Source organism: Vibrio lamellibrachiae (assembly GCF_050337265.1).
GTDB lineage: Bacteria > Pseudomonadota > Gammaproteobacteria > Enterobacterales > Vibrionaceae > Vibrio > Vibrio kyushuensis.
The window spans coordinates 519,044-576,714 of the sequence record NZ_JAKJSU010000005.1 but is presented as its reverse complement, the minus strand read 5'-3'; the positions used below and the strand labels follow the sequence as shown (position 1 = coordinate 576,714).

Annotated in this window: 51 protein-coding genes (2 of these 51 running past the window's edge); 18 read left to right on the top strand and 33 right to left on the bottom strand. The window is 42.1% G+C overall.

Annotation, left to right across the window (positions count from 1 at the left end; translation table 11 throughout):
• Together L4C54_RS08165 and L4C54_RS08160 are read left to right on the top strand one after the other, a co-directional pair.
• Nucleotides 1-1,299 carry the 3' portion of an FAD-dependent oxidoreductase gene (locus L4C54_RS08165; protein WP_428807775.1) on the top strand. The gene continues 102 nt to the left of window position 1, outside the view, so the window shows 1,299 of its 1,401 coding nt (coding positions 103-1,401); the start codon falls outside the window, past its left edge; its stop codon occupies nucleotides 1,297-1,299.
• A 328-nt stretch (nucleotides 1,300-1,627) separates the two neighbouring features.
• Nucleotides 1,628-2,974, top strand: coding sequence for a hypothetical protein (locus L4C54_RS08160; protein ID WP_428807774.1), 1,347 nt, complete (start codon nucleotides 1,628-1,630; stop codon nucleotides 2,972-2,974).
• A gap of 101 nt (nucleotides 2,975-3,075) precedes the next feature.
• Here the strand turns inward: L4C54_RS08160 and L4C54_RS08155 are convergent, their stop codons facing one another.
• On the bottom strand, nucleotides 3,076-3,435 hold the full coding sequence (locus L4C54_RS08155; protein WP_428807773.1) for a glutaredoxin family protein: 360 nt from the start codon (nucleotides 3,433-3,435) through the stop codon (nucleotides 3,076-3,078).
• 77 nt (nucleotides 3,436-3,512) lie between these two features.
• On the bottom strand, nucleotides 3,513-6,641 hold the full coding sequence (locus L4C54_RS08150; protein ID WP_428807772.1) for an EAL domain-containing protein: 3,129 nt from the start codon (nucleotides 6,639-6,641) through the stop codon (nucleotides 3,513-3,515).
• Between the two features lie 541 nt (nucleotides 6,642-7,182).
• Between L4C54_RS08150 and L4C54_RS08145 the strand changes: the two genes are divergently transcribed.
• The 6 genes from L4C54_RS08145 to L4C54_RS08120 all read left to right on the top strand — a co-directional run bounded on the left by L4C54_RS08145 (nucleotide 7,183) and on the right by L4C54_RS08120 (nucleotide 12,161).
• On the top strand, nucleotides 7,183-8,289 hold the full coding sequence (locus L4C54_RS08145; RefSeq protein ID WP_428807771.1) for a putative 2-aminoethylphosphonate ABC transporter ATP-binding protein: 1,107 nt from the start codon (nucleotides 7,183-7,185) through the stop codon (nucleotides 8,287-8,289).
• Nucleotides 8,290-8,304: 15 nt separating this feature from the next.
• A complete protein-coding gene (locus L4C54_RS08140; RefSeq protein WP_428807770.1) occupies nucleotides 8,305-10,026 on the top strand; it encodes a putative 2-aminoethylphosphonate ABC transporter permease subunit in 1,722 nt (573 codons plus the stop codon).
• A 33-nt stretch (nucleotides 10,027-10,059) separates the two neighbouring features.
• Complete coding sequence (gene phnR, locus L4C54_RS08135) at nucleotides 10,060-10,770, top strand: phosphonate utilization transcriptional regulator PhnR (RefSeq protein WP_428799707.1); 711 nt, start codon at nucleotides 10,060-10,062, stop codon at nucleotides 10,768-10,770.
• A 146-nt stretch (nucleotides 10,771-10,916) separates the two neighbouring features.
• Complete coding sequence (locus tag L4C54_RS08130; RefSeq protein ID WP_428807769.1) at nucleotides 10,917-11,162, top strand: hypothetical protein; 246 nt, start codon at nucleotides 10,917-10,919, stop codon at nucleotides 11,160-11,162.
• An 86-nt stretch (nucleotides 11,163-11,248) separates the two neighbouring features.
• Nucleotides 11,249-11,635, top strand: coding sequence for an MAPEG family protein (locus L4C54_RS08125; protein ID WP_428807768.1), 387 nt, complete (start codon nucleotides 11,249-11,251; stop codon nucleotides 11,633-11,635).
• Nucleotides 11,636-11,639: 4 nt separating this feature from the next.
• On the top strand, nucleotides 11,640-12,161 hold the full coding sequence (locus L4C54_RS08120; protein ID WP_428807767.1) for a DNA mismatch repair protein: 522 nt from the start codon (nucleotides 11,640-11,642) through the stop codon (nucleotides 12,159-12,161).
• 110 nt (nucleotides 12,162-12,271) lie between these two features.
• Here L4C54_RS08120 and L4C54_RS08115 read toward each other — a convergent pair whose 3' ends face one another.
• The 17 genes from L4C54_RS08115 to L4C54_RS08035 form a co-directional block, all read right to left on the bottom strand.
• The gene (locus L4C54_RS08115; RefSeq protein WP_428799711.1) at nucleotides 12,272-13,498 is read right to left on the bottom strand and encodes a beta-ketoacyl-ACP synthase; all 1,227 of its coding nucleotides are present in this window, start codon (nucleotides 13,496-13,498) and stop codon (nucleotides 12,272-12,274) included.
• On the bottom strand, nucleotides 13,495-14,220 hold the full coding sequence (locus L4C54_RS08110; RefSeq protein ID WP_428799712.1) for a 3-ketoacyl-ACP reductase FabG2: 726 nt from the start codon (nucleotides 14,218-14,220) through the stop codon (nucleotides 13,495-13,497). Before L4C54_RS08110 ends, L4C54_RS08115 begins: the two co-directional genes overlap by 4 nt.
• Complete coding sequence (locus L4C54_RS08105; protein ID WP_428807766.1) at nucleotides 14,217-14,681, bottom strand: hotdog family protein; 465 nt, start codon at nucleotides 14,679-14,681, stop codon at nucleotides 14,217-14,219. The genes L4C54_RS08110 and L4C54_RS08105 overlap by 4 nt, the downstream gene beginning before the upstream one ends.
• Nucleotides 14,674-15,897, bottom strand: coding sequence for a beta-ketoacyl-[acyl-carrier-protein] synthase family protein (locus L4C54_RS08100; protein ID WP_428807765.1), 1,224 nt, complete (start codon nucleotides 15,895-15,897; stop codon nucleotides 14,674-14,676). Before L4C54_RS08100 ends, L4C54_RS08105 begins: the two co-directional genes overlap by 8 nt.
• A 22-nt stretch (nucleotides 15,898-15,919) precedes the next feature.
• The gene (locus L4C54_RS08095; protein WP_428807764.1) at nucleotides 15,920-16,573 is read right to left on the bottom strand and encodes a DUF3261 domain-containing protein; all 654 of its coding nucleotides are present in this window, start codon (nucleotides 16,571-16,573) and stop codon (nucleotides 15,920-15,922) included.
• Entirely contained in the window at nucleotides 16,570-18,951 is a 2,382-nt protein-coding gene (locus L4C54_RS08090; protein ID WP_428807958.1) for an MMPL family transporter, read from the bottom strand. The genes L4C54_RS08095 and L4C54_RS08090 overlap by 4 nt, the downstream gene beginning before the upstream one ends.
• A 25-nt stretch (nucleotides 18,952-18,976) precedes the next feature.
• Nucleotides 18,977-19,549 (bottom strand): outer membrane lipoprotein carrier protein LolA, encoded by a 573-nt coding sequence (locus tag L4C54_RS08085; RefSeq protein ID WP_428807957.1) that lies wholly within the window; start codon nucleotides 19,547-19,549, stop codon nucleotides 18,977-18,979.
• Nucleotides 19,550-19,646: 97 nt separating this feature from the next.
• On the bottom strand, nucleotides 19,647-20,087 hold the full coding sequence (locus tag L4C54_RS08080; RefSeq protein WP_428807763.1) for an acyl-CoA thioesterase: 441 nt from the start codon (nucleotides 20,085-20,087) through the stop codon (nucleotides 19,647-19,649).
• Between the two features lie 8 nt (nucleotides 20,088-20,095).
• A complete protein-coding gene (locus L4C54_RS08075; RefSeq protein ID WP_428807762.1) occupies nucleotides 20,096-21,628 on the bottom strand; it encodes an HAL/PAL/TAL family ammonia-lyase in 1,533 nt (510 codons plus the stop codon).
• Entirely contained in the window at nucleotides 21,618-23,372 is a 1,755-nt protein-coding gene (locus tag L4C54_RS08070) for a glycosyltransferase family 2 protein (RefSeq protein ID WP_428807761.1), read from the bottom strand. The genes L4C54_RS08075 and L4C54_RS08070 overlap by 11 nt, the downstream gene beginning before the upstream one ends.
• On the bottom strand, nucleotides 23,365-23,733 hold the full coding sequence (locus tag L4C54_RS08065; protein WP_428807760.1) for an ApeI family dehydratase: 369 nt from the start codon (nucleotides 23,731-23,733) through the stop codon (nucleotides 23,365-23,367). Before L4C54_RS08065 ends, L4C54_RS08070 begins: the two co-directional genes overlap by 8 nt.
• Before the next feature lie 57 nt (nucleotides 23,734-23,790).
• The gene (locus L4C54_RS08060) at nucleotides 23,791-25,215 is read right to left on the bottom strand and encodes an AMP-binding protein (RefSeq protein ID WP_428807759.1); all 1,425 of its coding nucleotides are present in this window, start codon (nucleotides 25,213-25,215) and stop codon (nucleotides 23,791-23,793) included.
• A 43-nt stretch (nucleotides 25,216-25,258) separates the two neighbouring features.
• Nucleotides 25,259-25,840, bottom strand: coding sequence for a COG4648 family protein (locus L4C54_RS08055; RefSeq protein WP_428807758.1), 582 nt, complete (start codon nucleotides 25,838-25,840; stop codon nucleotides 25,259-25,261).
• On the bottom strand, nucleotides 25,840-26,097 hold the full coding sequence (locus tag L4C54_RS08050; RefSeq protein WP_428799723.1) for an acyl carrier protein: 258 nt from the start codon (nucleotides 26,095-26,097) through the stop codon (nucleotides 25,840-25,842). Before L4C54_RS08050 ends, L4C54_RS08055 begins: the two co-directional genes overlap by 1 nt.
• An 18-nt stretch (nucleotides 26,098-26,115) precedes the next feature.
• Nucleotides 26,116-26,373 carry a phosphopantetheine-binding protein gene (locus L4C54_RS08045; RefSeq protein ID WP_428799724.1) on the bottom strand — a complete coding sequence of 86 codons (258 nt, stop codon included), beginning with the start codon at nucleotides 26,371-26,373 and terminating at the stop codon, nucleotides 26,116-26,118.
• 16 nt (nucleotides 26,374-26,389) lie between these two features.
• On the bottom strand, nucleotides 26,390-27,166 hold the full coding sequence (locus tag L4C54_RS08040) for a lysophospholipid acyltransferase family protein (RefSeq protein WP_428807757.1): 777 nt from the start codon (nucleotides 27,164-27,166) through the stop codon (nucleotides 26,390-26,392).
• Nucleotides 27,148-27,882: a beta-ketoacyl synthase chain length factor gene (locus L4C54_RS08035; RefSeq protein ID WP_428807756.1), complete on the bottom strand. Its 735-nt coding sequence runs from the start codon at nucleotides 27,880-27,882 to the stop codon at nucleotides 27,148-27,150. Before L4C54_RS08035 ends, L4C54_RS08040 begins: the two co-directional genes overlap by 19 nt.
• 89 nt (nucleotides 27,883-27,971) lie before the next feature.
• Between L4C54_RS08035 and L4C54_RS08030 the strand changes: the two genes are divergently transcribed.
• Genes L4C54_RS08030 through L4C54_RS08020 form a run of 3 tightly spaced genes read left to right on the top strand, consistent with a single transcriptional unit; the run spans nucleotide 27,972 to nucleotide 30,719 of the window.
• A complete protein-coding gene (locus tag L4C54_RS08030) occupies nucleotides 27,972-28,364 on the top strand; it encodes a hypothetical protein (protein WP_428799727.1) in 393 nt (130 codons plus the stop codon).
• A gap of 24 nt (nucleotides 28,365-28,388) precedes the next feature.
• Nucleotides 28,389-29,459: a class I SAM-dependent methyltransferase gene (locus tag L4C54_RS08025; protein ID WP_428807755.1), complete on the top strand. Its 1,071-nt coding sequence runs from the start codon at nucleotides 28,389-28,391 to the stop codon at nucleotides 29,457-29,459.
• A 15-nt stretch (nucleotides 29,460-29,474) separates the two neighbouring features.
• Complete coding sequence (locus L4C54_RS08020; RefSeq protein WP_428807956.1) at nucleotides 29,475-30,719, top strand: NAD(P)/FAD-dependent oxidoreductase; 1,245 nt, start codon at nucleotides 29,475-29,477, stop codon at nucleotides 30,717-30,719.
• Nucleotides 30,720-30,846: 127 nt separating this feature from the next.
• On the opposite strand, the gene L4C54_RS08015 is transcribed toward L4C54_RS08020, so the two are convergent.
• The 3 genes from L4C54_RS08015 to L4C54_RS08005 all read right to left on the bottom strand — a co-directional run bounded on the left by L4C54_RS08015 (nucleotide 30,847) and on the right by L4C54_RS08005 (nucleotide 33,693).
• Nucleotides 30,847-31,515 carry an START domain-containing protein gene (locus L4C54_RS08015; protein WP_428807754.1) on the bottom strand — a complete coding sequence of 223 codons (669 nt, stop codon included), beginning with the start codon at nucleotides 31,513-31,515 and terminating at the stop codon, nucleotides 30,847-30,849.
• A gap of 17 nt (nucleotides 31,516-31,532) precedes the next feature.
• Nucleotides 31,533-32,558, bottom strand: a complete 1,026-nt coding sequence (locus L4C54_RS08010; RefSeq protein WP_428807753.1) for an acyltransferase — start codon at nucleotides 32,556-32,558, stop codon at nucleotides 31,533-31,535.
• A gap of 178 nt (nucleotides 32,559-32,736) precedes the next feature.
• Nucleotides 32,737-33,693, bottom strand: a complete 957-nt coding sequence (locus L4C54_RS08005; protein WP_428807752.1) for an AEC family transporter — start codon at nucleotides 33,691-33,693, stop codon at nucleotides 32,737-32,739.
• A gap of 121 nt (nucleotides 33,694-33,814) precedes the next feature.
• Here L4C54_RS08005 and L4C54_RS08000 point away from each other — a divergent pair, with 121 nt between their 5' ends.
• The 3 genes from L4C54_RS08000 (at nucleotide 33,815) to L4C54_RS07990 (ending at nucleotide 36,930) form a co-directional block, all read left to right on the top strand.
• On the top strand, nucleotides 33,815-34,414 hold the full coding sequence (locus L4C54_RS08000) for a TetR/AcrR family transcriptional regulator (protein ID WP_428807751.1): 600 nt from the start codon (nucleotides 33,815-33,817) through the stop codon (nucleotides 34,412-34,414).
• Nucleotides 34,415-34,493: 79 nt separating this feature from the next.
• Nucleotides 34,494-35,348, top strand: coding sequence for an alpha/beta hydrolase (locus L4C54_RS07995; protein ID WP_428807750.1), 855 nt, complete (start codon nucleotides 34,494-34,496; stop codon nucleotides 35,346-35,348).
• A 193-nt stretch (nucleotides 35,349-35,541) separates the two neighbouring features.
• Nucleotides 35,542-36,930, top strand: coding sequence for an SLC13 family permease (locus L4C54_RS07990; protein WP_428807749.1), 1,389 nt, complete (start codon nucleotides 35,542-35,544; stop codon nucleotides 36,928-36,930).
• 84 nt (nucleotides 36,931-37,014) lie between these two features.
• On the opposite strand, the gene L4C54_RS07985 is transcribed toward L4C54_RS07990, so the two are convergent.
• From L4C54_RS07985 to tnaA, 3 genes are all read right to left on the bottom strand, one after another.
• Nucleotides 37,015-37,230, bottom strand: a complete 216-nt coding sequence (locus L4C54_RS07985; RefSeq protein ID WP_428799734.1) for a hypothetical protein — start codon at nucleotides 37,228-37,230, stop codon at nucleotides 37,015-37,017.
• Between the two features lie 228 nt (nucleotides 37,231-37,458).
• On the bottom strand, nucleotides 37,459-38,712 hold the full coding sequence (locus tag L4C54_RS07980; RefSeq protein ID WP_428807748.1) for an aromatic amino acid transporter: 1,254 nt from the start codon (nucleotides 38,710-38,712) through the stop codon (nucleotides 37,459-37,461).
• A 117-nt stretch (nucleotides 38,713-38,829) separates the two neighbouring features.
• Nucleotides 38,830-40,293 (bottom strand): tryptophanase, encoded by a 1,464-nt coding sequence (gene tnaA, locus L4C54_RS07975; RefSeq protein WP_428807747.1) that lies wholly within the window; start codon nucleotides 40,291-40,293, stop codon nucleotides 38,830-38,832.
• An 808-nt stretch (nucleotides 40,294-41,101) separates the two neighbouring features.
• Between tnaA and L4C54_RS07970 the strand changes: the two genes are divergently transcribed.
• A complete protein-coding gene (locus tag L4C54_RS07970; protein ID WP_428807746.1) occupies nucleotides 41,102-41,794 on the top strand; it encodes a DNA-3-methyladenine glycosylase I in 693 nt (230 codons plus the stop codon).
• Between the two features lie 102 nt (nucleotides 41,795-41,896).
• On the opposite strand, the gene L4C54_RS07965 is transcribed toward L4C54_RS07970, so the two are convergent.
• Both L4C54_RS07965 and L4C54_RS07960 read right to left on the bottom strand, forming a co-directional pair.
• Nucleotides 41,897-42,427, bottom strand: coding sequence for a GNAT family N-acetyltransferase (locus L4C54_RS07965; protein WP_428807745.1), 531 nt, complete (start codon nucleotides 42,425-42,427; stop codon nucleotides 41,897-41,899).
• 193 nt (nucleotides 42,428-42,620) lie between these two features.
• The gene (locus L4C54_RS07960; RefSeq protein ID WP_428799739.1) at nucleotides 42,621-43,271 is read right to left on the bottom strand and encodes a DUF2057 family protein; all 651 of its coding nucleotides are present in this window, start codon (nucleotides 43,269-43,271) and stop codon (nucleotides 42,621-42,623) included.
• Between the two features lie 420 nt (nucleotides 43,272-43,691).
• Between L4C54_RS07960 and L4C54_RS07955 the strand changes: the two genes are divergently transcribed.
• Together L4C54_RS07955 and L4C54_RS07950 are read left to right on the top strand one after the other, a co-directional pair.
• Nucleotides 43,692-45,089, top strand: coding sequence for a tryptophanase (locus L4C54_RS07955; RefSeq protein WP_428807744.1), 1,398 nt, complete (start codon nucleotides 43,692-43,694; stop codon nucleotides 45,087-45,089).
• 334 nt (nucleotides 45,090-45,423) lie between these two features.
• The gene (locus tag L4C54_RS07950) at nucleotides 45,424-47,967 is read left to right on the top strand and encodes a glycosyl hydrolase family 18 protein (protein ID WP_428807743.1); all 2,544 of its coding nucleotides are present in this window, start codon (nucleotides 45,424-45,426) and stop codon (nucleotides 47,965-47,967) included.
• A gap of 173 nt (nucleotides 47,968-48,140) precedes the next feature.
• Here L4C54_RS07950 and L4C54_RS07945 read toward each other — a convergent pair whose 3' ends face one another.
• The 4 genes from L4C54_RS07945 to L4C54_RS07930 all read right to left on the bottom strand — a co-directional run bounded on the left by L4C54_RS07945 (nucleotide 48,141) and on the right by L4C54_RS07930 (nucleotide 54,331).
• The gene (locus L4C54_RS07945; RefSeq protein WP_428807742.1) at nucleotides 48,141-50,258 is read right to left on the bottom strand and encodes a type I secretion system permease/ATPase; all 2,118 of its coding nucleotides are present in this window, start codon (nucleotides 50,256-50,258) and stop codon (nucleotides 48,141-48,143) included.
• A gap of 18 nt (nucleotides 50,259-50,276) precedes the next feature.
• Nucleotides 50,277-52,187: a bifunctional diguanylate cyclase/phosphodiesterase gene (locus tag L4C54_RS07940; protein WP_428807741.1), complete on the bottom strand. Its 1,911-nt coding sequence runs from the start codon at nucleotides 52,185-52,187 to the stop codon at nucleotides 50,277-50,279.
• 5 nt (nucleotides 52,188-52,192) lie between these two features.
• Nucleotides 52,193-52,858: a transglutaminase-like cysteine peptidase gene (locus L4C54_RS07935; protein ID WP_428799744.1), complete on the bottom strand. Its 666-nt coding sequence runs from the start codon at nucleotides 52,856-52,858 to the stop codon at nucleotides 52,193-52,195.
• A gap of 81 nt (nucleotides 52,859-52,939) precedes the next feature.
• Nucleotides 52,940-54,331 carry an HlyD family type I secretion periplasmic adaptor subunit gene (locus L4C54_RS07930; RefSeq protein ID WP_428807740.1) on the bottom strand — a complete coding sequence of 464 codons (1,392 nt, stop codon included), beginning with the start codon at nucleotides 54,329-54,331 and terminating at the stop codon, nucleotides 52,940-52,942.
• A 242-nt stretch (nucleotides 54,332-54,573) separates the two neighbouring features.
• Here L4C54_RS07930 and pdxH point away from each other — a divergent pair, with 242 nt between their 5' ends.
• On the top strand, nucleotides 54,574-55,209 hold the full coding sequence (pdxH, locus tag L4C54_RS07925) for a pyridoxamine 5'-phosphate oxidase (RefSeq protein WP_428799746.1): 636 nt from the start codon (nucleotides 54,574-54,576) through the stop codon (nucleotides 55,207-55,209).
• Between the two features lie 75 nt (nucleotides 55,210-55,284).
• Here the strand turns inward: pdxH and L4C54_RS07920 are convergent, their stop codons facing one another.
• Together L4C54_RS07920 and L4C54_RS07915 are read right to left on the bottom strand one after the other, a co-directional pair.
• Nucleotides 55,285-57,108, bottom strand: coding sequence for an SUMF1/EgtB/PvdO family nonheme iron enzyme (locus L4C54_RS07920; RefSeq protein WP_428807739.1), 1,824 nt, complete (start codon nucleotides 57,106-57,108; stop codon nucleotides 55,285-55,287).
• A 176-nt stretch (nucleotides 57,109-57,284) separates the two neighbouring features.
• Nucleotides 57,285-57,671, bottom strand: partial view of a PEGA domain-containing protein gene (locus L4C54_RS07915; protein ID WP_428807738.1) — the 3' portion only. The gene runs 717 nt beyond the window's last position; only the last 387 of its 1,104 coding nucleotides appear in the window; its start codon lies off the right edge, out of view; it ends in the stop codon at nucleotides 57,285-57,287.

Genomic DNA, 57,671 nt, shown 5'->3' with positions numbered 1-57,671 from the left:
GTTGGTGGCGGTTATACTGGCTTGTGGACTGCGATTATGCTGAAAGAACAGCAGCCTGAACTTGATATTGTTATTCTTGAAAAAGATCTGTGTGGAAGTGGTGCATCTGGTGCGAATGGCGGGTGTATGCTGACATGGGCAACCAAGTATCCAACCATGAAACGACTGTTTGGCGAAGAGCAAGCTCAATGGCTTGTGAAAGAATCTGAGAATGTGATTTATGAGATAGAAGATTTTTGTCAGAAAAATAAGATTGATGCGGAGTTGTATCGACATGGCACTTATTACACCGCGACAAACACAGCACAAAAAGGTGGCATAGCGCCAGTTGTTAATGAGCTTGAAAAAGAAGGCATTAATAGTTGGTCTAAATGTGATGATAGTAATATTGCGGAATTAGCCGGTTCACACCGCCATATTGAAGGGTATTACTCACCAGCCGCTGCGAGTGTACAACCCGCATTATTGGTTAGAGGTTTACGTAAAAAAGCGCTCGATATGGGGGTGAAAATCTACGAAAACTCTGCGATGAATAAGCTTGATTATGGTGATATTCCGGTTGTTCATACATCGAAAGGGAAAGTAAAAGCAGGCAAGGTCGTACTGGCTTTAAATGCTTGGATGGTCGCGCATTTTCAGCAGTTCAAAAATAGCATCGTTGTTGTTTCATCCGATATGGTGATTACAGAGCCTCTGGGGAACAAACTTGCGAAATACGGCCCAGAGAAAGGAGCGACGGTTGTCGATTCACGTATTTTTGTACATTACTACCGAGACACAAAAGACGGCCGGCTAATGCTAGGTAAAGGGGGAAATCAATTCTCGTTTGGTAACCATGTAGACTCCATGTTCAATAAGCCAAGTCGATATGTTGACCTGTTAAATCGCTCATTCTCGCGACTGTTTCCAAATCTTGAACAACCAAAAATTGCCGATAATTGGACAGGAGGGTCTGATCGTTCAGTTACCGGACTGCCATTTTTTGACTATTTGGCTGACCAAAGCAATATTGTCTATGGTTTTGGCTATTCAGGTAATGGCGTTGCACAAACTCGAATTGGCGGAAAGATTCTGTCTTCCATGGTATTGGAGCAAGATAATGAATGGACCAACAGCGGGCTAACTCGTGGGCCATTAGGTTACTTCCCACCTGAGCCGATTCGTTGGATTGGCGCAATGATGGTCCGTGATGCTGTAAGGCGCAAAGAAGAAGCTGAAGACAATGAACAAACCCCGATGGTGTGGGACAAATGGTTAGCTAAATTAGCTGGCCCAGCAGGGAAAACAGATAAGGTTTAAACGCGATAGAAATCGTAAGTAGCGTATCCATTTCGTGCTCTAAATTGTTAATAAAAACCGCTGATCATGGTTTAGATGATTAGCGGTTTTTTAGTTTTTCCACGTCAGTTATATATATCTTAAATGAATGTATCTCATTGATAATTATTGGGAATGCGTTAATTGATATATCTATCTGAATGAAATGTTAATTTGGTGGCCTATCTCGTACTTTCAACAATGTTTATATTCTTAATATTGAACTGGTATCTCAAATATCAATAATAACCCTCAATTGTTTCAGTCCTTTATTGGAACAAGGACGCAAAAATTATAACTAGGGATAAACATGCAATTCAGAAAAACAGCAATATCAATGTCTATTATCGCCTCATTAGCACTTGTTGGTTGTGGTGGAAGCAGCTCGGATAACCCTCCGAAAGTAGAGACCAAAAAAATCACCGTTATTGATGGATATTTGGGTAACGTCGAAGTATGCATCGATAGAGATGAAAATAAATCGTGCGACGCAGGTGAATCTATAGGTTTTACTAATAGTGACGGCACTATAGAGATCGCCAAAGCTGATGAGAAATACTCGATTATTACTAAGGTAAACGCTGGAACTTCTGCGGATAGCGATCGTATTGGCTATGTTCGTAGTAGTTATGAAATGATTGCGACGGCAGATTCAAACGTTGTGACACCTTTTACAACACTGGCTGAGGCTAGAGGCATTACGATTGCCGAACTAGCAGCAGATTTGAATATCTCTGCTGATGTTGTTTCTGGTGACTATGTTTTAGCAAAAGGTACATCAAGTAGTGCACGCGATGCAAAAGTCGCCCACGCGCTAGCTCGCAGCCTAGTTAACGAACTTCCAACGAGTGTAATAGACCTTGATGGAGAGTCTCTGGGGGCGTCGAGTGCTTTAATTAAAACTGCTATTGAGGACCATGAAAACAGTTATGGCACAGACATCTTGAATGATGTTGACTTTATCTTAAATGGTGATGAGGTTATCAATGAGGCAGTGATCAGCGACCTTAAATCCTACCTAGTTGGTGATGAACCAACAAGATGGTACTTCGTTAGTATGAATACGTCTTATGCAACCGATGAAGGTGTATTTATGATCGAGTTTGGAGAAGATACTTATGATGTCGCTCAAGGTGGCGAGTGGGAATATGATAACCCATATAGCATAGATGGGAATAACTTGTTTGTTGGTGGTGATGAGCAGGATGAATTTATCTACACCTCAACGGAAATTGCACTCGCTATTCCAATGGGTGATGATGACCTCAATATTTGGTCAACAAACGATCTTGAGGCTACTGGTGCCGATTTTACTAGCGAACAATTCGATGGTAAGACTTGGTATTTCATCATTGATGATTCACAGACTCAAACACCAGATCCTATGCTGCTAGAGATTACATTTAATGTTAATGGCAGTACGTCTATTACCCAAGGTGGTTCTGAAGAAACGGGGACTTGGAGTTTATCACAAGGAAACCTAGTGATTGATGATGGTGCTGGTGACCTCGCAGAGTTCTCTTCTATTTTGAATAGCAGCCATTTAATGGTGATGATTGAACTAGATCGAGATTTTAATGGTTCGGTAGATGCATACTCTCTTGCAACACAAGATAAAAACTTAGCACAGAGCATCGTGGATAAGTGGGCAAAATAGTAAATACACTGAAAGTGAACTTCTTTAGGTTGATTTAGCTAAAAAAGCCGTTGACCATATTTAAACGTTCGACGGCTTTGTTGTTTCTTGCACTTGAATGATTAAGCGAACTCTTGTTCTAGGTAGTTCACGATATCAGAGGATTCGTACATCCAAGTTGTTTCGCCATCTTTTTCGATACGTAAACAAGGGACTTTAATCGCGCCGCCATTTGTGAGCAGATCTTCTCTGTGTTTTGGGTCATTCTTAGCGTCGAGCAGGTCAAACTTAACCGATTGACGTTTCATTGAGCGACGAACCTTTACACAGAATGGGCATGCTTCAAACTGGTATAAAGCTAGTGAACTGGCTTTTTTATCCACTTCTTGTTGCAGTGCTGTATCACGTTTAACGCCTTTAGGGGTAAAAACGAAATTCAATGTCAAAATGACTTTCCCTAAAAACCAACGAATAAACTTCATAATTTCTCTTCTTGATAGGGTTAAAATTTACAATAGTGTAACAGTGTTATCGATCTGGAAGTAGAGTGGTAATCAAACTACTCGTTAATCCAAGCTGCATCGGGCGTCCAGTGCGTTAACCAGTATTTGATCTGTTCTGCAGGCATAGGCGGTGAGATGCCATGGCCTTGGGCTAAAACACAACCCATAGATAGTAACTGGGTACCATGTTCAATCGTCTCTACACCTTCCGCTGTTACTTGGCGGTTAAACGCTGTAGCAAGGCTAATCACCCCCATCACAATCGCCCTGTCGTCAGCATCGTCTAGCATGTCTCTTACAAAGCTTTGGTCTATTTTTAATACCTCAGCAGGCAGTCGTTTCAGATAGGTTAATGATGAAAATCCAGTTCCGAAGTCATCCAGTGCAAAGCTAATTCCAATATCCATGCATGATTTCATGATTGAGAGTACTTCTGTAATATCGCTTAACGCACTGGTCTCCAGAATCTCTAACTGCAGAGAGCTTGGGCTGACGTTAGGGTGTTTCTGAAGGGATAGGGTTAGTTTCTCGACAAAGTCAGGTTGTTGTAATTGGAAAGCATCAATGTTGATACTAACAGGAAGGTTAATATCAGATATCAACCACTGCTCCATCTGAGTGAGTGCCATGTCGATGACTAAATCGGCCATTTTGAGACTGACTGGGTGGCTGTCTATGATTGGCAGGAAGCTATCAGGGAATAGCAAGCCATCTTCCGGGTGTTGCCATCGAATTAACGCTTCTGCACCGATTACCGCGCCAGTTTCCATGTTTACTTTGGGTTGATAATGCAAAATGAACTCACTCTGTTTAAGGGCGAGTGAAATACGTTCAATAGTTTGGTGTTGGGTTTTAATTGAATCACTTTCATGGACATCAAATAAATGATAACGATTTTTCCCCGATTGCTTAGCGATGTACATTGCTTGATCAGCGTGACGCATTAATTGATCTGCATTGGATTGATCTTGGGGGTAAAACGTAACGCCAATACTGGCAGAGACTTGCATGGTTTGTTTTCCGATAGCGATTGGGCTTTTTGCTGCATCAAGCATACGGTGGACGATCAACTTAAACTCATCAATATCGTCTATACCGACTAACACAACAACAAACTCATCACCGCCAATACGGGCAAGTGTATCTCCGCTACGAAGCGTTTCATTCATGCGCTTGGAGACGATAACCAGTAATTCGTCACCAACATCATGTCCGTAGTTATCATTGATGGCTTTGAAGCCATCAAGGTCAAGGTAGGCAACGGCAAGTGAAGTTTCATCTACTTCGGCACGATGCATCGCTTTTTTTAGCCGTTCAGCAAGTAACATACGATTGGGTAAATGAGTCAATACATCGTAGTGAGCGATGTGCTCGAGTTGCTGTTGCTGCTGCTTAATCGCGGTAATATCAGAGAACAGTGCGACGTAACTTTGAATGGTCTCATTGTCATCCCTCACAGCGCTAATGGTCATTAGCTCCGGAAAATGCTCTCCGTTCTTGCGTCTATTCCAAATCTCTCCCGACCAATGCTGATGTTTAGTTAGTGAAGTCCACATCGCTTGATAAAAGCTTTCATCGTGACGATCTGATTTTAATATACGTGGGTTTTGTCCAAGAACGTCTGAACGGCTGTAGCCAGTGATGTCGGTAAAGGTGTCGTTCACGTTGATGATGGAGCCGGAAGAATCTGTGATCATGATACCTTCCCTAGCGTGGGTAAATACGCTAGCGGCTTGTTTGAGCTGATCCTCTGTTTTCTTACGTTCTGTAATGTCGATAAGCTCGACGACTCTTGCGTCCACACCTCGATATGTGATCTCTTTTCCCGTGATTGATATTGGGTATTTAGAGCCATCTTTTCGTATTCCGATTACCTCGTAAGTTTCGCTATAATTCGATTCTACGTTGGCCATAACTTTGTCTAAGTATTCGGGCGAGATGAGATCAAACCCATTCATTCCAACAAGTTCAGAGTAGCTAAAACCTGTGATGTCAGAAAGGCCGTTGTTGCACTCTAAAATACGCCCTTTGTGATGAATGATGATACCCCCATAAGTGGCTGCACAGAGGGCTTTGAAGCGTTCTTCACTATGAATTAATGTATCTTTGGTTTCAGCTAAACGAATATTAAAACGGTGTAAATAAAATATGATGCTACTAGTCACAATCACCAATAGGAACGCGGCGGACAGAACCAGAAATAGCCATTTAGGAATATGGTAGGGCTCTGGGTCATAAATAAAACCGTCGAAGTGTTTGTCATTTTCGATGAGGCCCGATTTAATAAATGTGTTGACCATATGTTGCCAGCGGTCGGGGTTCATATTACCCATTTGAATGAGGTCAGGAATGATCAACTTTCGCATTGCATTTGCTTCGAAACGTAAGTGCTCTCTAGATTTCTTTACATCATATTTATTAATAAGGAGATCAATGATCTCTTCACTATTATTCATCGCATAACGCCAGCCTTTGAGCGTCGCTCGTAGCATTGCTTCTAGACGTTGAGGGTTTTTATGTAATTCATATTCTGTTGTAAAAAGAATATCGCTGTAAAAATCGACGCGGTAATTGATTGGATCAATGATGTTGTAGGTAATACCTCTTTTATCTAAGAAGTAGGGTTCGTTGGTGGAATAGGCGTTAAAGGCGTCGGCTTTTCCTGAGATAAGGTCTTCGAGTTGATAACTGCTTGGAATGATTTCAACTTGAGAAAGTGAAACATTTTCATTCAGTAACATGGTAAGAAAATCTGCATCTTCGTTTTTATTGGCTAGCATGACTTTCTTACCAATGAGGTCATGTACGGAGCTTATATCTGAGTCGCCTAGGGTGATGAGTATCGACGGAGAGTGCTGAAATATGGCCGCTAACGCGACGAGAGGCTGCCCTTGTAAACGCTGATACAGAACTTCACTGTTTCCTTCTGCATACTGTGCTCTGCCAGATAGCACTTCAGAAACAGGTTGGTGGTCAGGGTCGCCACTGCGGAGTTGAACATCAAGACCTTCTTCCGCATAAAATCCTTTTTCAACCGCAGCGTAGTAGCCTGCAAATTGGAATTGATGGTGCCACCTCAGCTGGAGGTTTACAGTGTCTAGTTTGGGAGGGTGATCGGCGAAAGCGTTAGCGGTGTATATTAACGAGCAGAAGAACGCGGTAAAAAAAGCGGTTCGAGTGAGCAATGAAAGTTTGCTGGCAAGTGAAAAACTGACCAATAAGATGGATGAATAAACTGTTTTTAGTAAAGGAATACAATAGTTTATTGATCTTTCCCTAGAGTACGACTGATTATCCAATGTATCAACATCCTAACATTGAAGGTTGACTCTACTAAGGCTCAAATAATGAGGGATTAGCAGAACAGCGTCATCAAAAGTAAAGCAAGTGACGGAGTAACCTTGAAATAAACCACCTGAAAGGTCGAGTTTCATTGAGCGCTATCAGGTCCGATGATCCATATCCAAATTTAATATACTTATAAAACTATCGATAAACAAATCTAATAATTCATTGAAAATCAATGGGCATGGAGAATGACGGGATTTAATTGGGAATGATTCTTATTAGTGAGAACGACTTATAGGGATATCGATTGCCGAGAGTAACAATGTCAATTTAGCTCGATATAGTAAATCTGTCATCTCGTTACTACAAAAGTGTAATGGAAGTGACACACGTTGGATTTAGAGTTGGTATATACCTTTTGTCGTGTGATGACTAACAATGAACCAACCATATCTAAACATCGAAAATGTAGTGAAGAAATTTGGCAATTTCGCAGCACTAAAACAAATCTCGTTAGCTATTGAGCAAGGAGAATTTGTCTGCTTTTTGGGGCCATCAGGCTGCGGAAAAACCACATTGTTACGTGCCATTGCTGGGCTAGACTTGCCGACATCGGGTGGGATCTTTCAAAATGGCGTTGAGACGACTTTTCTACCACCGGAAAAGCGTGATTTCGGTATCGTGTTTCAGTCTTATGCTTTATTCCCCAATTTAACGGTTCAAGAGAACATTGCAATTGGTTTGAAAAACCAAGGTATCTCTAATCCAGAAGCACTAAAGAAAGTTGAATATTGGTTAGATATGATTGGTCTGCCGACTTCCGGAGAGAAGTACCCCAATCAACTTTCTGGCGGACAACAACAGCGTGTTGCACTTGCGAGAGCATTAGCATTATCACCGGGTATGTTGTTACTTGATGAGCCACTATCTGCCTTAGATGCGAAAGTACGTACTCACCTACGTGAAGAGATCTGTAAGCTACAAAGGAAGTTAGGCATTACGACGATTATGGTGACGCACGATCAAGACGAAGCACTGTCAATGGCCGATCGGATAGTGGTCATGAATCATGGTGTTATTGAGCAAGTAGGCACACCAAAAGAAATTTATCAGCAACCAGCCAATCGATTTGTCGCCGAATTTGTTGGAAGCATGAATTTTATTGAAATGTCAGTAGCAACCAATTCTCAGGTTCGTATCTCTGAATCTTTGCTACCGACACCTGCCATTGATAACCGAAATCTAGAGACAGGTGAAAGGCTAGACCTTGCGGTTCGTCCTGAATCGATCCAGTTTATTGATAACCCATTAATTGGTTTGCCAGTAAGAATATTATCTCAGGAATTTCTCGGTGCTTTCAGTCGTGTTGAATGTCATTTATTAGGCGATGTTTCTCAGCGTACCATTATTGTTGATATTTCAGCTGAGCAAGCTCAGACACAAGACTTAACGATTGGTGAAATTCGATATATTCAGCTATCACATCATGGTCTTCGCGCGTATCCAGCACAAAGTGCTAATAATGATGTTGTGATTGCCGCTTAACTGGAGACTGTTCAAATGGAAACAAAAACAATGACGTCACTCTCTTCGACCATGCGTTCGCCTATGCATCTATTAAATCGTATTAGCCGAGATAATGTCGTCCTTTTTACATTGTTGGCTAGCTTGTCGGTATTGATGATTTTATTCATCTTAATGCCGCTTTGGGCAATGTTGGCTAAGAGTGTACAGAATGCGGAAGGGCAGTTTGTTGGCTTGGCCAACTTTTCTACATACTTTGCGTCTCAAGCACTTTGGCAATCGCTAGCCAATACATTCAAAGTTGGCTTAATTGTCACTACCGTTGTTGGTGTACTTTCTTTTGGTTATGCCTACGCGTTAACTCGTTCTTGCATGAGGTTCAAAGGCCTTTTTCAAGTATTAGGTACTGCACCTATTTTGGTTCCGTCGTTACTACCTGCTATTAGCCTTATCTTTCTATTTGGTAATCAGGGCGTGGCAAAAGAGCTCCTAGGTGGTCATTCAGTCTACGGTGTTATTGGCATATCGATTGGTCTGATTTTTTGGACCTTCCCACATGCATTGATGATATTGACGACTTCCCTAAGAACATCCGATGCCAGACTGTACGAGGCTGCACGAGCATTAAAAACCTCACCATTCAAAACGTTTTTTGTTGTGACATTACCGGCGGCAAAATACGGGTTAATTAGTACATTGATCGTCGTGTTTACGCTGGTTGTGTGTGATTTTGGTGTGGCGAAGGTCATTGGTGGTAGCTATAACGTTTTAGCGACGGATATATTCAAGCAGGTGGTAGGGCAACAAAACTTCTCAATGGGCGCTGTGATTAGTATTGTACTGCTGTTACCCGCTCTGCTTGCGTTTACTGTTGACCGTTGGGTACAGAAAAAGCAAAAAAGCTTGTTTGATACCCGCTCTGTTGCCTACCAACCAGAGCCGAATAAAGTACGAGATGGAATCTGTTTTATCTACTGTTTAGCTATTTCTGTGATTGTATTGGCTATTTTGGGCATGGCGGTTTATGGCTCATTGGTAACATTTTGGCCTTGGAATAAAACGTTAACTCTAAGCAACTATAATTTTTCTGAAGTGAGTGCTTATGGTTGGGCACCGTACTTTAACTCATTAACGCTAGCGAGTTGGACGGCTCTGTTCGGGACGGTCATCATTTTCGTCGGCGCATACTGTATTGAAAAAGGACGCTCATTTGCGCCAGTGCGACAATTCATGCAAATGATGTCGGTAGTGCCAATGGCCGTTCCTGGTTTAGTACTCGGTTTGGGATACATATTCTATTTTAATGACGCCAATAACCCACTTGGCTTTCTTTATGGGACCATGGCATTTTTGGTCATTAATACAGTGGTTCACTACTATACCGTTGGCCATATGACGGCAATCACAGCATTAAAGCAGCTCCCGGCAGAACTAGAAGCAACAGCGGCAGCGGTCAAACTGCCTCAATATAAGTTGTTTTTTAAAGTGACGCTCCCGGTTTGCTTACCTGCAGTGTTAGATATAGCCATTTACCTTTTTGTAAATGCGTTAACAACAACATCAGCGGTGGTATTTTTGTACTCAACTGACACAATACCTGCGTCGGTATCAGTTTTAAATATGGATGATGCAGGCCAAACTGGTGCGGCGGCTGCGATGGCTGTTATGATTATGATCTCTGCAGCAACGGCGAAGTTAGTGCATGTTGTGATCAGTAAATTGCTAGAAAACAAAACTCAAGCTTGGCGCAAGCGCTAATGGTAGTTCAAGTTAACGAGACAAGGGCATATAGTGCAGTACGTTAAAATTAAAGACTCAATTGTTGAACAGATTGCATCGGGCATGTTGGCCCCAAGACAAAAGTTACCCGCTGAGCGTAAATTGGCGGAGTCATTTGACACAACACGTGTAACGTTGCGTGAGGCATTATCGCTATTGGAAGCGGAAGGTACTATTTACCGTGAAGATAGACGTGGTTGGTTTATTTCACCAACGCCACTTAGATACGATCCGACTCAAACATTGAACTTTACTAACATGGCTCTGGCGCAAAACCGTGTTCCTAAAACAGAACTACTAGCTGCAAAAGGGATGCTGGCAAACAAACAGGCGTCTAGCTTGCTCGGTCTAGAACCTTTTGCCAATGTATTTCGAGTTGACCGTGTTCGATATTTGGAAGATCGCCCTGTCGTGTATGTGACTAATTATGTTCGCCCAGAGCAGTTTCCTGATTTACTCGATCATGATCTTTCAAAATCTTTGACTGAGATTTACCGTGAACATTACGGCGTTATATATCAAAAGATCCGTTACCGTATTTGCAGTAGTTCGTTAATCGGAGACGTTGCCCAAGCGCTTCGGGCGACTTCAGGAACGCCTGCTATGATCGTCGAACGAATCAATTACAGTTCCAAAGGCGAACTTATTGATTGTGATATTGAATATTGGCGTCATGACGCGATAAACATTGCTTCAGTAGCAGAGCTTATCGAAAGAAGCTAGCGAAAAGAAATACCGTGAAGGCCAATGCGGAAAAACGTTTCAATTGATACGTTCTTCGATTGGCCTTAATTATTTTTGCCGCTTGCATATGCGGTTACTCTCCCTTTAAAGTACCTACCTAATTGAACTCACATTTAAGGCCAAGTATGTATCTCGTGTTGTATTGCCATAACATAGGCATGACGGATTTCTCTTTTTTTGAAACGGAAGATTTCGATAGGGAAGAGGGCTATGTTGTTCGAGGAAAATGGCCGAATGAGAAAGCATTTAGGGAATATTTGAAGGGCGAATTTGGAGATATGGCAGACTTTCAAGTTCTTGACTTCATCGCCGAAGGTCAGAAAGCAGAAGGCTATTCGCAATCGGATTTGGTGCGTTTAGCTCTGCTTTAAGTTTATTAGTATTTGTTTATGGATAGGTAATGAAATGCCCTTGTTACCTGTTTAGTTAAACCTCAAGAGTAAAGGGAGAAACTCTCATGATTACTGCGCTTTACGCGTCTTTATGTACTTGCTTGATGATATGGTTGTCAATTGAAGTAATTAAACAGCGCCGAACCCATAAAGTGGCTTACGATGATGGCGACATTGAATCCTTACAGATAGCACGAAGTGCGCAAAGTAATGCAGTCGAATACATCCCAATCACTCTCATTTTAATGGCGTTTCTTGAATATAATTCAGGTATGTCAATCTGGCTCCATATCATCGGTGTTGTCTTTGTTTGTGGTCGATTGATGCACGCGAGAGCTATTTTAACCAATACGTTCCCTGGCAGAAAATTCGGTATGTTACTGACATTTTCAGTCATGATGGTGTTAATCGTATTAAACTTTGCTTATCTACCATTTGAAAAGCTTTGGTAATGCAATGACTTTACGTTTTCCTGCACCTTGGGTATTGGTACTAATTGGTTTGATTCTTAATGTTATGGCGATTTTGATGTCTAGTGTCGTGCTTGATAGGTTGGGTGCTAGAATTGAAATGTTGTCGCAAGAAGAGACTCAAAATGTGTACTCTATTCAGCTTGCTTGGAAAACGGTGGAGGCGCTCGAACGAAAAAGAGAATCACTGCTTCTACACATCCAACTTTCAGAAAATAGTGAAGCCTCTGACGAGTTACAGTCGGTACTTCGAACTCAACTTAGCTATTGGGTGGCAGATGAAGTTCCATCATTTATTAAAGCGAATCTACCTTCATTAATGACGTTGATAAACCAAGCTCAGCAGAATTCACGCGATCAGATTGATGACCACTACTTACGGAATTTGACGCTGATGGATGAGATGAATAGCCTGAAAGACAAAATAGCTTGGTACAAGAACATAGGGTTATTTTTACAAGTATTCGGCTTAGCGTTGATTTTGGCGCGTGATTTAGCAAAGCGTTAGGGGGCGGTTGAGTTTAACTCGATGTGTTTAAGTTCTGATAGAAAGAAAAGACGCCTTTAGGTTACTGTTAGTAGCATAGGAGCGTCTTTTCTAATTAATAAATACTAACCTTAGGTTAGCTTTTTGAATATCAGTGATGTGTTAATTCCGCCGAATGCGAAGTTATTACTCATAATGTAATCGGTATTCAACTCGCGGCCTTTATCTGTGATGTAATCTAAATCCCCACACTGAGGGTCTAGGTTATCGAGATTCAGGGTAGGGTTAAACCAGCCAGTGTGCATCATTTCAAGGCTCAGCCATGCTTCAATAGCGCCACACGCACCAAGAGTATGACCGAAGTAACTTTTCAAAGAGCTGATTGGAACTTTACCTAGGGCATTAGCTGTTGCGTTACTTTCCGCAATATCGCCACGATCTGTTGCTGTCCCATGTGCTGATACAAAACCAATCTTGTCAGCGGGTAGGTTAGCGTCGCGTAGAGCCATCTCCATACACGCTTGCATCGTTTCCATTTGAGGTTGAGTCACGTGCGCTGCATCGCAGTTACTCGCAAACCCAATGATCTCAGCATAGATAGTTGCCCCGCGAGCTACAGCGTGTTCGTACTCTTCTAAAATAAGCGTTCCCGCACCCTCGCCAATCACAAGACCATCGCGATCACTATCGTATGGACGGGGCGTTGTTTTAGGGGCGTCGTTTCTTAGACTAGTAGCAAAAAGCGTATCAAATACCGCAGATTCCGTCGGGCAAAGCTCTTCACCGCCCCCGGCAACCATCACGGTTTGATAACCATGTTTTATTGCTTCATATGCGTAACCAATCGCTTGGCTACCAGAAGTACAGGCGCTGCTGGTCGGGATAACACGGCCTCTAAGACCGAAAAACAAACCGACATTGACCGCACTAGTGTGTGGCATCATTTGAACGTAAGTGGTTGCGGTGATTGCCTTCGTCGTTTTTTCATTCAACATGACCCCAAAAGCGCCAATAGCGTCGGTGCTGCCTGTTGATGAGCCGTAAGCAACTCCGGTTTGTCCATCAGTCAGCACCGAATGACCAATTAAGCCTGCTTGTTCTAATGCCTGCTCTGTTGCTACTGTCGCAAGCTTAGATACACGCCCCATTCCTCGAACTTGCTTACGCTTGTAATGTTTTGGCAGTTCGAAATCATCAATGGGCGCTGCGAGTTTGGTGTTTAGGCCATCGTATTGCTCATAAGATGGCATGTACTGTGTAGCGTTTTCACAGTCACGTAATTTAGGTTCAATGGTTTGCCAATCATTACCAAAAGCGGTAACTCCAGACATACCAGTGACAACAACCCGATGGCTCATATTAAACCTCCATTTACCGAAATAACTTGGCGTGTAACATAAGCTGCAATGTCAGACATTAGGTAGCTTACGAGACCGGCCACTTCTTCTGGTTCGCCCATACGACGAAGTGGAACTTGCGGTAGAGCATGTTCTTTTACATGTTCATCAATCATGCCTGTATCGATTAACCCCGGAGCGACACAGTTGACGGTGATTTTTCGTTTTGCTAATTCAAGAGCGAGAGATTTTGTCGCACCAATAACACCGGCTTTTGCTGCACTGTAATTAGTTTGGCCTCGGTTTCCCATTAAGCCTGAAACGGAAGCAAGTGTGATAATACGTCCGCCTTTACGTTTTTGAACCATAGGCATTACGCAGGGGTGAAGAACATTGTAAAAACTATCAAGGTTGGTATGGATAACGCCATCCCACTCTTCTTCTGTCATCGCAGGGAATGCGGTATCTCGTGTGATACCTGCGTTATTGACCACACCGTAATATGCGCCGTGCTCAGCAATGTCTGCTTCGAGTTTAACTCGGCACGTTTCTCGGTCACTAATATCGAATTGAATTAAGCGACCCTGTCCACCATTTTCTTCAATAGTAGCAAGGGTGGCATTTGCGCCCTGTTCATCACCCATGTAATGCACGGCAATTGTAAATCCATCTTTAGCCAATTGAATTGCAATGGCCTTGCCGATGCCTTTGCTCGCACCGGTGACTAATACCTGTCGGGTCATGCTTGATTCCTAATTTTCATCTCTTGTAATTTTTGTTCGCTTGGCACGTAAACGTTGAGCTGGCACTTCGCGACTTGTAGACCATTATGTTCAATATAAGCAGAAAAAACGGCCATACCATTATCTTCCATCACTTGTTCAGCGTAAATATCTAACGTCTGTCCTTGTGAAAAGGTGTCACAGTTTGCGACGTAGCGTCTGCTACCTAATAAAAAACCAATAGGCGGCTCTTCGTTTCGCAAAGTCGCATGATATCCAGACCACGCTGCGACAGATTGAGCCATAAACTCAATGCCCAAATAAGCGGGAACAGAATTCGCTTCTTTATTAAAAAAGAGGTTATGCTTGTCAATATCCACTTGGCAATGGATAGACTCAGCTTCAACTGAGAGAGCACGATCAATTAAGATCATTGGCTTCTCATGAGGAAGTAATTGTTCAATAGTGGGGATGTTACTCATCGGCATAACCAAAAATAAGACTAATATTATTGCCACCAAAGGCAAACGAGTTGCTTAAGATGGCTTTTCTGTGAAGTTTCATTGTACCTTCAACCAATTTAATGTCGATATCGTCAGCTTTATTGAGGCAATTTTGCTGAGGAAGTGGTAGATCATGGTTAAGGATATGCCATGCAATCGCGCCTTCTGTAGCGCTCGCTGCACCAAGAGTGTGGCCTGTTAGTGGCTTGGTTGAACTAACGGGTACTTGGTCTTTGAAAAGGTTAAATATCGCCTTGCTCTCCATAGAATCGTTCAATGGTGTTGCCGTTCCATGGGCATTGATATAACCGATGTCATTGGGTTTTAGCTTGGCATCATCTAATGCTTTTTGCATCGCTTCTTGTGCACCTTTGCCTTCAGGATGTGGTGCTGAAATGTGGTGCGCGTCAGAGCTATCCCCAACACCTAAAAGAGCAACTTTGGGTTTAGATGAATTGCAGTCTACAGGCTTATTGCTAAGCAACATAAATGCCGCAGACTCTCCGATGTTGATACCTTTACGTTGAGCGTTAAAGGGTTGGCAAAGCGTATTTGAAAGTGCTTCAAGGCCATTGAATCCATTTAACGTTAGCTGACAAATGGTATCTGCACCGCCAACAATAACAGCATCAACAAGCCCTGCATTGAGCATTCGTTTCGCGCTAATAAATACGCGACCACTAGATGAGCACGCTGTGGATATAGCGTAGCACGGCCCAGTTATGTCTAAGTACTTCGCTATAAACTCACTAGTATTGCCTAGCTCTTGCTTAGAGTAGTTAAAGTCGGCTGGAAAGGCTTCATTTTGAAGCATGCTATCAAATGCCACCTCACCATCAGCGATGCCTGAAGTACTCGTACCGACAATCACGGCTACGCGGTCGCTGCCAAATTGTGAGATTGCCGCTTGTATACTTTCTTCGATTTGCAGGAGCGCGGTAAGTGCGAGTTGGTTATTACGAGACTGGTAAGCTTGCAGCGAACTTGGAATCGACGCAAGGGGTGTGGTTACGCGGCCAATAACGGTGTCTGTGTCGGTGTTTAATATCGATTTTTCAAGCAGCATGTTTGCTTTGCTAGGGTCTGCTAAAGTTTGCTGGATTTGTTCAACGCTACTTCCCATCGCGCTGATGAATCCGCAATCTTGAATATAAATGGGTTTCGAAGCTTGAACATTTGATTTAAGAGTTAACATCTTACGGTCTTTCTTCTAGTCGTTAATTTGGTAAGCCATTAATGTCGGCATTGAGTGTTTGGATAGAAATCGTGTAACCGAGATGTCGGTTTTCAAATTGAATTAACCCAGCCAAAGGATCTGAATTTTCGTAATCGATGACGATGACGGTGCTTCCTGCTGCATCAAAGATAGTTCGCTGATATTCCGTTTCTGATATTTTCCACTCTACCTGATTTAATGGGGCTTCCCAAGCGCTGATCGGCCATAGAGTGATCATGAGATTAAATAGTATTTGCTCTGGAGCGGGAAGCGTGTTCTCTAACCCGTTTAATACGCTAGTTTCGATATTATCTTTTTGATAATCAAGAGATAAAATACGAGTCCCCCAAGAAGAAAAACCAGCTAAAACTATCTGTTGTTTTGTTACTTCTAGGTGAACAGGCAATTGCTGATTTTGAGCTTTCTCAGAACTGCCCTCAACCGGCCACGTGGCTGAAATTAGCTGACTGGCGGTGACGTTGTAACCTAGCTGTTCGGGTGAAGGAAGCGGTACAAAAACAGAGGGGCTGATTTCCACCAGAGTTGATGATGGAGTAGAGACCAATGAACAGCTACTGAGCAGAAATGTGGTTGATATACATGCCAACAAAGGAATCGTTTTTGTTAGGTAGTTTGAGAGTTTACTAATGTTCATACCAGATCCTGTTCGCGCTTCTGCTGATGTAAGTTGTTTGAGGATATTGCCAGTGGTGCAAGCAACCAAGCCACAAAGATTCCACTTAATACCGTAATACCAAAACTGTGAATTGCGTGTGTATCACTAAGAGAGAGTAATCCAAAAGAGAGAAGGGTCGTCATGGCTGATAAAGTAATCGCAAGTAAAGTACTTTGACTGCGAGCTTGTTCTGCAAAAAACAGCGTATAGTCGATACCAATACCTATGATTAATATTAACGCTAGAAGGTTGAAGAGGTTAAGCGTTGAGCCTGTGATCACCGTAACTGCGAGACCTGCGAGACAGGCGATAAGTGACGGAAGTAAGATCTTAAAGCTCTGAGTAGCGCCATATCGAACACTGAGGAGTGAGGCAATGATCAAGACAGCAATGCCCAATAATTCCATTATTTTCACTCGATATTGAGCAAAGAGAGTTGATATCTCTTGAGCCTTGTTTAGGTAGCTCATATTACTTTTACTATTAACAAACTCGGTAATAGGCTGAGCATCGCTAACATCTTTAATTATTACCACAGCTGAGACTTGTTGCTCAAATCTCCCTAGATATAAAAAGCGTGTCGGCTCGGATACCGAGCTTTCTAAGTAGTGAGTTAGCGTTGTTGGTTCGAAGGTCTCTTCAAAGATAGGAACATCAGACAGTTGAAGAGCGTCAGTAAGGCTTTGAGCTTGACCTTGATACAAAGACTGAATAAGAGAGAAGTTATTTCGCTGTTTCTCTTCAGAGCTTGTGTATTGATGAAGGCTTTGGTATCCGGATATCACACCATCACTTTGCCACCGAGACAGCGTAAGGCTCAGGTTTTCAAGTGATTGAAGCAGCTGTTCATCATCATCCGCTGCAACGACTAACATCTGTTGAGATGACTGAATTCCAGTGACCTTAGCGATGAGCTTCTCTTGATTCTTTAACTGTTCAGGCATCGCCTGCAATTGGTGAATGTCATCGTTGTATTGCACTTGGGTCATTGCAAGTAGGCTGATGGAAACAATGCTAATAGGGAGCCCTAATCGAACCGCCGGTTTTTCCCACACACTAAACCACCAAGTCCAAAACTGCTGTCCGGGAAGAACTCTATCTTGGCTTGGTGATCGAGCAAGAATAGGATACCAAGCAACAACTGTCGCATAGGCGGCAGTAAGTCCGATGGCAGAAAACAGAGCAAGTTGTTGTAAGCCAGGAAATGGCGCGACGAGTAGCCCTAAATAGCCGATTAAACTAGTAATGAGCCCTAATGTAATGGCTGCAATAATATGTTTTAGCGCTTTAACACTATGCCAACGCTTTCCGGCTGCGAGCCTATCGGTTAAGTAGTGAAATGCGTAATCAATTGAGACGCCAATGAGACTGGCACCAAATACGAGGCTAAACAGATGCACTTGGCCAAAAATAAGCGTGGTCATAGAAAGTGCAACGAACAAACCTATGGTTATTGACAGTAACGCGAGCAGAAGTGGGGCTGTGCTACGAAATACAACGTAGATAAGAGCAATAACACCAAGTAGCGAAAATAGACCGATAGTGCTAATTTCAGACTTAGCACTACGAGTACCAAAGTCGGCATAAAATAGCACACCAGTGTGATTAATATCGACACTGTACTGCTGTAAGATTTGTTGCTGCCATTGCGCGATTTCAGGCACGCTTTTTTGGGCTTGAGCACTGTAGGGCGAGTCTGAAAGTTCTGCTGTGATCAGTAAGTAATCTATATCGTTATGTTGAGTAACGAGGTAATTATTATCGAGTGAAAAATTTGAAGATGAAGCAGAGATCTCTTGTAGGTAATCTCTAAATAGCAAGAAAGGGTCACTGGCTAGTTCTTGCCCTGTCACTCCTGAGAATGGGTTATATACAGCCTGAATTACGGATTGAACTAGGCTCTCTGGCTCTGCTGAAAGTCTTTTTTGTTGTTCATCGGTAAGCTGATTAAAACGAGAGCCATAATAATAGCTAGCCCACTCTTGTTGCGTAGATGGGTTCACCTGAGCTCGAACCGTTTTAAAGTAGCCACTTTGCTCTAATGTGTTAGAGAAATCATCTGCTGCATTAAATAGGGTGGTTTTCTTGTTACTTTCTTGAGTGTTGGCAGGTTCTTTTTTATTTCCTGAAAGAACGAAGACGACTTGATCACTCATATTGTTGGTGACTTTATCAAATGCTTGGCTAGCCAAAGGATCTTGTTGGCTCACTGGAAGTAGCTTCAATATGTCGGTTTCAATCGGTGATTCTGGATTGAAAGCCCATTGTTTGACTAATAAACCAAGGCATATAAGCACGACAATAGCCCAAGACAATGCGAGTATTTTTTGTGGCTTTGGGATAGGCTCCTGTGTTATCGCATTTTTTTTATCGTCAGTATGATCAGAATTCAAATTGTGCCTTCTCATCATCAGTTAGTGATTCTGGTTGATGATTTTGATTACTGAACAGTATCTCGGTTTTATCTCCTCTAAGCTCAATCAAAGTTAAGGCATCAATATCTTGCGAACCCTTCAGATTAATATGTTCAAACACTGCATTGAGTGGTGCTTGAGTCGGTGTCAGTTTTAGAGTCCATTTGTCCCCTTCAGAAGAAAATCCAAGGTCAAATTGTTCTTTTAACTTGTCAGTGTTGCCGTGAAATACTGAGAGAAATATATGGCTAAAATAAAAGGCCATTGGGTTCTCTTTTGCTGTAATGACTTGTGATGGTTGGTCGGAAAAAGTTTGGCTCAGTTTGTTTTTAGTTAAGATTAAGTTCACCGGAAAGGGGGTATTTTGCTGCCAAAGTAAGCCCTCTTCTTTATCCAGAGTAAATTGACCAGATGACGATAAGGGTTGCTTGAACATTTCGAGGTGGCGTAGTTGAGTGAAATCGCCACGTACAACTTGATATTGCGAAAGCTGATGTTGCAAAGCGTCGAGATCGTTTACTGATGCGATACTCTGTGGCATCACTCCTAATGCGATAACACACGTAAACAATTGAATGTTTAACTTGCGCACTATTTTCGTGAACTTCATCGTTAGGTTCAAGGCTACATCGGCCATATTAAAGTGTCCCGTTTTGATGCCATTGTGCAACTTTGTTTGTGAATATCGTTGGAGAAACAAAACACATCTCTTCGTTTTTCATTTCAACCGCGACTTGCATCGTGTGCGCTTTGCACATGCGTTTATGGGTATTCGCGTCATAAATCACGTAATCCACGCGTAGGCGATTTTCCCACTCGGTAAGCTGGGCTGTAATACGAATTTCATGATTAAACGGAATTGCTTTCACGTATTTAACTCGTGTATCAATGATCGGCCACATGTAGCCTGACTCACTCATAGCAAGGTAACCGTATTGAATTTTTTCCATCAATATTCGTCGAGCTTCTTCGAAGAATCGAAAGTAATTGCCATGATAGATAACACCCATTGGATCGGCGTCTTGAAAAGAGGTGACTAATGTCACCTCAGAGTTAAGCGGGTAAACGATCTCGCTCATCCTTATTCCTAATACAGTGGCCAGTGACGCTGTTGAATTCGGTCGATAAAGTGACGCAAATCATTCTCTAGAGGACGGTCTTCATTCACAAATTCAAACTCTTCAAGAACCGCATCGCGAATCATCTTCAGGTTATCACTCATATGATGTTCATCAAGCTCATTGTGACGTTTACGAATTTCAATTGCTTGAGTACTCGCAAGTAGTGATGCAGCCGCAACTTGTTCTGTGAGCTCAAGTACACGTAAACAATCACGAGCTGCGATGGTCCCCATACTGACTTTGTCTTGATTATGACACTCGGTAGAACGAGAAAAAACGCTTGCGGGCATGGTGTGTTTTAGTGCTTCTGCTGTCCACGCTGAAATACCGATCTGGACAGCTTTAAAACCATGGTTGATTGGCTTTCTATCACCTTGAGCACCGGTTAAGTTAAATGGTAAGCCATTGTTGAACTTGTAATCCATTAATTGCGCCATCTGTCGATCAAGAAGATCAGCAAGATTAGCAATGCCAGTTTTTAACGTATCCATGGCCATAGCAATATGACCACCATAGAAATGACCACCATGAAGAACACGCTCATTATCACCATCGATAATAGGGTTGTCGTTGGCACTGTTAAGCTCATTTTCAATCATTTGACGTAGCCAGGGTAGGGTGTCTTGAACAACGCCTATAACATGGGGTGCGCAACGCAACGAGTAGCGGTCTTGTAGACGATCACTATTACGTGGTGGTCTTTCTGCTTTAAGATCATCTCGAAGCCATGCTGCAACTTGCTGTTGACCTGGGTGAGGTTTGACGGCAAATAGAGCTTCGTCAAAGTGGAAATCATTACCGTGAATACCAACAGATACCATCGCGGTGATTTTAGTACACAACTGAGTGAGGTATTCCGCACGGCTGTATGCAAGACAGGCAAGGGCTGTCATTACAGATGTGCCGTTCATTAGAGCCAAACCTTCTTTTGGTTTCAGCTTAATCGGTTCGATGTTGAGTTCTGCAAACACATCGCTTGTAGGTCGAAGCTCTCCTTTATAAAAAACCTCTCGCTCACCGATTAACGTCGCCGCTAAATAAGATAGAGGGGTAAGATCGCCGCTTGCACCTACAGAACCTTCTTGAGGGATTCTAGGTGAAATGTCTTGATTGATCAGGGTGATAATCTGATTTAGTAGATCATGCGTAACGCCCGAAACGCCTTGAGATAATGAGCAAAGGCGAGTGGCAAGCACCGCGCGTGATTGCTCATGGCTAAGAACTTCACCCAAACCACATCCGTGAAAGCGAGTCAGGTGCAAAGGGAGTTCATCAACTAAATTAGGTGGAATTGCCACGGTACACGAGTCACCGTAGCCGGTGGTTACGCCGTAAATGACACCTTCATCTTTAAGCAAACGCTCTAGAAAAGCGACGCCACGGTCAATCTTTGCATTAAATTCTGCCGATTGGTTGATTGTTGCTTTTGCACCTTGAGAGATAGCAACAACATCTTCAATCGTAAGGCGATCCTCGCCAAAAGTGATACTATTTTTCATGTTTTCCGTCATCTTGCTGCTTACTTAAAGTCCAAAAATTAAAGAAGTTATACCACTGTAAAGGAGCTTTAAGTGTGTAATGTTCTAGTCGTTCGGCGTAGCGCTGTACTGTTTGCTGTAAAGCTGCCTGCCTCTCTTTGCGGGGCAATGCTATCTTGTCACTAAAGTGTTCAAAATAGACGTTAAAGTGTGGTTCTTTGCGGCTATCGTCACGCAATCCAAATAATAAAAAGACTGGTGCTTTCAATATTGAGGCAAGTACAAATGGTCCTTGAGGAAAAGGCGCGGGTTTGCCAAGAAAGTCTGCCCAAATAGAGCGGCTTTCTTTGCTGGTAGATGTTCTGTCACCAACAATCACTATCCATTCACCTTGCTCTATTTTCTGTTCAAGCAATATCGCAATATCAGGCCCCATATGAGTGACTTGTATAAGATTGAGATCTGAGTTTGGGTTCACCGCTTTCATCACGCTATTAAAACGCTCTGCATGCTCAGTAAATACCAGCGCATTGATTTTAATATGGGAGTGGCGGCGACTCATAGCACGACATAACTCAATATTGCCTAAATGAGACCCAAGCAGAATAATACCTTGTTTATTCTTGATGATGTCATCAAATTGCTCTTGACCATGCACGGTTAAGTTCTTAGGAGAAAAGTCACCTTTCCACGCTGCGAGTTTATCGAGTAGTGTATGGCCAAATGAGAGTAGGTGCTGGTAACTATTAAGATTAACGGGCAGTGCTAGGTCTTGTTCTTTCGCGTACTGATTCAGAGTCTCTAAGTACTGCTGTGACGCTTGTTTAGTCTGCTTGCCAGTAAGATGGTAATAGCGCATCACGACAGTCAAAAATAGATTGAAAACTTTTCGACCCATAATGCTGTAAATCGTGAGTAATAGTTTTATGCCTAAAACTGTTCCTCTCTCTTGCTGTTTTGACCAATGCTTTTGAGTTGACGGTTGAGTGACTAAAGGTTCACTTTCTGATGATCGGTAGCGCTTTGGAGAGCGAAAGTGACGGGCAACTAATTTTGGTATGCGCGGCAGCATGCCAAAGAAAAGCTTAGTGTGCATCTTACTGATTTTGATGTTGTCATGAAGCGCATCAAAGTGGGAAATCCCACCTTCAGGGTAGATAACGTTAGTCTCAACAAAATCTATATCAATACCATCCCAATACATACGGACAAGTATTTCAGTATCGAAATCCATTCGAGTGCCAATGCTGTATTTGGCCAAAACAGCAGACGTTTCCTGAATGGGATAGGTGCGAAAGCCACACATGCTGTCTTTAATACTGAAAGAAAGGGTCTCTATCCAAACCCAGACATGAGTTAGGTAGCGCCCGTACAGGCGAGCTTTCGGTACACTATCATCATAAATAGGTCGGCCTGATATGAGCCTTTGTGGCTGATCTTTTGATAATGCGATTAATTTTGGGAGTGCATTGATATCGTGCTGGCCATCAGCGTCAATCTGAATGGCATGACTAAAGGCCATTTGATGAATGGCTTCGATGCCCGCCATAACAGCGCCACCTTTTCCTTGGTTAACATCAAGGGTGACAAGGTGAATGTTATCTTGCTCTGAGAGCAACAATAGCGCCTCTTTTGTTTCTAGATCACTGCCGTCATCAACTAGCATGACGGGTAAGTTAAACTCAGCTAGTGATTTTACAACCTGAGCGATAGTTGAGCCGTGGTTATAGCAAGGGATTAAAAAGCAGGGAGAATAGCTACTCACTTGGTGCTCCAAGTTTCATCTTTCCCGTTGAGTGGACTATTTCTAAATCATCTCGTATCGACGTGTATTTAAATGCGAGCTTTTGCTTGCCGTCATCCCAAGTTAGCGATAAGCACACCGTAGAGTCGGGTAAAATGGGTTCTTGAAACTTAATCACTTCCATTCCTTTAAAGGCAGTCGGCGTGGAAAGATACTTGATAGCATAATACAATGCCCAATCGATTTGGGTTACGCCTGGTAGCAGAGGAAAATGCTGGAAATGACCAGAGAAATCCAAAATATCGGCGTCTACTTTAAAAGTAATCGTTGCCGATGGGTGTTGGATCTCTGTATTCAAAATGGTTGGTTTTCTTTTTGCCATAATATCTTTTGAAAATAATGAATTGATTACAAAACAGTGAGCTTGCTTATTTTATCGCTATTCAAATAGTGTCTCTATCTGAGCAACAAGCCGTTTTCCTTGGCTATTTAAAGGTATCTCGTTAAGAATTCTAAAGCGTTTAGGTATTGAGATTGGTTCTAACCAATGACGTAGCTCAGAACGTAGCAATATCCAAAATTTACCCTTACCAATTTCAGTGAGCTTTTGCATACCGCTTTCCGTCAGTACAATCGCCGCGACCAAGGTTAAACGTGTACTCTCTTGGATTGGAACCACTGCACTTTCCTCGATCCATTGTAATTGTTCAAGCCGTTTCTCTACTTCTACCAGTGAAACTCGCTTTTCTTCAATTTTTACAACTCGATCGGAGCGGCCTTTCAGCAAAAACTGACAATCACCTACCATCTCACATTGATCCGTTGTTTGATACCAGCGTGAGATATCGATGTAGGGTGACTTAAGCCTTAAACACCCTTCAGAGTTGAGTTCAGCATCAATGGCAGGAAACAACTGCCAAGGCTGTTCTTGAGCTTCTTGGCATCTAAATGCAATACCACCTGTTTCGGTACTGCCAAATACTTCTACCGGGTAATTGCTGAGTAGTTGCTTAGAGGTTTGTGCTGCTTTGTATGGCAATGGCCCCCCTGAGGAGAAAACCATTCTACAAGTCGTTGCTTGTTGATTTGAGAGCCGTTTAAGTAAGGCTGGGCTAGATACGAGCAAAGTATCATTATTACTATGGGATATAACCTGTTCAGGGTATTCCAGATTGATGGTATTAAATGCACGTCCTGCACATAGAGGCCATAAAACTCGAAATAGTAGCCCATAAATATGCTGATGAGAGACGGTACTTTCAATAATACAGCTGGCTAATTGCGGCCCCCATTGCTGTTCTAAAACATTAATCTCAGTGTCGAGCTGCTTCAGTGTCTTATTAATCGCTTTAGGCTGACCACTAGAGCCAGAGGTAAATAAAATGATCAATACGTCATCAAGTCTAAGTGGTTCAAAACTAGCAAGCTTGTCTTTTGAGTGAGCGGCTAAACTAGGCTCTAAGAGAGTGGCAGGAAGTAGCATCTGCCTTATGTTTTCACCGTTGTTCTCATTTGAGGCTTTGTTATCTAAAGAGTGAGCGATGTCTGAGTCACAGAGTAGTAGTTCGAATTGTGATGAAAGCTCGGCGAGTGCGCTCGACTGATAATTACCAGGAAGAACAATCGTTTTACCAGAATGGCAAAGAGCAAAGAAACCGACAGTAAACTGATAAGTATCTGTCGAGCACAAAGCAACTTTTTGAGCTTGGAGTCCATTAAGGTTGAGAACCAGTTGGTTTACATCATGACGAAATTGAGGCCATGTCCAGGAGTGCTCTGAAGAAAAAGCAACAGAATGGCTATGACTGCGTGTTGCATTCATTAACTGACGTAAAGAGCAAAACAGCTCGCTATTTTTAGTCATTTACCCAACTTCCTTGAAGGCGATTTTAATTTCAGCCATTCCGTTATAAACCTTTCTCTAGAGACTCATGTTTTTTGCGTACCATTAATCTTACGATCCACTCAATGGCAAAAAGCGCTCCGATTAACAGATAGCTAATCAAACCGTTATAGAGCGTCCAAACTTCAATACTCTGAAAACAGGTATATAAAGCAATGGAAGCATTAATAACAAAAAACACACACCAGACCTTGGTTACTTTACGAGTATAAATAACCCCGTGCACTGGAAGATCGGGTTCTTGCAGCCGAGCTAATCGCTCTATGATGGTTTGTGGCTGTTTCAGGCTATGGAAGAAAAGCGCCAACATACATAGATTCACAATCACGGGGTAAAATGTTAACCATCCGTATTGCTTAAAGATAATGCCAAATATCGTTAAACAAACGCCAGTTAACCCTGTAACCCATGCGATTTGTTTAAGTTCTTTTAGTTTTGCTTTACTGGCAGACATAATTCTTATCGCGAAGAGTACAATAAGAATTATGCCAATTGTCTGAATACCGAACTGTTCAATGCCGAAATAAACGGCGAAAGGGTAGGCAAGCAGCGTAATTGCAGACAAAGCTGTCAGCAATTTTTGCATTAGGCGCCTTTTAAAAGCTCTGTTACTGACTCAACGATGTCGTTGACGGTACGAACTGATTTGAATTCATCTGGCTTGATTTTCTTGCCTGTCACATTTTGTAAATGGACAACGAGATCAACAGCGTCAATGCTGTCTAAATCGAGGTCTTGATATAAGTGCGCGTCAGGTTTGATATCCGCTTCATCGATTTCAAAAAGTTCAACAAGTGCATCTTTTACTTGTTCAAAAACGTGTTCTTGGTTTACATCTGTCATAACGGTATCTATTTTTTATTAATTGGTTTTAGTCGAAATAAAATCAGCTAGATTTGCGACTGATGAAAAGTACTGGCGAGTATTAGAGTCGTCAGCATCAATAACGAAATTGTACTTTTTCTTAATCGCTAAACCAAGCTCTAAAGCATCAATGGAATCAAGCCCTAGGCCATCTCCAAACAAAGGTGCATTAGTCTCAATATCATCAATAGAAATATCTTCTAAATTAAGGGCATCGATGATGAGTTGTTTGATTTCGTTTTGTAGTACTTCCATTTGCACCTACTTAAATTTATATGTTCTTGGGAAAAATTGCGGTGGCTAAATATTTGTTTAACTTTCTGGCCGCCAAAGTCGCATTACTAGTTTGCTCTATAAAGGGTTCAACCTCAACTTTACCTTTTATTTCTACGTGAAAAAAAGGCTTTGTTTTTGGAACTTGATACCACTTTTTCTCTTTTGTTAAAAAGCTAGGTGTCACTGATATGTGAATAATACGCATATCTCGCCCAGTTCTCACCGCAATTTGTGCCGCGCCCCGCTGTAACTTAGTTTCTTCATTTGATCGTGTACGAGTACCCTCAGGGAAAACAAGTAGAACATTTCCTTGATCAAATTTTTGCTGACACTGTTCGACTAAGTCTTCAGGTGCTTCGTTGGGAATATAGCCAGCGGCCTTCACAACATGCTTCATGAACATATTTGACCATATCGCCGACTTAACGAGGCAGTCACATTGCTTGAGCTGTGAGGCAATTAACACGTAATCAATAAGGCTTGGGTGGTTAGCAATGATCAAACAGTGTTTGTCATCAGCTAAGTTCTCTGCCCCGACAATTTGATAGTCGATGGCACCTGTGAACTTCATGAGGCGACAGAATAGATCAAAACTTTGCTGTATTAAGTGCTGAACATGCAATTGTTGTTGTGAACTGTCACGATTAAAAAGGTGGATAAGGGGGATAAATACAAAGCTGAGAAAAAGCCCTCCAATGCCAAAAATTGAAAAGCAAAGTCCGGTTGCAAATACTCGCCAGTATTGATTCAGTTTTATAAAAATCGCGTCCATTTCCATCCTTGTAGATCGCCGTTTAACTGCCACTCCGTGTGGTCTTGAATGTAGTGCTGCAAGAAATCGAGACCCTGCGGCAATAACGAGGTTTCTGGTGCGTGCTCGCCGGTCGTTGGCTTAATTGAAACCGAGTTACCTTGGCTTAGAATGAGACCAAGACTGTAACCTTGATACTCTTCTTTCTCATATTGCTGATACACCTCTGGGACAGGCTCATCAAAATCAATCACTAGAACCTTATGAGTCGGGTTCTCTTCGAGGTAAAGCCAAGCATCGACAATGGCACTTTGAAAAGTATTACGCCCTGCCGCAATAGATGTCGCAGGAATCGTTTTTTTTGTGGCAATTGTCGCTAATCCTGCGGCGGTATTATGCACCGATTGGGAAAACGCCATCGGAGATGCTTCTTCACCTTGAACAATATCTTTAATAAGCGTAGCACTGCGGTGTAGCTCACCGTGTCGGCTTGCGAAAACTAAGTAGTCCACGTCATGTTTTTCTAGCAACTCCAAAGCCGTTTGCAGTGCCAATTTGCTAAGAGTGCTCATCCGACGGCGCATCATGGGCGGAATATGATTGACGTCTGCCTTGCCGTCTTGTGGCCATAGGTTATTAATGGCCCATTGTTGCCACTGTTTTTTTTGATTCAACCCTGCTGACTGTGCAAAGTAGTCAACAACATTAAATGAGGCTATTTGAGTTTCATTTGACATAAGATATTGATTTGTTGCCTTACTGGCTAAATACTAGGGGCCACAATACTATGTGGTTATCAATACTATGTTAATGACAAGGACGAGTTATGAAAACAACTAAAATTATTATTTCCCTATTTTTGACGCTTCTTTTAGTGGGTTGTGGTCGAGTTCAACCTATTATGAATATTGAAGATACACCTGTTGCATATGAGATGAATAATCAACAAGTTAAAACGGTTATTCTAGAAGCCGCCATGAAACGTGGTTGGGTGATTAAAGAAGTAGCAAACAGCAAGATAACTGCAACTGTTGACGTTCGCTCACATTCAGCGACGATTGAGATCCCATACACTAACAAGTACTACTCAATTCTTTATGTCGATTCGAATAATTTAAAAGCAGATGATCAGAATATCCACAGAAGCTACAACAAATGGGTCTCAACCTTAAATCGTGATATTCAACAAAAATTGGCTCTTTTAGCCGCTTCTCAATAATCATTTAATCAATTAGGTTCAAACGTGTTAGATCAAAAAATTGACCCATTCAATGCTCTTGAAGCAAAAACTGAAGCTCAAAAACTGGCGTTCGCGCCAATCGTATTCCAAACTGCGAGAACGTTACGTGATTTGGGCATATTGGCCGCGATAGATGAAGCAGGAAGTCAGGGACTTAACGCCGAACAAATAGTTGCAGAAACTGGTGTGTCCGAGTATGGCGTAAAAGTGCTGTTAGACATGGCAATAAGCGCTCATATAGTATTGTGGGATGACACCAATTACTCGTTGGCAAACCTTGGGTTCTTTTTACTTCATGATGGCATGACTAATGCCAACATGGATTTCACTGCTGACGTTTGTTATGCAGCAATGATGCACCTAACAGAGTCAATTGAAGAGGGCAAACCGGCTGGCCTTAAAGAGTTAGGCGACTGGGAAACCATATATCAAGGGTTATCTCGCTTACCTGAAAAAGCCAAAGATAGCTGGTTTAAGTTTGACCACTTCTATTCGGACCGCTCGTTTCCTGTGCTGCTACAAGAAGTATTTACCTCTAAACCCAAACACATTATTGATATTGGTGGTAACACAGGTAAGTGGGCGATGCAGTGTTGTCAGCATGATGAAGACGTTCAAATTACGATTGTTGATTTACCGCAGCAGCTAGAGATGGCTATGAAAAATGCGGAGAAGCATGGGTTTTCTAAGCGTGTGACTCCTTATCCTGCCAATATGCTTGATAAAAAGCAGAGCCTCCCGGAAAGTGCAGACGTTTGGTGGATGAGCCAGTTCTTAGACTGTTTTTCGCCAATGGAAATTTTGAGTATTTTGAAGCGTGTAAAAGCGCAGTTAAAACCCGATTCAACAGTATACATCTTGGAGCTATTTTGGGATGCGCAGAAATATGACGCAGCAGCGTTTAGTCTGAATGCCACTTCACTTTATTTTACTTGCCTAGCAAATGGAAATAGCCGTTTCTATCGCAGTGAAGATTTCTTAGAAATAGTTGAAGAGGCTGATCTCGAAGTTGTTGAACGTACAGATAACATAGGCTTGGGACATACATTGCTGCAGCTGAAAGCTAAAGCTTAATCTGAGGCTAATATGATGGAAAGACAATCTGCTCAAGTTGTTATTGTTGGTGCTGGTCCATCGGGTTCTATTGCCGCCGCATTGTTGCTTAAACAAGGCATAGAAGCGGTTGTTATAGAGAAGGCTGTGTTTCCTCGCTTCTCTATTGGAGAGAGCTTGCTGCCTGCTTGTATGGAAGTGATTGAAAAAGCAGGAATGAAGGCGGATGTTGAAGCTGCGAAATTTCAATATAAGGATGGCGCAGCCTTTCGCTGTAATGGCCAATACACCGAATTTGATTTTCAAGATAAGTTCACTGAAGGTCCATGCACCACCTTTCAAGTTCAACGCGGCAATTTTGATAAAATATTGGCAGATTCAGCGCAGAAGCAGGGGATCGAGATACGCTATCAACACGAACTCAAAAATATTGAGTTCGATTCCAGCGGTGCTGTTTTAGATATATCAGTTGAAGATGGGCTTCAATATCAAATACATGCTCAGTATGTGCTTGATGCGAGTGGTTTTGGACGCGTGCTACCCAAGTTATTGGATCTTGAGACACCATCATGCTTACCACCAAGAAAGGCTCTGTTTACTCACATCGTCGATAATATCGATGCTAGTATTCATCCTCAGTATGATCGAAATAAAATTCTAGTCTCTGTCCACCCACAAAATCCAGACGTATGGTATTGGCTTATTCCTTTCTCAAACGGAGTGTGCTCATTTGGCATTGTGGGTGAGCCTAGCTTTTTTGCAAGCTACCCTCAAGATTCACTAGAAGCGATTCAAGCCTTAATCGGGGAAGAGCCATTTCTAGCCTCATTATTAGCTCAAGCTGAGTTCCCGAATCCTATCGGTGAACTGAACGGCTATTCGGCTAACGTTAAACATTTAGCGACAGAACACTATGCTCTACTAGGCAATGCGGGGGAATTTTTAGATCCTGTGTTCTCATCTGGTGTCACCATTGCTATGAAGTCTGCCGAGCTTGCAACACAATGCGTGGTGCGTCAGATCAATGGCGATAAGGTTGATTGGGATGAAGAGTATGCAGCACCATTGATGCTCGGTGTTGATGCATTTCGTACGTATGTTGAAGGTTGGTATAACGGATCATTGCAAGATGTGATATTCCACCAAAATCCAAATGCTCGAATCAAACAGATGATATGCGCTATTTTGGCTGGCTATGCTTGGGATGAAAGTAACCCTTACGTGAAAGAGTCTGAGCGCCGATTAAGCCGTTTAGCGGAATACGTGCGGTTAGATACGTAATTGTTTAGAGGTTGAAGCTTGTAAATTGAAAGGATATTAATCGAATTAATATCCTTTTTTACTTTATGTTTTAGGTGGCTTACGAACTGACTAGTTATGAAACGAAGTAGCTTATGGACTGGCTAACCTAAGGGGGTGTAGTAGACAAAGTGACCAAAGCGGTTTCATTGCTGTTGATGTTTGGATGGGCAATATTTTGATATTCTGCAATTTCAGTTCTGAGCCCTTTAAACGTATTCAATGCGCTATTAATCGCAAGTTTATTGACCAACCAATCAGGTAATATCCCCGATGGATTTGCAAATGCGACATATTCAATATGTGTGGCGCCATTAGTTAGCTTCTCTAGCTTCCATAGCGCATTTACATCAGTGATCCTTATATAGTTGGGCTGTGTTGCTAGCATGCTTGGTGCATCTTTGATTAAAAGAACAAAAGCACCATCTTGGAAGTAGTAACGAGAGTAGGTCACCATGTCTCTATCTAATGCGGGCCAAGGTGCTTTAAACTGAGTGTATACGATGTTCTCATTTGGGCTAATCTGATGTAGAACTTGGCTTTTTTCGACGTTATCAATCCAAGCTGGAACTCGCTTAGTATCCTCTAACAAGAGTAAAAAAGCAGAATAATTTGTTGTGATGAACATTTGCGCGCGGATTTCAATTAACCCATCACTATGGGGGCGCGTATGGATTGTTATACCGCCTTCGGTCTTCACAAATTGCCAATTCAGATCTGGTGCAGCAAAAGTGAAAGCGGAGAGGCAAAAGGAGAAAATCAAAAATAGTGTTCGCATGATTTTCTCCATAGCCGTTATCGAAATAAGATCTTGTTCAAAGGTGTTCTTTCTAATCCTAGAACTAAGATTGCAGTAAGTAAAACAGTGCCTAACCATACAGTTAAGTCTTTCATGCCAAATGTTAATTCATAGAAACCTACAACGTTAAGCATGACGATTATGACAAGCATATGGCTAACATAAATAGAAAGAACTCGTTTTGATAGTGCAAATACAAGCGGCGCGTTTCCTAATGTCGGTTTTGATAATAACCATAAAAAGCAACCAACGGTCCAGATAGCTGTCCCTAACAAGAAATCATTGGCATTAAATGTTTGCCCTAATTGATGCAGATTCCACGCTTCACCCATATGTAAGAATAAACCAAACAGGATTAACGCGAGTGCTTTCGAGCTACTAATGGCGATATTGTTTTGGCGAATGGTGAAACCAATAGCGACCATTAGGGTTGCAAAGAAAGGTCCATTTCGAGTAAAGAATGGAGGCTCAAGGTTGGTGAGGATTTGATAGCTTCCAGCAAGTAAACCATATAAATACAATATGACAGCAACAGGAATGATCAGATTCGCTTGTTTACTTTGAAGTAAAAAGGCCATGATTGCGACAGCGCTTATTAGTGCAGGTATAAACCATAAATGAACCAGCCCACCTTCAAGCAATGAGTTAAGTGGTGAGTCCATTAAATAGTTCCAATAGCCAGAACGTTCCGCTATATAGCCATGCTCCATTAGCACCCCAAGATTAAAAGGCATTGCTAGGCTTAATACACTCCAAACTAGCCATATTTTGAGAAGAGGCTTGGAATACGCTTTCAAAGTTTCATAGGGTGATGCTAAGAGCTTTGGTTGAATTAGGTAGCCAGAGATTAGAAAAAAGAGTGGTACGGCGAATCGGGTGGATTGATTAAATATGTATCCAAACCATGATTCTCCATCTATTAGCCAATAACCAATAAACATTTGGCAGTGCATAGAGAGTATTGCCAACATCGCGACAACACGACCAAGCTCAATACTGGCTATTTTATTTGAAGAAGACATTTTGTTCATTTGAGTTGAATTAATTAGCTTATAAGAAGAGATAGGCCAATTTATCAATATTCTACGTTATTACAATTTCTTAGCTCTGTTTTACTGCTGTTTTGCTAGGCATTCTACTTTTCGTTGTGCCTTTATGAAAACTTGATATCGATGGTGGATAAAAAGTACTCAAAAGGGCCTAGATCAGATTTAGAGTTGAAAGCGCGAAAATGCCGATTGTGCAGGTAACAAGTGAAAGAACGGTTGTAAGAGCAATAATATTAGCCGCTAGAGTAGAGTTTCCTCCCATAGACCTCGCCATTACGTAACTTGCCGCGGCCGTCGGTGCTGCGGCCATTAAGAAGATAAGCCCAAGCTCCTGACCTTTAAAGCCAAATGCAATGGCTGCTAGTGTGGCTGCTATTGGAGCAAGAATCAGCTTGAAGCAGGTTGCAAACCAAGTTGGAAATTTATCGTGCTTAAGAGATTGAATATTGAGAGAGCCTCCGGTACACAATAGCGCGAGTGGTAGCGTCATATCCGCAAAATACTGCCCTGCATCAATGGCCATTTGGGGAATGGGAATTGAGAGGGAAAAGGCAATAACCCCTAACAAAATCGAAATGATTAATGGATTACGTGTCAGCGTTTTTCCAATAACTTTAACTGCTTGTGCACCAAAACCCTTATCTGTTGGTGAAAGAGCAATAACGGCTTGAATATTATATAAAACCGTCATTGAGGCAACATAGACGGCGGCAAGCGCAACGCCTGAAGCACCATAAATATTGGCAACATAAGCTAAACCAATAATAGCTGTATTGGCGCGAAAGCCTCCCTGGATGATCACACCTTGATCTTTAGGGCTGGAGAACACTTTTTTGGTGATGATAGTTGTAATAATGAAGAATAGGGCGTTGATGGCCAGCCCAAAAAGTACTAAGCCGCCACTACTTACAAAGTCGTGATCAGATTGAACAATACTTAGAAATAACATCGCTGGCAGGGTGACCTGAAAAACCAATTTTGAGGCGATATCAATGAAATTTTCATTGATCAATTGGATCCGCTTGAGAAACACACCTAGGAACAACATTAAGCAGATAGGGCCTGTAATGGATGCTGAAAACAGAAGTTGTTCAAAAAGAGTGTTCATGGTTTTCCTCAATATGCCATACAAGTACATTGTGCCTAGATTGGTAACGGATTAAAATTTAATTTGCAAAAAAGTACGAACGTGCTAAATATAATAGAGTGAATTAATATTGATGGTGAATATGAGTAAGGGAAGAGTTACTAAAGAACATATATTAAGCACTGCATTTGAGCTTGCGAGCGTCAATGGGTTAGAGAGCCTGACGATTGGCGAACTGGCAAAGCAGTGTGGTATGTCAAAGAGTGGACTGTTCGCTCATTTTAACTCAAAAGATAATTTGCAGGTCGCGGTACTTGAACACGCCAATTTAATTTTTACAACACGTGTTATCGCTCCGGCTAGAGTACAGAATGATGTGAGTATTGAAAAAAAACTTACAGCTCTAATGGATAACTGGTTGAGTTGGAACCACTCTTTTCAAGGCAGTTGCATGTTTTTGGATGCTTGGAAAGATACAACTGCAGAACCGAGTGCGACACAGGTAGCCCTGAAAAAGACGATCTCTACATGGATAAACTATCTACAGATTCAAGTGGAGAAAGGTATTGAAAGCAATGAGTTCCATAAGGATTTGCAGCCAAGCCAAGCAGCCTTTGAACTGTATGGTCTCTATTTAAGTGCTCACCTTTTCTATTCGATACGAGGAGAAGAGGCCAGTTACGAGCACTTCTGGTTAGGTGTAAAGCGCCTATTCATTAGTTGGCGATCTGAAGTCGTCTAGAATAACTAGCGATTAAATTGTTTTCTTTTAATCTAAAATAGCACGGTCGTTCTATAAATGACGGCACATAGGAATGAACATGAGTGACAAAATCTATTTTAATACTTCTGCTAAGTTTAGTGTGAAACGAAGCCTGCTTAATGTGACGACTCGTTTGCATCATAGTGTCGCGCCTAAACATGCGAAAAAAGTAGCAAGAAAACTACTATTAACGCCCGTGCGAAGTCAGCCAAAAAATGCAGAACCGAAAGGTTTGATGAAAAACAAAGTCGACTGGAGTGGCGGTACGCTTGAAACTTATCAACTTGGGCAAGGGCCGATTTGGGTGTTAAGTCACGGTTGGTCGGGAACAGCGAGTCAGTTCTTTCCTCTTATGGAACACATTGCAAGTAAGGGCTTTACAGCGCTTGCTTACGACCACCCTGCGCATGGTAAAAGTGATGGTGTTTATGGCCATATCCCTGTTTTTGTTGAGGGACTTGAAGCAATTTTAGACAGTATTCCAAGTGAAATTGCGGGCATCATCGCACACAGTATGGGAACGGCTTCAGCGCTAGAGTGTCGTCATCGTAAATTAGAAAACCGCCCAATGCTGTTGATTGCACCTGTTTTGGACTATTTCGAGAACTTATTTGGCAGTGTTGCTCGTTCAGGGTATTCATTAAAATTATTCCAAGCGATAGTGTCGGAGATTGAAGATCAGTATCACTATCCTATTCAGTCAGTAAATCCATATCAGAAGCTAGGCGTTAGGGAATCAAAAACAATTATCGTTCACGATGAAAAGGACAAATTTGCTAATTTCGATGTTTCCATACGAGCTGATAACGAATTTAATAAAGTCTCTTTAGAGATAACAAAAGGACAGGGGCATGGAAGAGTGATGAATTGTCAGCAGGTTTTCGACAGTTTTGATTTGTTAAGCTGTGAATGAATTAATAGAACTATCGATTAAATCAGTCAAAAAAGTGATGGGTAATTTATTTTAATTCTATAATTATTTCAGGGTGTTAACCGTATAAACCTTTCTGTTGATGTGGTTAACATCTTTATTAAACAAATTACTGAATTCGTTATTTATATGTAAGCATATTGTTGTCAAAACGCCCTTGAAAGGAATGATAACAATGAATAGAAATGACAGTGTGCCACTCCCCTCCAACACTCGTGAGTGGTTTTTAAATCGCAACAGCCTGATTATACTTTCCAACATCATTTTGTGTTTATTCATGTATAAAACACTGCCATTTGATCCTCAAGTTGTATTGGGTCTGAGTATGCTTACTTTCATCGCAATACTGTGGCTGACGGAAGCTCTACATGTCACGGTCACCGCCATATTAGTCCCAATATTGGCGGTACTATTTGGTGTTTTCGATACTCAAACCGCTCTAAATAATTTTTCTAACTCAATCATATTTCTTTTTCTTGGCGGATTTGCATTAGCTGCGGCAATGCACACGCAAGGGCTAGATAAAGTGATTGCTGACAAGGTATTAGTCTTAGCAAAAGGGCGTATGAGTGTTGCGGTGTTTATGCTATTTGGCGTTACAGCGGGCTTATCTATGTGGATCAGTAATACCGCAACCACGGCGATGATGCTTCCACTAGTGCTTGGTGTATTAAGTAAAGTAAATTCTGAATCGGGGCATAAAACGTATGTTTTCGTTCTTCTTGGGATTGCATATAGTGCAAGTATTGGCGGAATAGCAACAATAGTAGGTAGCCCGCCCAATGCAATTGCTGCGGTAGAGGTTGGATTAACCTTTACTGAATGGATGGCATTTGGTGTGCCTGCGGCAATGATCTTACTACCTGTCTCTATTTTGGTTCTTTATTTGGTGATCAAACCCGATTTAAAAGGACAATTTGAGCTAAACCAAGAAGCGGTCGAGTGGGATAAGGGAAAGGTCGTTACATTAGCGATATTTGCTACAACCGTACTACTTTGGATTTTCAGTAAGCCGATAAACGGTATGATCGGTGGTTACGCCAAATTCGATACGATTGTTGCTCTAGGTGCGATTGTGATGGTTAATTTCGCTCGAGTCGTACATTGGAAGGATATCGAAAAAACGGCTGACTGGGGTGTTCTGTTGTTATTTGGCGGTGGAATTTGTCTAAGTAATGTACTTAAAGCAACAGGAACCAGTGTATTTCTCGCAAATGAGTTGAGCGGGCTAATTTCGCAGTTTGGGATTGTTTTAATAATCTTAGTAGTCGCTGCCTTTGTTGTATTTTTAACTGAGTTTGCCAGTAACACGGCGAGTGCTGCACTTTTAATCCCAGTTTTTGCAACTGTAGCTGAAGCCTTTGGTATGTCACCGGTGATTTTGTCAGTGTTGATTGCCGTCGCAGCGTCTTGTGCATTTATGTTACCAGTGGCTACTCCGCCGAATGCGATTGTATTTGGTTCTGGGCATATTAAACAAAGTGAAATGATGCGGGTAGGGATTATTTTAAACGTCGTTTGTATAGGTGCATTAACACTGATTGCGATGATGTTTTGGGCGTAATTCTAAGAATGTAATGACCGTTTAGTCTATTTGTCAGCTTCTTTACTGCTTGTAAAGAAGCCGTTTTTTGTATGGCTGGTTGGTTTATTTGTCTTCAGAGGTGTAGCTCGAATAGGAGCAGTAGTAGCAACCATTTGATTGAGGATATATTTTTTTAGCCGCACTTAACGCAGTACTGCAAGCTGTATGATAACCAAGTGGGTCACAATCATTTTTATTTGGGCTGTGGGTACATGTTGCGGTGTGAATTTCGTGGTCGCCATTCTCTTGCGCTTTCTTATCAACATAAAATAAACTCATAATCACCTCTGACAATTAATGTTCAACTTGTTGTGTAGCAATCCAGATTACTCCTATAAAACTATAGGAGGTAGCCGCGTGTGTGGATAGTTAGAAGGGCATCACTAGTATAAGTGACGATAGAGTAAAATTGAGATGTCGCTGCTAACAGGTGTTTGAGATTGAACTCGACAAGAAAGAGGCTGGAATATAAATTCCAACCTCTTTATAACCGTAATTATATTCTGATTAGCCTGTAAATGAAGGCAGCATTCCCACCATAGACATCAGATGAAAGAGAGCAGTGAAAATACCAAAAGCAATGACAGCAAACACCATTGTATTGCCACCGGGTGCTCTAAAACCGTTATCTCCAGTCTCTGTTCTACGAGCTTTGTAGACAAGAAGTGCCGGAATGATACAAGTCCAAACTGTCGCCGCCGCGCCTGCGTAACCAATAGCAATCACAAAACCGAATGGAAATAGTAGAGAAAGAACTAGTGGAGGTAAAAAAGTCACTAACCAAGTTTTAGTCCGGTCTTGTTTAGTATCCCCAAATTTAAACAGATCGGCAAGGTAGTCAAATACGCCTAAACCAACACCGATGAACGACGAGAGTATTGCAGCCATTGAGAAAATGTTAATTGCATTCTCTACTTTTTCAGACTTTATAACTGAGTCCAATGCGGCTAGAAGGGCATCGACGTTTCCACCTTGATCAATCACTGGACCAAATTGCTCTCTAGGAAGGTTGCCGAAAATACTGAACAACCATAAGCAGTAAAGCCCCAGAGCAATCGCAGTGCCAAACAGAATAGCGTGGCTCGCCTTTTTCTCTTCACCGTAGTAAGAACGCATAGAACTCACTGAATGATGATAGCCAAAAGAAGTCAGCGCGACGGGTAACATAGCGAAAGCATAAGGGGCGTAGTTTGCATCTTTATTAGCGGTGTCAAAAAGGATCGACATATCAACTTTAGCGGCTAATCCTGATACACCAAAAACGAAGCTAAAGATCATAAAGGCGATTAATACAACAGAGATTCGATCAACTGCGCGTGTCGAGTGCCAAACAAAAGTGGAAAAGATCAAAACAAAGAGCACTGATGAGATTTTGCTATTGATCCCGAGTATATCTTGCAGAATTAGACCTGATGAGGTGATGTAAGCGTAGAGTAAAATACCACCAACAAAATAAACCATCAGGTTATTAAACATATTTACTTTTTCACCAAGGATGTCCTTGGTTACGGTATTGAATGAAGCTTTTAAATCATAGGTTTTAAATGCTTCAAGTAGCATCCAACCTGAAATCGTCATTACGATCATGGTTAAGCTGATTGCAATAATTGACCATACCGTCCAAGTTCCGGCACCCGCACTAGGAAGACCAAGCATCCCTGCACCGACACACACGCTGGCGATAATACACGCCCCTCCAATTAAAGAGGGGCTCTTATTTGTAACAGCATTGTCCACTGCTAATGTGGCGTTCTGTTCCATAAATATCCCTTTAGTTTCACGTTATTAAATTAAAGGCCCAAACCTATTCTGAAGATGGTTTTTAGGCGGTCTATATTCAAATGGAGCCTCAAAGCGAGGCTCTATTTGAGGAAGGGGTTATGCTTCTTCTAGAACTTTATCTTCTGATTTTTGAGTAATGTTTGGCTCTACCTCTTTAAGTAAAGCGGTGAAGTGGCGCAATACTGGTGGCTCATAGGTGAACTCCAGTCCTTTTACGTTCGCCGCGTTTTCTTTCACTTTTTGGAATGCTTCGATGACGAAGTCCATATGTGTTTGTGTGTAGGTTGCGCGTGGAATTGTTAGGCGTAGCAGTTCTGCAGGGCAAGGGTGTTGTTTACCGGTAGCAGGGTCACGGCCAAGCAGTAATGAACCAATTTCTACTGCACGAATACCAGCAACTTTGTACAGTTCACAAGCCAGGGCGTGAGCTGGGAATTGACCAGCAGGAATATGTGGAAGAAGCTTTCCTGCATCAACGAATGCAGCGTGTCCTCCTGCTTGTTGGCAGACAATGCCCAAATCTTCAAGACCGTTAACAAGGTATTGAACCTGACCAATACGGTAAGCCAACCACTCTTGACGCATACCATCATAAAGACCAACGGCTAGTCGCTCCATTGCTCCCCCTTCTAGGCCGCCATAGGTTGGGAACCCCTCTTGCACGACACATAAAGTACGGCACTCTGTGTATGCATCCATCATGGATTCGTCTTTGAAACAGAGTAGACCGCCCATTTGCACCATGGCGTCTTTCTTTGCCGACATAGCTAGTGCATCTGCATACTTGTAGGTTTCATGCGTGATCTCTTGAATGCTCCAGTCTTTGAAGCCCTCTTCGCGCTGTTGAATAAAGTAGGCATTTTCAGCGTAGCGTGCTGAATCCATGACGACAGGGATATCGTATTTCTGCGCGATTTCATACACCGCTCTCAAGTTGGCGATTGAAACAGGTTGTCCTCCAGCTGAGTTACAAGTAATCGTACTGACGATATAAGGTACGTTATTTGGCCCAGCTTCAATAATAGCGGCTTCTAACTTTTCAAGGTCAAAGTTGCCTTTGAAATCGGCATTAACGGCGGTATCAAACGCTTCTTCTGTGTAGACATTTTTGGCGACACAGCAGTTAACTTGCGTGTGCCCCTGCGTAGTGTCGAAGAAGTAGTTAGATAGTGCGACCATCTTGCTACGATCTAGTCCTTTTTCTTGTTCTCTCTTCTTAATAAGAACGGGAATATAGATTTGCTCAGCACCACGACCTTGGTGTGTTGGGATAGTATGCTCGTAACCAAAAATATCTTTAACAGCATTTGCTAGAGCGTAGTAGCTACGACTTCCGCTGTATGCCTCATCACCTCGAAGCATAGCTGCTTGCATCTCTTGGGTTATTGCTCCTGTACCGCTATCGGTTAGTAGATCAACAAAGACATCTTCACTATCTAACAAAAATGGGTTCATACCTGATTTTATAATTGCTTCTTCACGGTACTCACGCGTAGTACGTTTAACTGGTTCAATGACACGAATACGGAATGGTTCAGGAAGATGTTTAAAATCGTTCATAATAATACCTTTATATATGATTAGTGTGCTTACACACTCAACTCAATTTGTGTAATGAATTAATTTATCATATCGTTGAATATTTATTTTTGGATGAGAAAGTCTGCACCAAATAAATATCGATGATGTGGTTAAATAGAATTAGACTAATAATTGTGACTGTAAACTTGATATGCAGAATATACTAACGCCAACACTCACATAATAAGCGAATGTTTATTAAGACGTAGCTGTTCTAGAAATCCTATAGATAGCATTACTTTGGCTAATGAAATAGAAGGTATGACCTAGCTATAACAAGAGCGTCAGTAGCAAAAAGCAATAGGTATCAAATTTAGATTGACGAAAAATCGCCGAATGAAATTATTCTGAAGAAAGAAGGAAAGATAACTGAGGATCAATAGTATACCAAGCCAACTGAGTTAGCTTCAAACGGGATTGCGCTTTAAGATACATAGTCATTTTTATGTTCCCTGTTAAAACTGCAATGTATTATTGATGAGTAAATGATAATTATAATTTATATAAATACAAATAAAATTAAAAGATATATGTGATGCATGTACAAATATTCATCACATATAAAGTGTGTACGCAAAGTTATTTCTAAAAAGTGAATGACTAAATGAACAAGGGTGACTGAAACTATATTCAGGTGAAGTGGTTGTTAATTTTAATTAGACGTAACATAAAAATAACCCCGTCTATGTTGATTGCTATCTTTGGTGTGTATATGAAAAAACTAAAGGAAAATTGGTGGAAGGTCAGGTAATCTGTTTTTTCTCTCATTATAAGTTAGTAAACATTCATGAAATACGAACCCTTTGACGACATATATTATCGTGCATCCCAACGTAAAGGGGGTGAAGCCGCACTAGAGTCATTGCTAGTTGAACCAATGAGTAATACACAGTTGGCCACCATTTCCGATGATCGTTTCTTAGCTCAATTTACCAAGTCTATTTTTCAGTCTGGTTTTGTATGGCGAGTGATTCACAACAAGTGGCCTGCATTTGAGGAGGTGTTTTGGGAATTTGATATCGAAAAGCTATTGTTGATGCCCGCAGATATGTTAGAGCGAAAAAGCCAAGATGTAAGAATTGTGCGCAACTTTACTAAGGTTAAAACAGTACCGGCCAACGCTCAAATGATCCGTAATATTCAAAGGGAAAATGGCAGTTTTGCTCAGTTCATCGCAAACTGGCCCGAGGAAGATATTATTGGTCTTTGGCTCTATCTCAAAAAGCATGGGCAACGCTTAGGAGGAAATACCGGGCCTTATGCATTGCGTCAATTAGGTAAAGATACCTTTATTTTGAGTAGAGATATTGAAAGCTACTTTCGAGCTCAGAACCTCATCGAGGGTGGGTTATATAGCAAACGCAGCTTAGAGGCTATCCAACGTGCTTTCAATCACTGGCAAGCTGAATCAGGTCGTAGCCTGACTGAAATTTCTCGTTTAATTGCGTATGGCGTTGGTGAGAACACCGTTCAAGCGTAATTCAGTAGTGCTCAATGTGAGCTATTGAGCACTATGTAATAGGGGAGTCGGGTACTGACATCTAGTAGAGTTATCATATGACTAGCATCGATAAGCTTTATATCACGCCTGTCGACAGCCATAAATCGCGTGATCTAAAAGGCGATCCCCGATTTTTTCTTGATTGGTTATTATCCCCTCTAGAGTCATTCCCACTCGTTCAGCGACGGCGCGGCTAGCAAGGTTATCCGTTGCTGCTGAGAGCTGTACCTTTTCCATTTCCATTTCATTAAAAGCAATATAAATCAACTGGAGAACGACTCGTGTGATGATTCCTTTTCCTTGTTCGCCTTTTGATAACCAGTAACCCACTTCTACTTTTTTAAGGCAATGGTCGATATTATTAAAGCTGCAATTACCAACGATTTTACCTTCAAAAATAATAGCGCATGTCATCGATTTTCCTTCTGCGTAGTCATGTAAAGACCGTTGGATAAACAGACGAAAATCTTGTTCAGTTTGGCAAAATGGCGGCCATGCGAGCCATCGTGATAAGTATTCAATTTGGTCATGAACAAGGTTTGCATAAGAAGTCGCAAAAGACTCCTCCACTAAGGCAATTTTCAGTTGGTCATCTATGGTATAGGTAAACACAGTAAGGGCTCACTCGCAGCTAGGGTTAGTTATGACGCTAGCAAACTCTCAATTATGTGACCATTACTTTAGAGCGGAATTGTGAAAGCTGGGGTAGATAAAAAGCATGAGGTGAAAGAACAAGTAAATGAATTCAATAAGTGCCATGCAGTCAAATTATGAAGCTGCATGGCTGAATAGGTGCTAGTACAGGCTATTTGTTTATGTGAGCTTTGAAGCGAGCTTTGGTCTCTTCATCTGCTTTGTCATACCAAAAGTGAAGCATCTCTTCTGCTGTGTCTGCTGACCCTGATTTTTCAGGTAATTGTACCGGAACAGGCTCGGGCAGAGTCACAGGTATAGCAACCCCCATTGCTGTAATAGCAGCAATACCGCCAGCTCGGTTGTAGTCTTCGACTTCACGTTGGTAATCGCGACCAATTTGCATACCGTCTTTCATCAACTTATCTTGTTTTACTTCAATGGATTGCTCCGATGTATTAACAAGAGCCCAATCAAGATCTTTGATCTGCGCTTGTGCTTCCCTTTCATTACGGAATGTCGGAAGAGAGAATGTTAGCTCTTCATCTTGGGCATCAAATTTAGCAATGATGGTGTCGCCTTCTACCGTTATGCGGTCGTTACTCTTATCAAAGTAAACGTTGTGTCGAAATGCGATCTGGTTTTCACCATTTGGCAGCGTTAATGTTTTTGTAGAAGAGAAAAAACCACCTGATAACTCAGGCTTTTCACCGTTTGCCGTGTATAGATCGATACTGTCTGGAATATTAATTGTGACATCAGCAAAGACAGATTGGCTAATGAGGAGTGCGCAAGTACAGGAGATTGTTTTTATTAGTTTCATTAAATTTTCCTAGCGTGAAGCTCAAAATTGACCTCATGAGATTGCCTAGTAACGGAGCTAAAGGCAATAGAGCAATGTGAGAAGTCTGAAAGTTTTATGCTGATTATTGATGTGACTGATTGTTCTAAGCTTGAGACATTCGATGTGCTTGTATTATGGGCTATAGTCAATGTAATGGAATTACACGTAATCGAAGAGGCAGAGTCATGAGGACGTATTGTAAGCTCGACAGCGCGCCACAGTTACTGCCTTGGTATAACCTTGATTATTGCTTGTCCCTTCTAAATAAACAGATCCTATAACTTCTTTCTATCGATACGTCAGCGTACCTAAGCATTAGCTGTACCATCAAAGGTAACGGTTTTCAGCACGTAGCTTATGCAGTGTTATTTGTATGAATTGCATAGAAAGGAAGTTCTCATGAAACGAATTCCGGAACCATTTCGAATCAAGATGGTTGAACCCATCAAAATGACCACATTTGAAGATAGAAAATCCGCGTTAGAAGAGGCGGGTCTTAACCCTTTCTCTCTTCGTAGTGATGATGTCTATATCGACTTACTCACAGACTCTGGTACTGGCGCTATGAGCGACCATCAATGGGCAGGTTTGATGATGGGAGACGAATCGTATGCTGGCAGCCGAAATTACTACCACTTGTGCGATGCCGTTGAGCACTTTTTTCACTATAAGTTAACGGTTCCTGCACATCAAGGTAGAGGGGCTGAGCAGATATTGTTTCCGGCTCTTATTGAACGCATGCGTCATGTCAGAGGCGGTGATAATCCGGTATTTATCTCTAACTACCACTTTGATACGACCGCAGGTCACATTGAGCTAAACGGTGGCAAAGCAATAAATGTTCTAACGGAAGAGGCGTTTAATACTGATGTCCCATACGATTGGAAGGGAAACTTTAATTTAGAAAAACTTGAAGCGACGATTCGACAATACGGATCTGAAAATATTTGCGCGATTATAACTACGGTAACGTGTAACAGTTCAGGCGGCCAACCGGTTTCAATGGAGAACATGCGGGCCGTGTATAAAATCGCAACCCATTATGATATTCCCGTGGTCATTGATTCTGCGCGTTATTGTGAAAATGCCTATTTCATTAAGCAAAGAGAGGTGGGCTATCAAGATACAAGCATCTTAGAGATCATTCGAGAAATGTACCAATACGGCGATATGCTGACCATGTCCGCGAAAAAAGACTCGTTAGTCAATATCGGTGGCCTTTGCTGTATTCGGGATGATGAAGAGCTGTTCCAAGCAGTGAGAATTCGTTGTGTACCCATGGAGGGCTTCGTGACGTATGGCGGTATGGCTGGAAGAGATATGGAAGCCCTTGCTCGGGGGATGTATGAGGGAGCAGATGAAGATTATTTACATTACCGCATTAGCCAAGTCGCTTATTTGGGTGAGCGCTTAAAAGAAGCTGGAATTCCAATTCAGGATCCCACGGGTGGACACGCTGTATTCGTTGATGCAGCTAAAATATTACCCCATATCCCACCAGAGCAGTTTCCAGCACAAGCTCTCTGTAATGCTTTATACCTTGAAGCTGGGATAAGAGCGGTGGAGATAGGCTCTCTACTGCTAGGTCGTGACCCTAGTACCGGAGAACAAAAAATGGCAGAACTAGAGCTAATGAGATTAACTATTCCAAGACGAGTCTATACTAATGACCACATGGACTATATTGCCGACGCAATCATTGAACTTGCAAAAACAGCGGACCAATTAAAAGGGCTTAAGTTTGAATATGAGCCACCAGTGTTACGGCACTTTACTGCAAAATTTTCCTCAATATAAGTGAGTTTATCTAACCTAATTCAGCCCTTTAGTTACCCTTTGAATAAAGGGCTGTAGCACGTATAGATGTTTTTTCCACTTCATTCTGCCATTTTTATTAAATATTGACTCAGTATTACTTTTGAGATGCAACATATTGCTAACAATTGTTTATTTTTTATTCATGACTCGAAAGTGAGTTTATTTTTTTGCACTAATAAATAAGTTTCTCGAATACTAAGGTTGATGTTCTTCAATTCCCACATTGGGAGCAGCCTGTGTCGGCACGCGCATAAATGAAGTCATAAAAATAGTGCCCACAACTTTATTGAAATATTCAAGGAACGATAACGATATGAATCGTATAACTATCTGTGCAGCAAGTGTCGCAATGGGCCTATCTGGCTTTGCGAACGCAGCTCCGACAGCACCTAGTGTCGACGTCTATGGATCGAATAACCTACAGTTTTCGAAAATAGAATTGGCGATGGAAACAACATCTGGTTACAACCAAATGGTGACCTACCATGATGAGGCTGATATTACTGTTAAGTTTAACCAGTGGAGTGGTGAAACTGGCGACACGTACAAAATCTACTTTGATGGTGTACAAGTTGCGACAGGGCCAATTTCAGGAGGCCAAACTGCGGCAAACTTTAAATACCCAACGGGCGGTTTATTTCAGATGGAGATCGAAGCCTGTGATGCGACCAGTTGTAGCAAAAGTAGCGCAGTAGAGATCACTATCGCAGATACTGATGGTGCACACTTAGCGCCACTTGCAATGAACATTGACACAAATAATAAAACTTATAATACCGATCCAAATACAGTTGTTGGTACCTATTTTGTTGAGTGGGGCATCTATGGACGTGATTACACTGTAGACAATATTCCTGTCGATAACTTAACCCATATTTTGTATGGGTTTATTCCTATTTGTGGCCCTAACGAGTCTGTAAAATCTGTTGGTGGTAATAGCTATAACGCATTAATGACGGCATGTAAGGGAGTCAACGACTACGAAGTGGTTATTCATGACCCTTGGGCGGCATTCCAAAAGAGCTTTACGCAAGCTGGGCATGAATACAGCACGCCAATCAAAGGCAATTACGCAATGATGATGGCGATGAAGCAGCGTAATCCAGACCTAAAAATTATCCCATCAATTGGTGGCTGGACATTATCTGACCCGTTTTTTGATTTCACCGTAAAAACAAACAGAGATACGTTTGTCGCATCAGTTCAGAAATTCCTAAAAACGTGGAAGTTTTATGATGGCGTAGATATTGACTGGGAATTTCCTGGCGGTGGCGGCGCAGCAGCGGATCTTGGTGACCCAGTTAATGATGGTCCAGCTTATGTTGCTTTGATGCAAGAGCTACGAGCTATGTTAGATGAGCTTGAGGCGGCAACAGGCCGTACTTATGAACTGACATCGGCGATTGGTGTTGGGCACGACAAGATTGAAGATGTGAATTATGCAGATGCGGTTCAATACATGGACTACATCTTTGCCATGACGTACGACTTTTACGGCGGTTGGAACAATGTTTTAGGGCACCAGACTGCACTTAATTGCGGTAGCTTTATGCGTCCAGGTCAGTGTGATGGCTCAGGCCTTGATGAAACGGGTGAGCAGTATAAAGGTCCTGCTTATACTGCTGATAACGGCATTCAATTACTATTAGCGCAAGGTGTACCAGCTAACAAGTTGGTTTTAGGTACGGCAATGTACGGTCGTGGTTGGGAAGGCGTGATGCCAGAGTCACTGACTGATCCTGCTGATCCTATGACAGGTGTTGGTAATGGCAAGTTAACTGGCACAACAGCACAAGGTGTTTGGGAAGATGGCGTTATTGATTATAAAGGCGTGAAAACTCATATGCTGGGCGCAAATAACGCGGGGGTTAATGGGTTTGAGTATGGCTATGATGAACAAGCAGAAGCGGCTTGGGTTTGGAACCCAACATCTGGAAAACTGATCACCTTTGATGACGACCGCTCAGTTAAAGCAAAAGGTGCTTATGTTCGAAGCTTAGGCTTAGCAGGGTTATTCTCATGGGAAATAGATGCGGATAACGGTGATATTTTAAATGCTATGCATGAAGGATTGGCGGGTGGTACTACTGATCCTGTTAATCGTAAGCCGACTGCGAGTGCAGGTGTTGACCAAATTGTTGTTGGCCCCGCTACCGTTTCTTTAGATGGCAGTGCTTCAAAAGATACTGACGGAACAATCACTAGCTACTTTTGGGAGCAAGCTTCTGGTACGGCTGTGTCTTTGATTAATGCTACTTCAGCATTAGCAAGTTTTGACGCTTTAGAAGTGACTCAATCTGAAACTCTTACATTCACTTTAACAGTGACAGACAACGAAGGTGCTACAGCGAGTGATACGGTAGTTGTGACCGTTAACCCAGTTGATACCGGCCCTGTTAATACAGCACCTGTTGCAGCCGTAACCGCGCCATCACAAGTTAACGCAGGTGATGTTGTTGTGATTGATGCATCAGGCTCAACCGATGCGGAAGGTGATATTCTAACGTACTCGTGGACTGTACCAGCGTCGTTAGGTGCAACAATAGACGGTGCTACAGTGAGTTTTGTGGCGGCGGAATACACTCAAGATACAACGTTAAGCTTCTCTGTATCAGTTAGTGACGGGGCATTAAGTTCTGATGCATTAGCGAATGTATTGGTTCTGAAAACGTCGTCAGGAGGTGGTGCTTGTACCAACCTTTGGGAAACAGGCGCGGTTTATACCGGTGGCCAACAAGTTTCTTGGGCTGGGAAAGTGTACGAAGCGAAATGGTGGACAACTGGTGAAGATCCTTCTAAATCAGGAGAGTGGGGCGTTTGGAAAGAAGTTGGTGTTGCGGATTGTGCAACCAATTAATAGATAATTCGTCATACTCGATATTGTTTAATTGATATCGGTAGTAAAAAGAAAGCTCTGCTAATTAGCAGAGCTTTTTGTATTTAGGAGTAGAAGAACTTTGGCACTATGAACTAAATTTGATTGTGCATATGTCATCGCTACTACAACGAACGGAAAGTATCGCTAGAGGATTAACTCGTAGCGGTTCGAACCTTGCCTTGTTTTAAGTTTGTAAGTACTTGGTTCTTTGGCCCATCGGCAATAATACTCCCTTTTTCCATCACGATAACTCTGTCAACGATATCGAGCATAGATGTCTTATGAGTGATTAGAATTAAGGTTTCTTTTTCGGTCATTTGACCTAACTGATGTTTTATGTGCATTTCTGAACGGTTGTCCATTGCACTAGTCGGTTCATCTAGAAGTAGTACTGGAGGTCGTCCCAAAATGGCCCGAGCGATTGCAACGGCTTGGCGTTGACCACCAGACAGCAATAAACCACCTTCACCAACTTGGCGCTCTAAACCTGCAGGATCTTGCTGAGTAAAGACCGTTACACCCGCGCGATTGGCCGCGTCCATAACATCTCTATCATCTGCAAGAGGACGACCAAGCGTGATGTTGTCCCGAATGGATCCATAAAATAGGTTACTATCTTGTGGTACACAGCCAATGTTTCGCCTAATATCGATGTGGTGTAGTTGCTTTATATCCGTTTCATCAATTCTCACGCTGCCTTCTGTAGGCTGATATAAACCCATGATCAGACGCTCGAGAGTGGTTTTTCCTGAGCCAATACGACCTATAATTGCTACCTTCTCACCTGGATTAATGGAAAGGCTAAGATCACGTATTGAAGCTACGGGTGAATCAGGATAACTAAATGTCACACGGTCTAATTCGATTTTTCCCTGAACAATTGGCCTGTGTATGTATCGCTTTCCTTCTTCTTGTTCATCGGGCATTTGCATGACTTGTTCAATAATGGTCATTGATGATTTAGCTTGGTTATAACGGGTTGATAGTAAAGAGAGCTGAACCATCGGGCCAATTGCTCGTCCACTAAGCATGGTTGCAGCGATGAGCCCACCCATTGTCAGTTCGCCTTCTGCAATTAAATAAACACCGACGATAATCATTCCAACGTTAGAGGCTTGCTGAACAAATCCGGCGGTATTTTGAATACCATCCGTAATACGTTTACTCTTAATATTCCAATTCGCCATATGAGCAACCGCCTCTTCCCAGCGATATTGGAATTGACTCTGCGCACCGAAAAGCTTGACGGTTTCGAGCCCCGAAATGCTTTCAATCAGGTTGGCATATTTCTGAGAGGCGAGACGAGAGCCCTCTTCAATGGCTCGACGAAGTGGCCCCTGAATAAGCAGTGAGTAAATAACGAGAATTAGTACACCAACGATAGGAACATAAACGATATCACCGGCCATTAACCAGATAAGTACCAAAAACAGCAGTGAAAAAGGAAGATCAATTAAAGACGAAATAGTCGCTGAAGTGAAGAACTCTCGTATTGATTCAAACTCTTGTAAATGCCGAGCAAATGCACCAACAGACGGTGGTTTAGACTCCATACGGATGCCGAGAACTTTACTAAATAGCTTTGAAGATATCAGGATGTCGGATTTTTTCCCTGCAACATCAATAAAATAACTGCGAAGTAGCTTTAATGTAAGGTCAAATAAGAAGATAACGAAAATACCACTCGCCAGAACCCAGAGCGTCTCAAAGGCCAAGTTAGGGACGACTTTGTCGTACACTAAACGAGTAAACATAGGGGCAGCAACAGCGAAGATATTAATCAGAATTGAAGCGATGAGGACATCGCGATAAATCTTCTTTGATTGCCAAATTGTTCCCCAAAACCAGTGTCCTTCGCGTGTTTTTAATACTTCTGGTGATCGCTCATCGTAACGAAATTGCTTTTTGACTAGAAAGTATCGACCAGTAAATTGGGTCTCCAGATCCTCCAACGAAATAACAATGGGAACAAGCCCTGATTCGCCCGTTACGATCTCTGCTTCTTTGTTATCAGCATTGATGCTGTTCAATACACAGGCGTCGCCACCTTTAAGAAGCAAAACAACAGGGAGGATAAGGTCGGGGATTTCGTTAAGTTCAGCTCGATTTTCTTTGGCAACAAGGCCAGCACGCTCAGCTGAGCGTGGAAATAAAAAGGGTGTTAATTTCCCTTCTGATAACGGAAATCCATTGATCAACGCTTCAGGGGAGTTTGCCAATCCATAATAGCGGCTCACATAAATGAGCGAATTGAGTAGCGGGTCCTGCATTCAGTTAAACCTTCAATGTTATTTATCGACAATAAAGCCTTGGAAAACTTCAATAAAGTGCTCAGACAAGAAGTCGAGCTGTGTTTGCGTTTCTACTCTAGACGCGATGGTTTTAATGCCAAGGTTATGGGCAGTTCGAGAGATTGAGGTTAAAGTGAATTTCTGTTTTTCATCATCTAAATGGTGAGTGAATAGGTAATCAAGCTTCACGTAGGCTGGTCTGAACTCATTAATATAATCAAGAGATTGGAAGTTTCGTCCGTAATTATCTACACCAAATTCAGCACCGGCATTACGAACGGCATTACAAAACAGAGCCGTATGGTGTGGTGAGGTGTTGAAACATGTTTCTGGGATCTCGAAATGTAGCTTGTCAGCCACAGATTCGTGTTTCGCCAGCTTTTGTCCTATCCAACGAATGAAGCTTGGTTGAGCGATACTAGATTGCGAAATGTTGATCGCTATAGGGTCGACAAGTTCTTTGTTTTCAAGCTTATCTATCATTGCTGTAATGACGAATTCATCAAAGATGTGGCTTGCGTTTAGCTGCTCTAGAGCAAATAGATATTGGTTGGCACTAAATCGTTCGCCATCTTTTTCAATAGAGGAAAAGACTTCTCGGTGATAGGTTTGTCCCCAACTATTGTTGGCTGCCTGAAAGCGGAATTGGAAAAGGTTATTGTGAATGGCTTCGTCAACCAATGCTTTCCACTGCTGTTTACCCATGAGGTTTTTACTGCTGTCGCTCGAAACGTACCCGTAGGCGATTTCCGGGTTTGATTTGGCGTTAGCGAGTGCATTATCAAGCAAACTCAAAATCTCAGTAGACGATTTTGATTCTTTAGTGTGAACAACGCCCAGTGATAAGTTAAGAGCAGCAGTTCCAGTTGGGTCAGAATTGATATCTTGGACATAGCTTAGCAAGCTATCAGCGACAATTTTCAGTTCACTGTCGTCCATGTTAGGGAAAATGAAACCAAACTCTTCTGTCGAAATACGAGCAATGGTGAGGTTAGGAAATGAGATCGAAATCTTTAGATGATCGGCTAATTGCTGAACCATGCCATCGCCAGATTCATAACCTTTTTCATCATACAGTTCTTTGATAAACCCAGCTTCAAGGATAGCAACGCCACCACTTGAATTTTCATTTAGCCAAGCGTTCAGCTGGTTCATATAGTAGGCGCGGTTACCGAGTTTAGACACAGGATCGATATATGCGCGTTCTCGTAATTGTTGTGCTTCTTTTGCTTGAGCTTGGAATGCTTTTTCGACTTGGGCCGACATTCGGTTGATCCCATCAACGACATAGATAAGATCTTTAGTGGCTGGTCTTGGAAGCGGTTCGCCAAATTGGTTCTTAGCGACCTGTTCCATCTTCTCTACAATGAGCTGAAGTGGTCTTAACGCGCGTTTAAGAATAAAGGCGATTGAGACAAGACCAATGGTGAAAATCATGCTGAAAGCGATAACCAAGCGTTTGAGAGCAATCCAGAGTTGACTGTATGCTCCGCCAGGGTGACTTACAATTTCAACTTCCGCTAATTGCATCCAGCCACTGGTCACAACGCGTCGATCGTGGATACGCTGAAAAAGATGTAAATCAGTAAACCACGTAGGAACATCGCTGGGTTTAACAGGGTAAGAGCGTAGAATCTCTTCCCCGGAGTCTAGGAAGATTAACCTAACAACAGCGTAGCTACTGCCATCGAAAAGGGCATTAATTACCGACTCAACCGCAACGGTGTCCTTATCTTCAAGATAAGGCGCAAGTGCTAACCCAACCGTGTTGATCGTGTTATTGACTTCAGAGCGTTGCTGCTGCTCTAGGTTATCTCGTGTGGTATTGAACTCGATAATAAATACTGATGCCATCAGCATAATAAATACCGCAATCATACCCGCGACAAGCTGTTTATATAGTGTCATGTTGCTTACTCATCGTAACTAACAATAGGTTTGTTAAGTTTTAGTGATCGTTCTCTTGCTCTTAGGTCGTTCCATAAGCTCAAGCGAGAGGATTTGCCAGCCAACTGGCCTTTTTTCGATTTCATCAGCCATAAGTTCTTACCGTTGAAACTGTATATCGGCAGTAGATCTTTTCGTTGTGACGCTGGTTTAATCTGTCCGTTTATATTGTCTAAAATGACTGGTTCAGCACTTGGTGTAGAGTAGTACGCTAAAACCATATGAAACTGATTTAGTTCGATAGCTTTAACATAAACTAATCGAAGCTTTTTATCTGAAACACCTAGCTCAAGGAGGGAAAAATATTTCGCGATTGTGAAGTCTTCACAATCTCCTGCATTACTTCCCAAAAACTCAAGTGGTGTCGCCCAGTAGTCTTTTTTTCCCCAAAGGTGAATGTCATTAACAAAATTGAGTTGGTTAAAAAATCGATTCACCTCTGTTAATTGATCTCGTTCAGGTAATCCATGAAAAATTGCGATCTGTTTGCGCCATGTTTCGACTCTTTTTCCGCCTCTTTCGCCATATGTACGACTTACGGCATCTACCCACTGTTGCTCTCTAGTATTTAGAGCAACAGAGCTAGTTGAAGTAAAAAGTACCAGTAGTAATACAAGGCAGTATTTATACATGACTACAAGTGCGTCAAAGTGTTTAGGTGCACTAGGGCGATCAATTTCAGCATTTCTGATCCTTTAGAATATGAATTGTTGTCATTCTTTTAATGCGTTTTCTTTAGCACCTAATATAGGTTTTAGTAGATAATTCATGACAGTTCGCTTACCTGTAATGATATCAACAGAGGCTGTCATACCCGGTATTATGGGCAATGAATCATCTTCCCCAAGACCTGTATGTTCAGTTCGTACTCGTACAAGGTAATAACTATTACCTTCTTCATCTTGTGTTGTATCAGCACTGATATGTTCAAGTGAGCCTTCTAGTCCACCATACTTGGTAAAATCATAAGCACTAAATTTTACGATCGCTACCAAGTCTGGGCGTAAAAAAGCAATGTCTTGTGGCGCTATTTGAGCTTCTACTAGCAAAGTATCTTCAGCTGGAACAATCTCGACAATGTCCATCCCTGGCTGTATTACCCCACCAACGGTATTAACGTATAGAGTTTTAACCGTGCCATTCACTGGGGATATAACAACGGTTCGATTAACTCTGTCTTCAAGCCCAATCGTTGATTCGGTAATTGAAGAGAGTTTATCCTGTGCTTGATTGAGCTTTTCTTGCTGCTCAGAACGAAATTTCTGCGCGGCATCAATTCGACTAAGCATAGATTCTCTAATAGCAGACCGTAAAACAGGCACTTTTAATTCACTTGACGTCATTTCACGACGAGTATCATTCACCTGACGTTCTAACTTCAGTAATTCGATTTTAGGAACGACACCTTCATCTGCGAGAGGACGTGTAATTTCGAGTTCTTTTAGGGCAAAGCTGTAGCCTCTTTTGAGGTTTTTAACTCGAGCTTGAATTTCGACCAAATCTTGAAGTTTCTGAGTGACTTGTTGATCAATGACGGAGATTTGGTTTCTCAAATTATTCAGATCTTGGCGGTACTCGGCAATTTGCCTCGCAACCAATTTAGGTTGTGCTTCGGATAAGATAGGTGGAAAGGCGAGTTTTCCATAATTTAAGGTAACGTTGGTGCGCCAGTTACTTTCATCGAACTCTTCATTAATGACAACACTGGTCATCGATGCCGATAGTTGTAGAACGTTTGCGGTTAGATTGGCGACTTGTTGTTCGCGCTCGCGAAAATCGGAACGAAAACGAGTATCATCAATCAGTAATAGCTGCTGACCTTCCTCTACGAAGTCACCTTCTCGCACGAGAATCTGTTTAACTAAGCCACCTTCTAAGTTCTGGATGACCTGAAGTTGAGACGAAGGAACGACTTTCCCTTGGCCCACGGTTACCTTGTCAATTTCCGCCCATGACGACCATGCGATCGCGATGATGAAGAAAAGAATCATGACCCATAACATGACTCGTGCACTACTAGGAGTGTTTAGAAGTAGCGCAGCTGTTTTGTCATCAACATAATCTAATTCTGTAGGAGAGAGCTTTTCATAACTGCCTTTGCTCACGGTGTATCCTTACGATAACTATTATTCTATTGATTTTATTACTACTTGAGCCAAATGTTAAGGTTTTGATAACGATTATCACTCATATGTATTGGCTTTCGGTAATGCTTAGTGCCAGCTTTGTGACCCATCATTTAGTTTAGCAACCTTTTCAAAGTTCGTTTGCTGTGACATTTCTAACATCAGACTTGAGTTCTAGACGCTATCAGAGCACAATCGATGAAAAATAATCAGGAGTTGAAATGGAACTTTCAGATATTCGTCGTGAGTACGCGAAAGATGGATTGAGAAGAAGTGACTTAAACGCTAATCCAGTTGAGCAGTTCAATGTTTGGCTTCAACAAGCTATTGAAGCAAAGTTGACGGATCCGACTGCGATGACGGTCGCGACAGTCGATGAGAACGGGCAACCATTCCAGCGTATTGTGTTATTAAAAAATGCTGATCAGAACGGTTTTGTGTTTTACACAAACTTAGGTAGCCGAAAAGCACAACAAATAGGCGTAAACAATAAGGTGAGTCTACACTTCCCGTGGCACCCAATGGAGCGTCAAGTACATATTACTGGGACGGCCGAAAAATTGAGTGCGATGGAGAATATGAAGTACTTTACCTCTCGCCCTAAGGATAGCCAGATTGCAGCGATTGCCAGTCGTCAAAGTAGCCGAATCTCAGCTCGCGGAGTATTAGAGGGCAAATTTCTCGAGTTGAAGAAAAAGTTTGAGAAAGGTGAAATACCCGTACCAACATTTTGGGGTGGATTTCGAATTAGACCTGAAACAATTGAATTTTGGCAAGGTGGCGAGCGCCGCTTGCATGACCGTTTTTTGTTTTCCCAACATGACGGGCAGTGGGATATCGATCGACTAGCACCGTAGGTTTGTTGTTTTGTAAGTTATATAGAAAAGCCGCTAGTTAATAGCGGCTTTGTTATTTTTATTGGTCAGAAAAGGTTAGTTAATTTCTCTAATGATTCTGAACCCGACATAGTTTGATGCAGACTCTGGTGCAACAAACAGTCTTTCATGTGATGAAGCCATTGATGGGGAGAAGCTCCAAGCTCCGCCCTTTGACATACCACGGCGATCATTGGTCCACTCCCATACATTACCAACAGTGTCATATAAGCCCATGTTATTAGGTTTAAATGCACTTACTGGAGAGGTACTAGAGTTTGACCATGGTGTGCCACTCCAACCAGTATTCGCTTCGCCTGTTTTAAATTTGTCGCCCCACCAATAATTTGTTTCAGAGCCAGATCTCGCTGCGATTTCCCATTCATCTTCAGTAGGCAGGCGATAGTTGTAACCTGTTTGTTCGCTAAGCCACTTTGTATAGGCTGTTGCGTCATTTTGGCTAATACAAACAACAGGGGAGTTCGAATATTGTTTGAAGCCAGGGTTTCGCCAGTAGCTATCTGGGATTGGCGTGATCTCAGATCGTTGAATCGTCGTACATACTTTGGTTAGCTCAGCATCAGTTTGATAGTTGGTGCTATCGATGAAATTTTCAAACTGATTCACTGTTGTTGGTGTCGCTCCTATTGCGAAAGCATGATCAAGGTGAACTTGCTTTGAACCATGTTTGCCAATGAGATACGTTCCTGGCACAAAAGTGACTAGGCTTGGCGCAACTCCGTCGCTAGACAATGCATCAGCAAATATATCGCCCGCTGCTAGCTCGTTCTGGTTCTCACGTAGAACAGCACGGAGCTGGTGATCTGAGTTTATTTTTAGCTCTTGGTTGAACGAGCTATAACCTTCTTTAGCAACACTTATCATATGAGCGCCGACTGGCAGCATTATTTCAACAGGTGTACTGCCGTAGCTTACGCCATTCACTGATACGCGATCATTATGCTGATTCGAACGCACCACTAAATTAACCCAAGCGGTCTCTTTTTGCTTAACTTGGCTTTCATTGTATTGACCAGGTGCAAAACAGTACTGAGAATCAAGGCCAAGCAGACTACAAGCAGTAACTTCAGTGGGTCTAGCATCTAATTGAACATCCATGACAGCACGGTAACGCTTACCATCATAAAAGCCTGATTCAATTGTTTTATGGCGCAATACATGAATGTTAAGAGAGACTTTATCTAGGTTCTGCTTAATCAGATTTTCTTCTGTCGTGTCAGCAACCAACGTAGCTTGGAACTGATTGACGGATTTTTGCAGTGCAAGATCGACAGTTTGTTTGTCACATTGAGCAATCGTCATGTTGGCAGCACAGACGTTAGTAAAGCTAACTTTTTGAGTGCCTGACTGTCTAAGTTCGTACTTCAATCGATCTGCTCGAGCGCGTAATTTAGAGCTGTCGAGGTGAGATATATTCTCTTCGATCGCGGCGACGTTGCTTATTTTTGTCAGAAGAAGGGATTGTTGCTCTTGAAGCTTTTGCTCTGCTTCAAGACGTAAAATTTGGTTTTGCTTTACTTCAGCCCAAGCCTCTTGGTAATTAGTTTGAGAGGAAGTGAGATCGAGTTCCGGCTCATCGATCATGCGTTGATAGTCACGCTCTAGATTCGATTTCGCTTTCGCTAATGAACGATCAAGCTTTTTAGCCTGCTTATTGACGCTAGCTAATTGATCTTCTTGCTTATCAACTGCTTGCTGTTGGCTATCTCTGTCCTTTATAGCACTCGATAACTCAGCATGTTTAGTGAACAATGCATCATCTATTGCAATCACGGATGTAGGAACATCTTCTGCAATAGTAGAGGTTGCAACTAGACAAGGAGCGAGAGCTAGTAAGAGAGCGGGTAAACCTTGACGCATTGTTTTCCTACTTCATCAAATTAATAATATATGGTTGATTGTAAGTAAAACACCATTTTGTCCTAAGTCGCCGAGTGGTAGCTTGATGACAAAATGGTGTAGCTATTGAGTCCTTGTAAGAGCAAGTCGTTGTATGCTTAACCATAATTTAGACTTTCACTCAAATACCAGACTTATTAGCTTTGCTTACTTGGACGTAGTTTCACCCAAACGGTGTCATTACCATTAATAGTAAGAACACGATTGTAAGTTTCATATCCACTTTTAGATACGCTAACTTGATGACGTCCATTCGGTAGAACAACTTCAATAGGAGTACTACCGTAATCAACGCCATTGATAACGACAGAATCATTATATTGATCTGAACGAACGGTTACGTTAGCCCATTTTTTATCGTTTTTCTTCGTAGTCGCTGCTGCTTCACCTCTTAAACAGTATCGAGGAGATACGTTAAGTAACTTACATGCTGCCACAGCTTCTGGTTTTGCTTGAAGCTGAGATTGTAGTTGGGTGAAGTACTCATTATTACCTTCAAAGCCGCTACGGATAACTTGGCTTTC

What these genes read in the sequence shown, in the direction of transcription:
- L4C54_RS08160 (WP_428807774.1), top strand. Translation starts at nt 1,628, where the DNA reads ATGCAATTCAGAAAAACAGCAATATCAATGTCTATTATCGCCTCATTA.
- L4C54_RS08155 (WP_428807773.1), bottom strand. Translation starts at nt 3,435, where the DNA reads ATGAAGTTTATTCGTTGGTTTTTAGGGAAAGTCATTTTGACATTGAAT.
- L4C54_RS08145 (WP_428807771.1), top strand. Translation starts at nt 7,183, where the DNA reads ATGAACCAACCATATCTAAACATCGAAAATGTAGTGAAGAAATTTGGC.
- L4C54_RS08140 (WP_428807770.1), top strand. Translation starts at nt 8,305, where the DNA reads ATGGAAACAAAAACAATGACGTCACTCTCTTCGACCATGCGTTCGCCT.
- L4C54_RS08130 (WP_428807769.1), top strand. Translation starts at nt 10,917, where the DNA reads ATGTATCTCGTGTTGTATTGCCATAACATAGGCATGACGGATTTCTCT.
- L4C54_RS08125 (WP_428807768.1), top strand. Translation starts at nt 11,249, where the DNA reads ATGATTACTGCGCTTTACGCGTCTTTATGTACTTGCTTGATGATATGG.
- L4C54_RS08120 (WP_428807767.1), top strand. Translation starts at nt 11,640, where the DNA reads ATGACTTTACGTTTTCCTGCACCTTGGGTATTGGTACTAATTGGTTTG.
- L4C54_RS08115 (WP_428799711.1), bottom strand. Translation starts at nt 13,498, where the DNA reads ATGAGCCATCGGGTTGTTGTCACTGGTATGTCTGGAGTTACCGCTTTT.
- L4C54_RS08110 (WP_428799712.1), bottom strand. Translation starts at nt 14,220, where the DNA reads ATGACCCGACAGGTATTAGTCACCGGTGCGAGCAAAGGCATCGGCAAG.
- L4C54_RS08105 (WP_428807766.1), bottom strand. Translation starts at nt 14,681, where the DNA reads ATGAGTAACATCCCCACTATTGAACAATTACTTCCTCATGAGAAGCCA.
- L4C54_RS08100 (WP_428807765.1), bottom strand. Translation starts at nt 15,897, where the DNA reads ATGTTAACTCTTAAATCAAATGTTCAAGCTTCGAAACCCATTTATATT.
- L4C54_RS08095 (WP_428807764.1), bottom strand. Translation starts at nt 16,573, where the DNA reads ATGAACATTAGTAAACTCTCAAACTACCTAACAAAAACGATTCCTTTG.
- L4C54_RS08085 (WP_428807957.1), bottom strand. Translation starts at nt 19,549, where the DNA reads ATGCCACAGAGTATCGCATCAGTAAACGATCTCGACGCTTTGCAACAT.
- L4C54_RS08080 (WP_428807763.1), bottom strand. Translation starts at nt 20,087, where the DNA reads ATGAGCGAGATCGTTTACCCGCTTAACTCTGAGGTGACATTAGTCACC.
- L4C54_RS08075 (WP_428807762.1), bottom strand. Translation starts at nt 21,628, where the DNA reads ATGAAAAATAGTATCACTTTTGGCGAGGATCGCCTTACGATTGAAGAT.
- L4C54_RS08065 (WP_428807760.1), bottom strand. Translation starts at nt 23,733, where the DNA reads ATGGCAAAAAGAAAACCAACCATTTTGAATACAGAGATCCAACACCCA.
- L4C54_RS08060 (WP_428807759.1), bottom strand. Translation starts at nt 25,215, where the DNA reads ATGACTAAAAATAGCGAGCTGTTTTGCTCTTTACGTCAGTTAATGAAT.
- L4C54_RS08055 (WP_428807758.1), bottom strand. Translation starts at nt 25,840, where the DNA reads ATGCAAAAATTGCTGACAGCTTTGTCTGCAATTACGCTGCTTGCCTAC.
- L4C54_RS08050 (WP_428799723.1), bottom strand. Translation starts at nt 26,097, where the DNA reads ATGACAGATGTAAACCAAGAACACGTTTTTGAACAAGTAAAAGATGCA.
- L4C54_RS08045 (WP_428799724.1), bottom strand. Translation starts at nt 26,373, where the DNA reads ATGGAAGTACTACAAAACGAAATCAAACAACTCATCATCGATGCCCTT.
- L4C54_RS08040 (WP_428807757.1), bottom strand. Translation starts at nt 27,166, where the DNA reads ATGGACGCGATTTTTATAAAACTGAATCAATACTGGCGAGTATTTGCA.
- L4C54_RS08035 (WP_428807756.1), bottom strand. Translation starts at nt 27,882, where the DNA reads ATGTCAAATGAAACTCAAATAGCCTCATTTAATGTTGTTGACTACTTT.
- L4C54_RS08030 (WP_428799727.1), top strand. Translation starts at nt 27,972, where the DNA reads ATGAAAACAACTAAAATTATTATTTCCCTATTTTTGACGCTTCTTTTA.
- L4C54_RS08020 (WP_428807956.1), top strand. Translation starts at nt 29,475, where the DNA reads ATGGAAAGACAATCTGCTCAAGTTGTTATTGTTGGTGCTGGTCCATCG.
- L4C54_RS08015 (WP_428807754.1), bottom strand. Translation starts at nt 31,515, where the DNA reads ATGCGAACACTATTTTTGATTTTCTCCTTTTGCCTCTCCGCTTTCACT.
- L4C54_RS08010 (WP_428807753.1), bottom strand. Translation starts at nt 32,558, where the DNA reads ATGTCTTCTTCAAATAAAATAGCCAGTATTGAGCTTGGTCGTGTTGTC.
- L4C54_RS08005 (WP_428807752.1), bottom strand. Translation starts at nt 33,693, where the DNA reads ATGAACACTCTTTTTGAACAACTTCTGTTTTCAGCATCCATTACAGGC.
- L4C54_RS08000 (WP_428807751.1), top strand. Translation starts at nt 33,815, where the DNA reads ATGAGTAAGGGAAGAGTTACTAAAGAACATATATTAAGCACTGCATTT.
- L4C54_RS07995 (WP_428807750.1), top strand. Translation starts at nt 34,494, where the DNA reads ATGAGTGACAAAATCTATTTTAATACTTCTGCTAAGTTTAGTGTGAAA.
- L4C54_RS07990 (WP_428807749.1), top strand. Translation starts at nt 35,542, where the DNA reads ATGAATAGAAATGACAGTGTGCCACTCCCCTCCAACACTCGTGAGTGG.
- L4C54_RS07985 (WP_428799734.1), bottom strand. Translation starts at nt 37,230, where the DNA reads ATGAGTTTATTTTATGTTGATAAGAAAGCGCAAGAGAATGGCGACCAC.
- L4C54_RS07980 (WP_428807748.1), bottom strand. Translation starts at nt 38,712, where the DNA reads ATGGAACAGAACGCCACATTAGCAGTGGACAATGCTGTTACAAATAAG.
- tnaA (WP_428807747.1), bottom strand. Translation starts at nt 40,293, where the DNA reads ATGAACGATTTTAAACATCTTCCTGAACCATTCCGTATTCGTGTCATT.
- L4C54_RS07970 (WP_428807746.1), top strand. Translation starts at nt 41,102, where the DNA reads ATGAAATACGAACCCTTTGACGACATATATTATCGTGCATCCCAACGT.
- L4C54_RS07960 (WP_428799739.1), bottom strand. Translation starts at nt 43,271, where the DNA reads ATGAAACTAATAAAAACAATCTCCTGTACTTGCGCACTCCTCATTAGC.
- L4C54_RS07955 (WP_428807744.1), top strand. Translation starts at nt 43,692, where the DNA reads ATGAAACGAATTCCGGAACCATTTCGAATCAAGATGGTTGAACCCATC.
- L4C54_RS07950 (WP_428807743.1), top strand. Translation starts at nt 45,424, where the DNA reads ATGAATCGTATAACTATCTGTGCAGCAAGTGTCGCAATGGGCCTATCT.
- L4C54_RS07945 (WP_428807742.1), bottom strand. Translation starts at nt 50,258, where the DNA reads ATGCAGGACCCGCTACTCAATTCGCTCATTTATGTGAGCCGCTATTAT.
- L4C54_RS07940 (WP_428807741.1), bottom strand. Translation starts at nt 52,187, where the DNA reads ATGACACTATATAAACAGCTTGTCGCGGGTATGATTGCGGTATTTATT.
- L4C54_RS07935 (WP_428799744.1), bottom strand. Translation starts at nt 52,858, where the DNA reads ATGTATAAATACTGCCTTGTATTACTACTGGTACTTTTTACTTCAACT.
- pdxH (WP_428799746.1), top strand. Translation starts at nt 54,574, where the DNA reads ATGGAACTTTCAGATATTCGTCGTGAGTACGCGAAAGATGGATTGAGA.
- L4C54_RS07920 (WP_428807739.1), bottom strand. Translation starts at nt 57,108, where the DNA reads ATGCGTCAAGGTTTACCCGCTCTCTTACTAGCTCTCGCTCCTTGTCTA.